Below are 57,671 nucleotides of genomic sequence, written 5' to 3'. Positions count from 1 at the left end.
CCAGAAGACTTAATAAATAAATTCGTAGCTGCCGCAATAAATAGACATAAACAACACGTTGATAAATTTCATGGTGTTTGGGGGAAAGAGATCGGACTTTCTTCTAGAAGAGGGTCCCGGAGACTTAGATACGCTCCACAAGATATGTTATTAAAATCCTTAGTATTATGTGTAGTACCAAAAAGAATGGAGTATCATGATTTTTTGGATAAGTTATATGAGAAATATGGATTCATCATTGGTGATAAACAGGCTCTCGAACTGACGGAAACTGGAAGGGCTGATTTAGAGGCCTTTTCAGAGAATGCGCGAAGGTTAGAGCAGCGATTAGCTAGTATGGGATTATTACGTAGACTATCAGATGCTTGTGCTTACGTTGAAAATCCCTTCGGAACGCAGGAGGAAATAAATTCATGAACCAACTAGAATTAATCGGGAAAGTTGCAACGGAGTACTTACGTCGACAGTTACAGAATACTCACTCTGAGGAAGGAATTGCACGTTTTTTATTAGATAGACTCACTGGCGACCAAGTATCCAATATATGCAAAACGATTAGCCAAGACGTTTTACTATCGTCAATAATTGCTATAAAAGTCCCTAGAAAATTAGTTGAGGGATCGGGATTATCAGATGTTATGGTTACGGATGAGAAGACCACATATTGGAGAAATGCTTCTTGTGATAAACCTGCTATATTGTTAGCTAATACCAATGATGATCAAGGACAATCATTAAGAGATATAGCTAGAGTTGGTGCGGGTGATTTGAAAAGTCATCCTGATCTTTGGGTTCAAGTGGCTGGAAAAGACTTACCTTTAAGTGAAGATCAGCAAAAACATTGGGCTCAAGCATTAAAAGGTCTTCAAGAAGCGAATGAATGTAGTCTTGAAGAGTTCAGCGAATATGTTGTAAAAGTACGTGGAGTCATTGCTGAAGAAAGTATCCCTGTCGTAAGAGCTCTAGGATGGGGATTGCCTGCTCTTCGAATTCCACGTGACTCTTTTTATTTTGATACTATCCCGGAGAATGCTTTGGGTCATGCAAGTCGTTGGAAAAAGATGTTTGTGGATGCCTACACTAAAAGAGCATGTTATTTATACAAGCAACATCCAAATCGGCAAATTATTGAGAATAGTGATATTAGTGCATCTTATGATAAAGTAAAAAGCCAAATTGATCCATCCGTTCAACCTATTATGGAGTTGTTTATTGAATCGGATATTAATTGGTCAAATGCGGCTGAGAGTCTTTCAGAATTAGAGTGGGAGTCAGATAAAGTTAATCTATTATTCATTGAGTTAAAGCCAATGAAAATAAATTTAGCTGAAAAAACTCGCCAACTTTATGAAGACGAGTTTCCGGATACTCTCACTGTTGAAGAAGTCACTTATTTAGACAATCTTAATGAACTGTTTAAAAAACGGAAAGCTAAAGAAGCCACTGAGGAAGACAAAGAGTTTTACGATAAACACAGACAAAATTTAGAGACTGATAAGGCTCTAAAAGCTGAATGGGATCGATTTGTATATGGTAAAGCAATTGAATGTACTGATTTCTTGGTCGGACTGTTAGAGGCAACAGAGAGATTATTTGCTCAATGTGATAGTTATCATGGGGAAAAAACACTGAAAATACGTACTCAAAAAACGAATAGTAAAAAGTCCTGGTTGGATTTAAATGAAGATATTGCTTTGCACTTCTGCAACGCATATAGAGGTCTTGAAAAATTGACGAATTGGCAAGTGAGTTGGGACACGTATCATTTGTTTAAATATGATCAATTAGTGCTAGAAGCAAAGCAGAAGAATAGTTACAAAAAGAATACTTCAACAGCTAAAGCAGCTGTTCAAATTGCATTTTATATTGAGTTAACCTACCAAGATTTGCAAGGGGCAAAGCAAAAAAATGAAGTAAAACTTATTTGGCAAGGTAATCCTCTAGAGATTGGTTTGGAACTCTATGATGATCTGAGAAGATTAGCGGAGCATCCTTTTTCCTATTCAACCGTTTCACAGAATCCTGTTAGTAAAAAGGGGAAACTTCAAGGATTATCTCTGAGCGATGTGGGAACAATACAAGCTGTTTTTGGTCAGGATAGGGGCTCCCTAGTAGGAGTTTATGCTAAAACAACTGATTTAGAGAAGCTGATCCTGAAAAGCTTAAAGAAATCATTTGAGGAGGATAGGCTCTCACAGAGAGATTACGATGCTTTAAAAGAAGTCTGGTCAGAATTTGCTAATAAATATAGACAATCAATTAATGATTGGTTGATTGATGGTATTAGTTCTGATTCCATGATTGAACAAAGTGAGTTTTATGATAAATTCTTGCGCACCCTACAAGAGCATGCTTTAGGGGACATGAACAGGATTAATATCATGCAGCCTGTTATGAGTATTGGTAACGTAAGGGTTGATGGTGATAAGAAAAAACCTATGACCATTATTGCGCCGTGGCATCCAATGCGTATGGCAGCAAAGTCTGTGAAAGCTAGACAAGTCATGGGATTAATTAATTATATATTGTCTACTAATCAAATAGACTTTGGTGATCAAAGATTATTCTTTACTGACCTTAAAGAGGAAATTATCAGTCCTTATTATCCAGAAGTATCGGTCGGTTATAAGGGCCAAGAACCAGTTCTTCTTTCAGTAACAGATGCAAGAAACGATTACACTTTAATGGAATACCCAATTCGTGAGGATGAAGATACACAGACGAATGAAGATCCAAAAGAAGCAAGCAGTAAGCTGCTGAGTCTTGTCGAGCGTTATTTAGATCTTCAGCCCCATGAGAAGACCAATTTAAGTTTAGTGTTGTACAACTGTGACTCCACTAGACTGCCTGAGACAATTGTTGGATCATTAGCTACAATGCATGAGGCAGAGGATGAGGTTCGCTGTCAAGTAATCTTAAGACATCGTGACACGAATAAGTTAAACGAATTGTATATGAAAATGATAGAAAATGCAGATAGTGATGCAGATTCGTTTGTAGCTAGTGAGGTAACTCGTGATTTCATGGCTCGTTTGCGTGTTGGTGTTATGGCGCATGAAGCTACCTCCTTAGATCCAAAAGAGGGTAAGCTAGCTGATATCGTATTCCTTCAAGATGTGATTTCTAGACAAGCAAATCTTGAATGGGATGAGGTACAAGTGAGACGTATTCCTGAGATACTTAGTCATTACCCTCCTCGGTGGGCGAAAAGACGTTCTACTGCTAAGGATGAGCTCAAATCGACCGTATACCTAACTTGTCCAAGCCAACCTTCAGTTGGATGGTCATATCTTTCGACCGTTTACTCTGTAGTGAAAGGTAAGGATGTTGCTCCAGGATCATTCTACTTACCTGCTAGACAAATCTCATTCCAGAATGAGAAAGTTAAAGCTATTTTTGATGAAGCACACAAACTTGGTGAATGGGTCGTCAATTACGATGAACTATTAGAACGCCGACAATTGAAAAATCTGGGAGTACAAGTTATAAAATATCAACATAATAAGTCCCATGGTTCTAACGTTGTTGTCTCTTCCAAATCACAATTGAACCTACTTAAGGTACTTGTCAAAAAACGATTAGATGCTTTGAACCTAGGATTAACAGATGTTGAGCTTGTAAATCTTAGTGATCGTTTTATAGAAGACGCCAATGAAATCTCAGGGGATATTGTACTCCGTGCTGCAAAGCGTGGTGTATTTGCTGGAGAGTTAATTGGGGTTGTTTTAAGTAAAGCAATTCTTCAATATGAGATGGGAACAGACCAAAATGCAGGTTGGTTTTTCCTAGACGATTATGCAACATGGCTTGGACAAAAAGAAGAACAGATTGCGGATATATTAGCTATCGCACCAAGATTGGTTAATGATAAACCACAGTTACAAGTATTCGTGTCTGAGGCGAAATATGTCGATGCAAAAGGTGTATCTGAAGCGAAAAAGAATTCCTCAAAGCAGTTGCGTGATACTGTTTCAAGAATGGATAATGCACTCTTTGGCAATCCAGGAAGACTTGACCGAGATCTATGGTTGTCTAGGTTAAGCGATATGTTAAATGACGGTATTGAATTGACGCCGGGTTCTCCGCTCTCTGTAGATGAGTTAAGAGAGGCAATTCGAAATGGTGATATTCCTATTGATATTAAGGGATACTCCCATGTGTTCTTGTCTACGTTGCCTGATATTGGTCTGGATAGCGAAAGAAATCCTGTTACAAATGCGAAAAAATGTTATCAAGAGGTATTTACTAGGGATTTAGTACGAGAGTTAGTATTAGCCTATCACAAGGAAGAATCTATCATCTCAATTCGTGAGAAATTGGATATTAGTAAGCCGTGGGAAGTATCAGAGGCTCAGATACCTGCTCCGAGAATTAATTATGTTGCGGCAAGTAACAATGGAGATACTTCCAATCGAGGAATTGTCCCTGAAAACCTAGAAGATATCGATAAGGAAGATGGTTCTGATACAACGACATCCGATTCGGATGAAAGTAATAAGAAGAATGCTAATCCAGTAGAAAAAACAAACGAAGAACCAACAAACGAAGAACTAACAAACGAAGAACCAACAAACGAAGAACCAACAAACGAAGAACCAACAAACGAAGAACCAACAAACGAAGAACCAACAAACGAAGAACCAACAAATGCAGTTGAAGTATCAATTATTGAAAGTAATAATGTTATTTCATGGGCTAGTACTGGTTTAGCTAATTGGATTGAACAAAATGCTCAATCAGCCGATGAAAATACTGAGGATCAGACCTGGGTTAACGAAACTGTAAACAAATTAAGACTTGCCTTAATTGGTTATAATTTACAAGCAAAAGTGATTGATCATCGATTAACGCCAAACGCAGTAATTATCAAGTTAAAAGGTTCAGATCAATTGAAAATTGATGATATTGAAAAGAGAAGATCAACTCTTCTTACAACTCATGCTTTAGATGTAATAAACATCTTGGCGCAGCCTGGTGAGATCGTTGTTTCTTTAGCTCGTCCCAATAGACAAAGTATCTCTTTGGCTGATGTTTGGAAAGTAAGAAAAATTCAGGCTAATGCTTCTGGCCTTAATATGAGTTTCGTCATTGGCGTTAAGGAAATTGATGGAGAACTTCTTTATTTAAATCTTGGTGGAGAGTTTGAAGGCGGAGCTCAACATGCTCCACATACACTTATTGCTGGTGCAACGGGAAGTGGTAAGTCAGTGTTGCTGCAAAACCTGATTTTGGATATTTGTGTAACTAATAAAAAAGAACTTGCGCATATTTATTTAATTGACCCTAAGTATGGTGTAGATTATATGCATCTTGCTGATCTTCCTCATCTTGTTGAAGGTATTGTCGATGATCAGAATAAAGCTACACATATACTAGAAGATCTTGTCATAGAGATGAATGACAGGTATCAGAAGTTTAAAGAAATAAGAGTAAATAACTTGAAAGATTACAATGCGAAAGTATTGGATGACGAAAAGTTACCTCTTATTTTCCTAATTCACGATGAGTTTGCCGAATGGATGCTAATCGATGAATATAAAAGTGCTGTTTCTTCTATTGTTCAACGGTTAGGGGTAAAAGCACGTGCCGCGGGTATACATTTGATTTTTGCAGCTCAACGCCCTGATGCTAATGTATTACCGGTTCAATTAAGGGATAATTTAGGGAATCGGTTAATATTGAGAGTTGAGAGTATCGGGACTTCTGAGATTTCCCTAGGGGAAAAAGGAGCTGAAAAGCTGTTAGGAAAGGGACATCTTGCCGCGAGACTTCAAGGTGAGGCAGGGTTAATTTATGGTCAGGTGCCGTTTTTATCTGGCGATAGTTTGAATTTACTTACACAGTTAATTAACGGTGCTTAATCTAAAGTTAATAACGATAGAGGCTTGGTTGGTGACCAGGCCTTTATCGTTAATTATAGCTGGAGGAAAATAGACAATGAAACTGAGAGATTTATTCGAAAAAAATGATGATGGAAAGTTAGTGCTTCCTGATTTTCAACGTGATTTTGAATGGGCTCGAGAAAAGCAAAAAAGTCTTTTGTCTTCTTTTGTAACTCAGCTACCTATTGGGAGTCTCTTAATTTTAGAGGGTAAAAAAGAGGATTTTGCTGCAAAAAAGTTATGTTTTCCGACGGCACTTAACTATGAAGGAAGAAATAATGAATGTCTATATTTATTAGATGGTCAACAAAGAATTTCTAGCTTAAAAACTATTTTTTCAGATTATTATAAAGATAAAAAAACATGGTTAGATACTTGGGAAAAGATGTATTCCGATTTAAATAATAGATGGTTTATTAGAGTAGAACCTAAGAATAATGAAACAGATATTTTTGGTTGGAAAAAATTGAGGTTTAATGGTTTCAAGTTTGAACCTGTCGAGGTAATAGAGTTTTTAGAATGTAAAAGAATTTACAAAACAAAAACTAATGAATGGTTTAATCCTGGTTACTCCCCAAAAGACCATGATAATAATACGTTAAAAGGAAATAGATTAAAGGTTGATATTGCTAAGAGAGCAGCAGAGGCAAGTTTAATACCACTTTATTCGGTATTCAACAAAAATAATGATGAGGAAAAACCACTTCATGAATATGTTATCGAACAGATTAAAAATAAAAGAATAGAAGAACTAAAGGCAGCTGTTATAGATGGCGAGTTAGAAATTACTGATTTACTAGAATCAGTTGATCCCATGATTTCTGATTATTTATCTAACGAAGATAAAGTTAGGGATGCTTGGTCAACTTTAGGCGCAAAATGGACTGAAAAAGTTAGTAAATATTTAAATGAATTAATGGATCAAGAAATTCCAATCATTCAGCTTCCATCCGATGAAATCAGCCGCGCTATTTCTATATTCGAAAATATTAACGAGGGAGGTACTGATTTAAATACTTTTGATTTAATTGTGGCAAAGGCTGCTAGATCAGGATACAGTGAAGAAGGTTCATTGTCACAAAGGATTATAAAAATATTGGAAAATGAGATCAATCTTAATGAATCATTATGTAATGATATATTAGGAGATAAACCTTGCAAATTTAAAGCAATAAATATGAAAACGATTGTAGATAACAAAATTTCGAAAAGCTTCAAGGAAATGTATCTAAATCTTTTATCGATACTCTCTCATTTTGAATATGGGATGGTTGATGGATTAAAAGTAGATTATATTAAAAGAAATAAGATCTTAAGTTTACAATACGAACAAATCAACGAAAATACACCAACAGTATTAAAAGCATTGATTAGGGCGTTAGCTTTCCTTAATACTAGATTAGGTATAACAGAAATTAATAAATTATCATACGAACTAATGATTCTACCGATAGCATATTTATTAGTTGATGATGATATATGGCAATGTAAAAATAAGCTTAGTAGAATAGAATATTGGTATTGGGCCTCTTTATTTGGCGGAGCATATCGCGAAGCCCAAAATTCACAAAGTATAAAAGATATCAAGAACCTTTATTTGTGGGTTAAAAAGGATGGAGAGAATAATTTTAAATATTTGTATAATAAAGTACTAAATGAAGAGGGTTATTCCAATAAAGATATTCTATTACATAAAGATGAAAATAATGAAGTGCGTGCAAGCGTGAGTTTAGGCATGCTTCAATACATTCTTAGTAATCAGCCTAAAGATTTTCTACCAGTAATTGAAGAAGAATTAAGACTCAATGCATGGGACATATCTACTGGTAAATTAGTTAGAAGAAATGATGAATCTATTCAGTTAGAACTACATGATCATCACATTATACCTCTTGGAGATGCTTCTAATATCGAAGAATCAACAAAAAAGATTAGGTCTGATAGAAGACATTTATTAAATAGTCCTTTAAACAGAACATTTATAAGCTCAGTATCTAATTTAAAGATACGAGATAAATCTCCTGATAGATATTTGCAATATATAAAAGAATCTTCGAGGTGGGGACACTGTTTGCCGGAGGACCAAACTTTTAACATATCTAATAATTATGAAGAGTTTTTAGAACATCGATATTCTGAATTAAAAAAACAAATTAAAATGGAATTAGAAAAGTTAGAAGGATAAATTTAAAGAATGCGGCGTGGGAGAATGAAATCCTATGTCGCATTTTATTGTTATTGTTTTAAATGTATTAGGAAGGTAAGAGTGCATGATCAGGGAAACGAAAATACTTACATACTAGTTAAATCCAAGGGGGATAACCCTTTAATTTGATCCTTATTATGAAAGCGTTTTCCTTCTATAATCTTGTTCAGAAGGAGGTGGCTGCCGAGCTTAGCAGAGAGGGTCAGACACAATAACAATCTACTTCATAGAGAATCAGCGCGCAGAGATGATTCAAGTTAAGTCGTAGGTAAATGTTGTGACAAGCCATAACAAAATCCCAGGAGGTAGATTATGTTTAAGTTGAAAAAGAAGGTTATGACAGCAGACTGGCAGCATCCATGAGTATCGGTTTATTCGCGGCAACGGCAAATGCGGCAACAGACTACTGGCAGAACTGGACGGATGGCGGCGGAACGGTGAACGCGGTTAACGGTTCCGGCGGCAACTATAGCGTGAATTGGTCGAATTCCGGCAACTTCGTAGTAGGTAAAGGCTGGAATACCGGCTCTGCTTCCCGTGTTATTAACTACAACGCAGGCGTATGGGCGCCAAGTGGCAACGGTTATCTGTCTCTCTACGGTTGGACTAGAAATTCCCTGATCGAATACTACGTGGTAGACAGCTGGGGAACATATAGACCTACGGGTACGTACAAAGGTACGGTAAATAGCGACGGCGGCACTTACGACATCTACACCACACAGCGCGTCAACGCGCCTTCCATTGATGGAACAGCAACTTTCACGCAGTACTGGAGCGTCCGCCAATCGAAGAGAGCGACCGGCAGCAACGTCGCCATCACCTTCAGCAACCATGTTAACGCCTGGGCAAGCAAAGGCATGAACCTGGGCAGCAGCTGGTCCTATCAGATCCTCGCGACGGAAGGCTATCAAAGCAGCGGCAGCTCGAACGTAACGGTGTGGTAATCTGATAAGTTACTAAGAGGGCCTGCTTGCTTTTTACCATATGAAAAACAGAGCAAAGGCCGGCCGGTCTCCCTGACGGCGGCCTTCTCTATTTCGAATGCTCAAAGGAGAATAACCGATGAGAAAGCTTTTAACCTGCTCTCTATTAGCAGCATTAGTCTTGGTTAGTGCTTGCTCGGAAGAGTCGCAGCCGGACAAGAATGCGCAGAAAAAGTCTGCTCAAGACGCAGCCGTAGTTCAGCCTGTCAAGTCGGAGGATAATAAGGATGATAGCTTCGTGCTGGTGAAAGGTGGAGCTTTTGCCAATACGAAATCCAGCTACCATGGGAAAGACATGAAGCTTCCGGACTTCTATATCGGCAAATACGAGGTCACGCAGGAAGAGTGGGTTAACGTGATGGGAAGCAATCCCTCCCAGTTCAGCGGCGCCAAGCTGCCGGTCGAGATGGTCAGCTGGTACGACGTGATTGAATACTGCAATGCGAGAAGTGCAAAGGAAGGCCTTAATCCTTATTACAGCGTAGATAAGAGCACGAAGGATCCGAATAACAAGAGCGAGCATGATCAGCTCAAATGGACGGTTACGATCAACGAGGGAGCCAACGGTTACCGGCTGCCGACGGAGGCGGAATGGGAATATGCCGCAAGCGGTGGACAGATGAGCAAGAGCTACACCTATAGCGGAAGCGACGATGTGAACGAAGTCGCCTGGTATTGGAGAAACGCCGGGGACAAGTATTTAATGGGAGACTGGACCTGGCCCGCGATAGAGAACAACCACGATACGACCAAAACGATCGGCCTCAAGAAGCCTAATGAATTAGGCTTATACGATATGACGGGAAATGTACGGGAATGGTGCTGGGACTGGTACGTGGGGCAGGATGTACCGCAGGGCGCGATGCGGGTCGTCAAAGGCGGCGGTTGGATTGGCGATATCGGCAGCGCCGAATCGGCCTTCCGGGGCAAGTTCGAGCCTAACGGCTTTGGGCCGGATCAAGGCTTCCGATTGGTGCGCGGGGAGTAGCCTGAATAAATTCATAATTAATCATCAACCCCTTCAGTCATGTAGGGGTTTTATTTGTTATAGCAGTATTTCCTATTTATAAGCTGTACCTCTCCTATGCTAAAATAATGGTATTAACGCTCATAAACCGGAGGGTATATGAAGGATCTGCAAAGAGAACTTGAGCTTGCTCTGAGCGAAATTAGCCGTTTGAAGCAAGAAAATATACTACTGAAGCAAAAGATCGAGGAGATGACAGAAGATACCTTCTCGATCTTTAGATTAAGCCCGCCACCTACTAAAAATGCCGAGGATTCTGTCAATCTTCCGAAGATAGAGTCTCTGAAGGGAAAAGTTCATAATTTCTCTTCGCCAGATGAGAAGATTTCCTTATTCCGCAGTTTATTTAGAGGACGAGAAGATGTATACCCGGTTAGATGGGAAAGCAAAGCAGGAAAATCAGGTTACTCACCTACTTGCAAGAACGAGTGGTCATTTGTATGCAAAAAACCTCAAATTAAATGTTCAGATTGTTCGCACAAAGAATATCTTGCGATAACAGATGAAACGATATCTCAACATCTCGATGCAAAATATAATCGTACGATCGGCATATATCCGATGCTTCAAGATGAAACGTGTTACTTTCTAGCCATAGATTTTGATAAAAACGATTGGATGAAGGATGCCTCTGCAGTAATGTCGACTTGTATGATTTATCAAGTGCCGGCAGCTTTGGAACGATCACGTTCAGGGAACGGTGGTCATATATGGATTTTCTTTAATGAGGCAATTGAGGCTAGTTTAGCCCGGAAGTTCGGCAGTGCTCTACTTACCAAAACAATGGAAAGCAGGTATGAACTGAGTCTGAACTCCTATGACCGATTGTTTCCTAACCAAGATACGATGCCAAAAGGGGGATTTGGCAACTTAATAGCTTTACCTATGCAAGGCGGCCCCCGAAAAGAAGGAAACAGCGTTTTTGTAGATGCGGATTTTATGCCTTATGAGGATCAATGGAGTTTCTTGTCTTCATTGAAGAAATTATCCCAATCTGAGATTGATCAAAAAGTACATGAACTAATTGGGTATTCGAATCTGATAAACGCTGGGAATTGGAATGCTGAAATGGACGAGGATAGGCCGTGGGAAAAAAAGCTTCTCGAAGAGGAATTACTAGAAGATTGTGTCTTGCCGTCAAAGGTTGAAATCACATTATCCAATATGATCTATATTGCGAAGGATGGCCTGCCTGCATTTGTTCTCAATCAGCTTCGCCGTCTAGCTTCTTTCCAAAATCCTGATTTCTATAAGACACAAGCTATGCGTCTATCAACCTTCGGCAAACCGAGAGTAATTAGCTGTGCGGAAGATTTTCCTAAGCATATTGCTTTGCCCAGAGGTTGTTTTCACTTGGTAAAGCATTTATTACAGAAATATAATGCTGATCTGAACATTACTGATGAAAGAAACGGTGGTATAGAGGTAGAAGTGAGTTTTACAGGAAAACTGACTATGCTTCAGGACACAGCAGCCAGATCGATCCTTGCTCATGATAACGGGATATTGTCGGCAACAACTGCTTTTGGGAAAACGGTGGTTGCAGCCTCCATTATCGCTTCCAGGAAAGTAAACACGTTAGTGCTGGTTCATAGACGTGAACTGATGGACCAGTGGAAGGAAAGATTATGTACATTTTTAAATTTGACTTCGAAAGATATTGGGGCCATTGGAGGCGGCAAGGAAAATAGAACCGGCAAGATTGATATTGCCGTTGTTCAAAGCCTGAACAATAAAGGTCAAATCAAAGATTACTTGACGGAGTATGGACAAATTATTGTTGATGAATGCCATCATGTGTCTGCATTTAGTTTCGAACAAGTATTAAAGAAAGCGAATGCCAAATATGTAGTTGGATTGACCGCTACCCCAACCCGGCAAGATGGCCAACAACCAATCGTACTTATGCAATGTGGCCCTATACGTACTAAGATTGATGCAAAATCACAGGCGTTCGCAAGAGGGTTTGAGCATAAAGTCATTCCTAGATATACGCTGTTCAAATTACCAACCACTATTGCAAATCCGCCGATACAGAGCATTTATGAGTGGTTGGTGGAAGACGAAAAGAGAAATGAAATGATTTTTGACGATCTTCTAAAATGTCTGGATCAGGGGAGATCACCAATATTGCTTGCTGAGCGAACGGCTCATGTTGAATATTTTGAAAAGAGATTGAAAAACTTTGCGAAAAATGTAATTGTCCTGCGCGGCGGTATGGGAAAAAGGCAACGTGAAGCATTACGGCAACAAATTGCAAGCATACCCGCAACAGAAGAGAGAGTATTTATAGCCACAGGCAAATTAATTGGCGAAGGTTTTGATGATGCCAGACTAGATACTTTATTTCTAGTCCACCCCATTTCCTGGAAAGGAAGCTTGCAGCAATATGCTGGGAGATTGCATCGGTCGTACGATAATAAGCATGAAGTACAGATTTATGATTATGTCGATTTACAGGTTCCCCTTCTTATGGGAATGTACAAGAAGAGGATAAAAGGATACCGTGCAATGGGATATAAAGGAAGGAGTTATAAAATCATGAAAGGTTGTCTACATTCAGCATGAATAAGATCACACTCCCCCAACTCAAAAAACAATTAAAGTCCTACAAGCAGGAAGAATTAATCTCCATCATCTTAGACTGCTACAAATCTAGTGCGGATGTTAAAAACTATATTCATATGCTGCTGGAGCCTGAAGGCACGGAAGAGCAGCTGTATGAAGAGACGAAGAAAAAGATTCGCAACCAGTTTTATCCTGATCGCGGTCAACCTAAGCTGAAGCTGGCAGAAGCAAAAAAAGCCATTACGGAGTTTGGCAAACTAAGCAGCAATGAAGCAAGGCTCCTTGATCTGATGATTTACTATGTAGAACTAGGCGTAGAGTTCACTAACGATTACGGTGATATGTACGATTCCTATTATTCGAGCATGGTGTCGATGTTTCGGAATGTAATGGATCGAATAAACACGATGAGTACCTACACATTATTCCAAGACAGGCTGAAATTGATCTTACACAATACGCAACATATTGGTTGGGGATTCGGTGATGCTTTGGCGGACATTTTTTATACTGTTGCGTTGGACTTCGAGGATGAACTGAAAGACGAAGAGGAAGAGGATTAATCTAGTCTCTCTCGTGCTATACTAGAAATAAAACGGTAAGGAGGGGTACTTTGAATTTTTCTAAAATAGATGCGTTAAAGCAAGAACTGGATAATTTGAGACCCTTGCCATCCGCTGCGGTTCGCAACCTGGAAGAGGTTTTCCGTGTTGAATGGACTTATAACTCTAATGCCATTGAAGGCAACACGCTTTCTCTATTAGAAACGAAATTGGTACTTGAAGAAGGCTTGACGATTGGCGGTAAAAAGCTTCGCGAGCATTTTGAAGTTGTAAACCATTCAGAAGCAATTGATTTCGTAAAAGATATCGTAGATAGAAAGTTGGAATTAACGGAATACGTGATTAAATCCATTCATCAGCTCGTACTTAAGAATATTGACGATGACAATGCCGGTAGGTATCGGATGATTAACGTAATGATATCCGGTTCTCAGCATAAGCCTCCGCATTTTTCAGTGGTAGCAGAACAGATGGAAGGACTAGTGAAATGGTATGAAGCCAACAAAGATTTGTTACACCCCGTTCAACTAGCTGCTGAATTTCATTTCAGGTTTGTCTATATCCACCCCTTCTCGGATGGCAATGGGCGTACAGCAAGGCTGTTAATGAACCTAATACTAATGAAATATGGTTTTCCGACCGCCATTGTAAAAGCAGCAAATGATGCCCGCATCAAATACTATGAGACTTTAGAGCTAGCGAGTATGGAAAATAATCTAGAGCCATTCGTTAAACTCATAGCTGAGTGCGTGGAAGAGAGCTTGAATAAGTATATTGGAGCAGTGAAGTAGGACGATGAAAGTTCTGATAGACAATCACACAGTAGACGTGAACGTCCTCTATGGCGTGAGGAAGAAGCTGTATCTCCAGATGGATTCGATGGGGCATATTACGGTAAAGGCCCCTAACGATACAAGCGATGAAGTGATCCGGCAAGCCGTGAAGCAGCATGAAAAAGAAATCCTGAACAGGCTTCAGGTCATTGCGAAAGCGCAAGCTGCAGCGCCTAAGACAAGGGAGTACGAGGACGAAGGAAGATTCCTTCACCTCGGTAAATATTATAATCTCCATGAATTAATCGAGACAGAAGGCTTAACGGAAGAGGAGCTGAGGCTGAATCTCCGCAAGTTTTATTTTGCCAGCTGCAAGAAGGTTGTAGCAGAGCGGATTAAGCCTTACCAGGAAAGGCTGAAAGTAAAGCCTAAGTCGATTGACATTGTCGAATCGGCGACCAAGTGGGGAAGCTGCAGCTCCAGCAAAAAGCTGACTTTCAACTACCGCCTCGCGATGGCGCCGGTTGAAGTGATCGATTATGTCATTGTCCATGAGCTCTGCCATCTTACGCATATGAACCATGACCGTTCCTTCTGGCGTCTGGTCGGAAGCATCATGCCCGATTACAAGGACAAGGAAGCGTATTTGGCCCGTTACGGGCAGGCGATGACGCTGTAGTTGCCAGTTTTTATCTATAGACATGATTGTCGAGATGTAACAGTATAATAGTGGAGCGATCTGTTTAAAAAAGAGAGAGGAACAAAACGGTTCCCACAGCCTAAAAGCTGCAGGATCTCGTTTGTATCTCTCTCTTTTTTTATGTCGAATTTAGCATTTAGTGCTATTAAAATCTATTGACATCATTTGGGATAACCCTGAAACGGCATTCAAAAAGCCATTGAGCTGGATTACGTGCAGTCCGATGAGCAGGAACGGATTGTTTTGAAATAAGGGAAAAGGAAATGACCGCTTATCTTGCGTATGGCATAACCGGAACCACGCTATGAACAGCCGAACGGCGTCGCCTCTGCCTCTCCGCCGGAGCGTGCTTTGTTGTTCACGCGATTGAAGGGGGTTGTCCATCATCTGCTTGCGACAGAGAGCTTTGGGGATGTGGTGCTGCGTGCCGCCAACAAAGGCAGCGATTTAGATATCTGGGGAAGCGACTGGATTTCAATACGGAGAACGGTTTTGAGGCAGGAACCCATTAAACTGGGAGATGCACTTCTAGCCTTGCGAGAAAGCGAGAGGCTGTAGGCGATAGATAGTGACATGGTAAAGGGGCTGCTCATAGATCATCTTGGATGATTATTGGGGGGCTTCTTTTCATTTGAAAAGGTCAGCTGCTTGCAGCAGGTAGTTGGGGGAACTTTCAGCAGAATGGATTTCCTCCAGTAAAATTTGCTCTATTTTGTTGCTGCGTCTCTCTACGTTGGATTCGGTCCACTAAATTTATGATTTTTGAGGTTATTTAGGCGGATGTCAGCCCATTTTGCTGTACGCAATCCAACGTACGTATGAGAACCCCGGTAGAACGGACCTTTATACTGTAGTGAATCCAACGTGTGCCGCGTTGTTTCGCCGTAAACAGTGAAGGTGGAGGGTTTGTCGATGTGCGACATCGTCAAGCTGCCGGCAGCAGCCCGATTCTAGCAGCTTAACGATACGCCATATCGTTAGGGAGTCACACCAGGCGGGAAAAAGGGCGAAAACGGCCATTTCCGACGGCCTTAACGATGTGCGACATCGTCAAGCAGCCGGCAGCAGCCCGATTGTAGCAGCTTAACGATACGCCATATCGTTAGGGAGTCACACCAGGAGGGAAAAAGGGCGAAACCGGCCATTTTCGCCGAGCTTAACGATGTGTGACATCGTCAAGCTACCGACAACACCCCGATTCTAGCAGCTTAACGATACGCCATATCGTTAGGGAGTCACACCAGGCGGGAAAAAGGGCGAAACCGGCCATTTTCACTGGCCTTAACGATATGCGACATCGTCAAGCTGCCGGCAGCAGCTCGACTCCAGCCGCTTAACGATACGCCGTATCGTTAAGCGGCCACGCTAAGCGGGACAGTGAGGAGCCAGAGACTGGCCCCAACTAAAAAGGAGCAACCGCCGGTTGCTCCTTTTAACTCTTCAAGCTTACTTCGACTTTTTCCAATACACGCCTGTAATATCGATTGTCACGAGCGGGTCCGTGATGTTATGGGCAGCGCGGAAATCATGTACGGCAGCGGCGCAATAGCCGATGGAATAGTCGTCGATGATGACGTAGCCGCCGACGGATACTTTCGGATAGAGGTTGTTCAGCGCATCCATGGTGGAGGAATACATGTCGCCATCGAGGCGGGCAATGGCAATCTTCTCCGTTGGCGCCGTAGGCAGCGTGTCCTTGAACCAGCCCTTTAGGAAGACAACGCTGTCGTCCAGCAAGTCGTATTTCTTAAAATTCCCCTGCACTTCCGGCAAGGAAACACGCAAAAAGTCCTGCTCGTGGAATTTGGAGGTTGCATCGATCGGATACTGCGGGTCCGGCTTTGGCAATCCTTCGAAGGAATCGGCCACAAGTACCTTGCGGTTCCGTACACCATGCGCCTTCAGGAAGCCCGCCATAAAGATACATGCACCGCCGCGCCATACGCCCGTTTCAATAAAGTCTCCCTGAACGTTGTTGGCGATGACGTCGTTCATCAGCATATGAAGATTGTTCATCCGGATCCGGCCGATCATGCTATGTGCAATAAGGGGCCAATCGAGGCCTTGAAGACGGTTCTCCTTCGTGGCACCTGGCTCATGCTCAAGCCAGATTTCGAATAGAATCGTTTTCTTCAATAATTCCAAATACATCTCTACTGCTAGATTGCGCATAATCACAGTCCTTTTCATTCTAAGTGTTAAGGTATGAATATGAACCAAGCCGGCAAATGGCTTGTGTGTACGACCACCGGAGCGAAAAACCTGTACATCGCCCGTTTTGCTCATTGACATAAAATTTAATATAGCATTATAATATATCCATTATAACAAATGCATATATGATAAAGGAGTTGTTCTCATGAGCGCAAGCGCAATTCGTCCTCCTGCAGTCCCTCTCGTAACGGTAGATCCTTATTTCAGTGTATGGTCCCAAGCGGACCGCCTTACGGATGACTTTACCCGCCATTGGACGGGACAACGGCATGCCATGACCGGCCTGATCCGAATTGACGGAATGGTTCAACGATTTGCCGGGCTGGTAGAGCCTAATGCCGAGCGGTATTACACGGAACCGCAGGCGATGGAGCAGAAGAGCGTAGCCGTATCTCCGCTCAGCACGGTCTATGCGTTCCAATCGGCAGGAATCGAATTGACGGTCCGCTTTACGTCTCCGCTGCTTCTGAATGATCTGGACGTGCTGTCGAGACCGGCTTCCTACGTGGCCTTCGAAGTACGCTCGACAGACGGCGGGGAGCATGACGTACAGATCTACTTCGACGTTACCGGCGAATGGTGCGTGGATCAATCGAAGCAAGCCGTGATCAGCAAGAAGCAGGAAACGGACAGCCTGATCTCGCTGCAGATCGCTCATGAGACCCAGGAGCCCGTGAACCGTTCCGGCGACGATCACCGCATAGACTGGGGTTACTTCTACCTGAACGCGGAGAAATCCGATCAAGTGAGCGGCTACATAGCGCCTGCGCATATCCGCAAAAACTTTGTTCGCAACGAGAAATTGGCCGAATCTCCGGCACAGACGGAAGCACAGGTTGTTGCGGACGTACAGCCGGTGATGGCGCTTGTCTACAACATCGGCAGCGTAGGCGCCGTAACGGAAAAACGCTTGGCCGTGCTCGCTTACGACGACGTCATTGCGATTGAATATTTCGGCGAGAAGCTGCAGGCTTATTGGAAACGAAACGGACAAAGCACGCAGGAAATGATCGAGGCCGCATTCTCGGAATACGAGAGCCTGCTCGAACGATGCGCTGCATTCGATAAACAAATCATTGCCGAAGGCGAACAATCCGGCGGAAGCCGTTATGCGGATCTTCTGGCGTTATCCTATCGCCAGGCTATAGCCGCGCATAAGCTTGTCCTTGATACGGAAGGCGAAATTCTGTTCCTGTCAAAGGAATGCTACAGCAACGGCTGTATGGCTACCGTTGACGTCAGCTACCCGTCAGTACCCATGTTCCTCCTATATGCTCCTGAGCTCGTTGAAGGAATGATCCGTCCGATTCTGAAATATGCGGAGAGCGAGGCTTGGACCTTCGAATTCGCGCCGCATGATATCGGCCAATACCCGATCGGCAACGGCCAGGTATATAGCGAGAACCAGCGCGAAGGACAAATGCCGGTTGAGGAATGCGGCAACATGCTTTGCATGGCGGCATCCGTCGCTCTCGCCGGCGGCAACCGCGATTACCTGTTCAGCCATATCGATATTCTTGGCGAGTGGGCGGAATACTTGACCGAATTCGGCCTCGATCCGGAGAATCAGCTGTGCACGGATGACTTTGCCGGCCACCTTGCGCGCAACGCGAACCTGTCCGTGAAGGCGGTTATGGGCGTAGCAAGCTATTCGATCCTGAAGAAGCTGCAGGGCGACCAAGAAACGGCAGACCGTTACATGGCTAAAGCCAAGGAAATGGCCGTGCAATGGGAGCAGCTTGCGGCGGATGGCGACCATACGAAGCTGGCTTTTGGCTCGGAAGGCACGTGGAGCCTCAAGTACAATCTGATCTGGGATGTGCTGTTCGGCACGGAGCTGTTCTCCAAAGAGATGATCAACAATGAAATCAGCTGGTATAAGAAAATGAAAAACGATTACGGCACGCCGCTCGACAACCGTGCCAACTATACGAAGAACGACTGGCTCGTCTGGTCGGCCACGCTGTCGGATAACCAAAGCGATTTCGAAGAGCTGGTAAGCCCGATCTGGGATATGCTGAACGAGACGGAAGACCGCGTACAGTTCTCCGACTGGACGGATACGGTTACCGCCCGCCAAATCGGCTTCCAGCACCGGACGGTCGTCGGCGGCATCTTCATGAAGGTGCTGAAGGACAAAGGCATTATGAAGGCCTTCCAAGCGGTTTCTTCCGTCAACGGAGGAAAGTGAATTTAAGATCCTGTGACGGGCAGGGGCGCATGCGATGTGCGCCCTTGTTTTTGCTCTAATAAAGAAAATAGACATTTGTTTAAATAACTGCTTTGTTAACAAACCCCGATCATGGTATATTTGTTATAACCAATGAATTGCGGTCCGGATAGGAGGAATAGCGTGAGTCAAGATAGAGAGCCTCTGTATATCAAAATACAGAATCATTTCAAAGATCTGATCATCTCCAGGGAGCTCGTAGAGGACGATAAAATCCCGACGGAAAAAGATCTGATGGACGAATTCGACGTCAGTCGGATTACCGTTGTCAATGCACTTGCGGAACTAGCGAAAGACGGATGGATCTACCGGATTCCGGGAAGAGGCAGCTTCGTCAAAGGCATTCCGGAGAAGCAGATGGCGGTCAGCCCTGTAACCGAGGTGCGCGGAGAGCAGGCGGGACCCAAGGTGAAGATTGGTCTGGTGTTTCCCGTGCTTGGCGACTATTTCGCCATTCGTTTAATAGCGGGGATAACGGACGGCCTTAAGGCCAAAGGTTATTCGCTTGTTATCATGCTGACCAACAACTCCAAGGAGAAAGAGAAGGAAGTTATCCGGGAGATGAAGAACACCGTTGACGGGCTTATTATTTTCCCGGTCGACGCCGAGGTCTATAACGAAGAGATTATCGCGCTCAAAATGCAGAACTACCCGTTTGTCCTGATTGACCGGTACCTGCCGGGCGTGGAGACAAACGTTGTTGCTTCGGACAGCGCGCTTGCCACGATGCTTGCGGTTGATCATCTGTGGGAGCTGGGACACCGCAATATCGCGATCTGCTCCGACTCGCCGCTTATGACGGTATCGGTAGACGAACGGATTCAAGGCTACCAGGAAGCGATGAAACAGAAGGAAGCGTTGATTAATCCGTCGCTCATTCTGAATGATATTCATATTAACGGCGGCGGCATGAGTCCCGAGCATCCGTTCTACCGCTTCGTGAAAAATCAGATGGCGACCGCCTATATCGCGCTCAACTGCTCGCTTGGCGTTCAGATCTTATCGATTGCCAAGGAGGTTGGCCTTCGCGTTCCGGAGGATATCTCCATCGTGACGTTTGATAACCCGACGCCGCTGCTCGAGGAGTTTAGCCTGCTGACCCATATCGACCAGTCGGAATATCAAATGGGAGCTGAAGCCGTTCAGCTGCTGCTTCAAGTCATCGAGAATAAAGGCAAGCAGCCGATCAAGTTCGAGAAGAAAATCCTGAAGCCTACCTTAATTGAACGCAAAACAACGGCAAAAGCGAAAGCATAAGCGCCATACAGGCAAAATATACGAGAAAACCCGATTCCCTTGCACTTCGAGGGCGTCGGGTTTTCTTTTTTTATTTGACTAATTTAATATAACAAATATAATTAATTGTATAGGGATTTTATAGCATTTGAGGTTGTCTATAACAAGCAAGGAGGAAGATGATTATGAACGATAGGAAAGTTGCGGAAACCGCATCTTTGCATCTGCCGGTCCAAAGCGTATCAACAAAGTCCTCTCTCAAAAAGTTTGCGGTCAGACACAAAGATGCATTAATCGCGACGGCCATCTTGAGTCCAATGATTCTTTGGTGGCTTGTCTTGTCGGGGTTCCCGACGCTATTTGGTTTTTTCCTTGGATTTTTTGATTGGATCGGCATTGCGGCCCATCCGAAGTTTGTCTGGTTTGACAACTACGTTCGATTTTTCCACGATCCGCTATACTACGAAGCCTTATGGAGATCGATCTGGCTTGGGGGACTTGTTACCGCAATTACCCTGATTGCCGGCTTTGGAGCAGCTCTGCTCATGAATATGCCGCTGTTTGGCAAAGGGATCTACCGGTCCATCTGGTACATTCCGGCGGTTACGTCAACGGTTGCGACAACGCAAATTTTTAATCTCCTCCTCGATACCAACAACGGCGTTATTAATAACTTTCTGAAATCGATCGGCAAGGAACCCATCGTGTGGCAATATTCCGTCTTCTGGGGCGTGTTCTGGATCGTGGTCTACTCCGTATGGAAGGGCGTGGGGGGCGCGGCGCTGATCTGGCTGGCTGGTCTGCAGTCCGTTGACGTCTCCTTGTACGAAGCGGCGGAGATTGACGGAGCGGGACGCTGGGGCAAGCTTTGGAACGTGACGCTGCCGGGTTTGAAGCCGATTGCAACCTACATTGTCATTACAAGCTTGATTGGCGCCATTCAAATCTATGAGCAGGTACTGTTCATGACGGGCGGCGGTCCTTACGGGAAAACGGAAGTGCTTGTATTCCGCATCTACCGCGACGCGTTCTGGGACTTCAACCTTGGCATGGCGGGAGCCTCCTCGCTTATTATGGCGGTTATCGTCTTTGCGGTCACCATCGCTTATTACCGCTGGTCGACGAATTCGGACAGAAGCACAACGATCAAGATCAAAGGGGTTAAAGGAGGTCCTAAAGCATGAAAGATTCCTTATCCAAAAAGCTGGCGTTTCAACTAAAGCCGGGCAATCTGCTTGCCCATCTTGTTCTGCTTGGCATCGGACTTGTCCTGTTATATCCATTGGTCTTTATGATCCTGGCCGGCTTCTTCACCAAAGATGAGTTTACAAGCTCCATTATCGGGTTGTTACCGATTGCCAAAGCGCCAACCCTTCAGAACTTTTTAGTTCTGTTCTACGGCTCTGCCGATGCGGGCATACAGAAATATTTCATTAATTCCGGTTACCGCACGATTTACAACACCTTCTGGGCGCTTCTGACTTCTTTGCTGGCCGGGTACGTGTTCGCAAGGCTCCGTTTCAAAGGGAAAGACCAGCTTTTTCTTGTCCTGCTGGGTACGCAAATGATTCCGGGAACCATTGCCCTCATTCCGACTTATCTGGAATTTGCGCGGTTTCCGTTTGCGGGAGGCAACCATATTTTTACGGGAGGCTCCGGCATTCTCGACACGTGGTGGGTATACTTCATCGGCGGACCAAGCTTGAATATTATGGGGGCATTCCTCGTTAAGCAGTCCATTGAGAAAATTCCGTTCGAGCTCGATGAAGCGGCTAAGGTGGACGGTGCGGGGACTATGCGCATAATCTTTCAAATCATGCTGCCGCTGCAGCTGCCGATTATGGCGTTTATTGCGATCACAACGGCGCTTGGGACATGGAATGACTTTGCGACGCCGTTCTTCTATACCTCTTCGGATAAGCTGCAGACGCTGCCGGCCGCGATAACAAGGCTGTCCTCGGCCGCCGTAAGTCCGGGGGCGATTCCGAACTGGCCGCTTATTATTACGCTTGGTCTAGGCATGACGGTTCCCGCGCTTCTTATTTTCTTCTTCTTCCAGAAGTACATTGTGCAGGGTCTCGCCAATACCGGTATTAAAGGATAAAAATATTTGTTATAACATATTGAATATAACAAATAGTCATGATATATTAATCCCAAGAAGTCAGTTATCCTAATTTTGGAGGGGTTCAATGTGAAAAGGACAAAGATCACATCCTTGCTTGTAACTGCACTATTAACGGTCTCATTATCAGCTTGCGGCGGCAACAATAACGGCAATAATTCGGCAGCTACCAACTCGCCGCAAAATTCGGCAACGCCGGCGGAATCCGCATCTGCTTCACCGTCTCCATCGGAAAGCACGGACACATCTGCGGGCAATCCAGTAACGATTACGGTTCTGAATGAAGGGGCCGTAGGGATCGGGGTTGGCAAGCTGGACGATCTGTTCGCGCCGAAAGAGAAGGAATTGAAAGGCAAAGGCATTGATGTTACTTATACGCCGGGCAATCCGGTAGCGGCATTCCCGCTTCATTACCAGAAAATTATCGCAGGCAAATTGCACGAGAAGAACATCAGCGTGAAAACCGAAGACTGGGGCTGGGGCGAGCCGCTGATCCAGAAAGAGACGGCAGGCTTCCTCGCTAAAAACGTTCCAGACATTATCGTAGGCGAAACGCAAATGCCTGGCTTCGCGCAGCAAGGGCTTCTTGAACCGTTCCCGGACGATATGGCTGCGGATATCCGCGCTAACGTATCGCCTGCGGCATGGAAGCCAATGGAATACGACGGCAAAATCTATGGTCTTGCTTCCCAGCCTGGCGTAAGCAGCCTGTATTGGAATAAGAAGCTGGTGAAAGAAGCCGGCATCGACCCGGAGAAGCCGGTTACTTCCTGGCAAGAGCTGGCTGACAATGCGAAGAAAGTAACGGAAGCGGGCAAAGGCAAATTTTATGGCGGCGGCGTTTACGCTGGTCCTAACTTCGGGGGATACCTGCGCTACGGTGCTCTGATCGGAATTAACGGCGGTTCTTATGCCGATGCGAACGGTCAACCGACCTTCAACTCCGATGCAAACGTAGAGACGATAAATTTCCTCCGCGAGCTGAATGCGGCTCATCCGGCGGGACTGATGGTCAACAATACGGAAGGCACGTATTTCGATGCATGGAACAAAGGCCAGATTGCTTATTTAATCGATGGACCTTGGCAAGTACAGCAATGCAAAGACAACAAGCTGGAATGCGGCATGTCGCCTATTCCTCTGTCGCCTAACGGCAGCGCGGCAAACGTAACGATTGGCGCGGCTTTCCACTCGGTACCGAAAGACGCGAAGAACAAAGACGCGGCATTCGAATATATCAAAGCCATGTACAGCAAGGAAATCCAGCAGCTGATTGCGGACTCCAACGTTCGTTCTCCGATTCTGAAGGAAGTTGCGGAGTCTCCTGATTATCAACAAAAGCATCCGGAAATGTACCTGCATTACCAAGCGATGAACGGTAACGTCCAAGGTCTTCCTACCTTTGCGAAAGACAACTCCAAGGTATGGCAAGTATGGGGCGACGCAGTGGTGAAATCGCTTATGACCAAAGGCGACGTAAAAGCCATCCTGGATGACGCCCAAAAGAAAGCAGAACAAATTACCAAATAAAAATCAAAAAAGAGGACTTTCTTAACACGTCCTGTACGATCGGAAGTATTGATAACGTGGCTGAGCTCTAGGAGGAGAAGGAGTATGCTCTGGAGGAGCGTAAGCGTTCGCCTTTGCCTGAGGGAATAAATCCTATTGACATTGTTCAGAATTCACTCAGGCAACAGCGGCCGGAAGAGGATACCCTTTTCCCCTAGTGCTCATAGCCAGTTAATCCACTCCTTCCGGCCACAGGACTGTTAATCAGTCCTCTTTTTTTCACAGGAGTGACTTTATGCCATACGAAACGAAACGAATCAAGCTGCAGAAAGCGAAGGACCTCCTTCCTCGCATACGCGAAGCGATCTACCAACCTGTCTCCGCGCTGAAAGTAACCGCCTGGGTAACCAAGGAGCCGGTACCTTACGCGGAGCGGATCTCCGGCGAGCTTGTTGAGCTTACGCCTGGCACGAAATGGGGCAACCTGTGGGACTGCGCCTGGTTCCGGTTTGAAGGAATTGTGCCTGAGGCTCTTGGCGGGAAAAAGGCCGTATTGTTAATCGACGTCAACGGTGAGTTGTGCCTCGTCGATAAGGAAGGCTCGCCGATCCAGGGGTTGACCAACATCAATTCCGAATTCGATTTCAGCCTTGGCCTGCCGGGCAAGCGCGTTGTTGATCTTGGTTATGAAGCCGCAGGCCAGCAGATTGATCTGTGGGCGGATGCCGGCTGTAATGACCTGTTTGGCAGATATCGCAGCGGCACCTTGAAGGAAGCCGATATCGCAATCTGTTACGAGGAAATCCGGCAGCTGTATTACGATTACGAGGTGCTTCTCGAGCTCGCCGAGCATACGCCGGAGAACGGTGCCAGAAGAGAACGCCTGATTCAAAGCCTCTATGACGCGGCGCATAAGCTGCAAGTGATTAATGAAGAGACGGCTCAGCAGGCGAGAGAAATTTTGGCCAAGGAGCTTGCCAAAAAAGGCGGCGATCCCGTTCTGACGGTCAGCGCGATCGGCCATGCGCATATCGACCTTGCATGGTTATGGCCCATCCGTGAGACGATCCGGAAGGGGGCGCGCACTTTCTCTACCGTCCTTACGAACATGGAGAAATACCCGGATTACGTATTTGGCGCAAGCCAGCCGCAGCTCTATCAATGGATGAAAGAGTATTATCCGAAGCTGTATGACCGGATCAAGCAGCGTATTGAAGAAGGACGCTGGGAAGTACAAGGCGCGATGTGGGTAGAGCCGGACACGAATATTTCCGGAGGCGAAGCATTGGTTCGTCAGATCCTGTACGGCAAACGGTTCTTCCAGCAGGAATTCGGCCAGGAGATGAAGGTGCTGTGGCTGCCGGACGTATTTGGCTATGCGGCTAGCTTGCCTCAGCTGCTCAGAAAGTCGGGCGTCGATTATATGATGACCCAGAAACTGTCGTGGAACGTGTACAACACGCATCCGCATCACAGCTTTGAATGGGAGGGTATTGACGGAAGCAAGGTACTGGCGCATCTTCCGCCGGAGGATACGTACAACAGCCCGGGCGCGCCTAGATCGCTCGCCAAGATTGAGAACAGCTATCTCGACCGTAACGTATCCGAGCATGCCTTGATGCTGTTCGGGATCGGTGACGGCGGCGGGGGACCGGGCGAGGAGCATCTGGAACGGCTGTCGCGCGAACATAATCTTCTTGGACTGCCGCCGGTTGTTCAAGAGTCTTCCTTGTCTTTCTTCCATAGGCTTGAGGAAGAGAGAGCGCGCTTCCAGACGTACCGCGGAGAGCTGTACCTGGAGAAGCATCAAGGTACGCTGACCTCGCAGGCCAGGAACAAATGGTATAACCGCAAAATGGAGAAATCGCTCCGCGAGCTTGAATTTGCGGCTTCCCTATTGCTCGCAATGGGAGAGAAGGCGTACCCGTCCGAGGAGCTTGAAGCGATCTGGAAGGAAACGCTGCTCTATCAGTTCCATGATATTTTGCCAGGCTCTTCGATCACTCGCGTCTTTGAAGAATCGCTCGAGCGATATGCCGCAATGCACAGCCGTACGCAGGAGCTTATTGAGCAAACCTATTCAAAAGTTGCGGAGCTCGCGGGAGCCCATGAAGGCCAGGCCGTTGTCTTTAACTCTTTGCCATGGGAACGCGAGGAAGTTGTAGAGCATAAGGGCAGCCGTTATGCCGTGAAAGTGCCGGCAATGGGCTTTGCGTCTCTTGCGGAGGCAGAGCTTCGCCAGGAGCAGACGGAACAATCCGGGCTTCTCGCAGGCGAGCAGCTTCTCGAGAACAAGAATCTGCGAATTAGCTTCGGACAGGACGGAAGTATCGAGTCGATGTACGACAAAGCAGCAGGCCGGGAAGCGATTATGCCGGGCCAGAAGGCCAACGTGCTGACCGTGTATCACGACAGAGGCGATGCCTGGGATTTCCCTCGGGATTACCGGGAGACGGTGGCAGGCTGCATGAAGCTTGAAGAAAGCTCCTTCTCGGTTGAGCAAGGCCAAGCGATGCTGGTGCAGCATTACCGGTTCGGCGAATCCACGCTGGTACAGCGGATTGTGCTGGATGAAGAAGCAACAACCGTAAGATTTGAATCCAAGGCGGATTGGAAGGAATCGGAGAAGATGCTTCGCGTCTCCTTCCCGGTTCAGGTCATGTCCGACCATGTGAATTGCGAGATTCAATTTGGCTATTTGAAGCGTCCGACAACAAGGAACTCGATGATCGAATTTGTCCGCGATGAAATATGCGCGCATCAATATATCGACCTGTCGCAGCCGGACTACGGCGTAGCTCTGCTCAGCGACAGCAAATACGGCTACAGCGCGGAACGGAACGTGCTCGACATCAATCTGCTTCGCAGCCCAAGCTATCCGGATCCGGTTGCAGACCGCGCGGAACATCAATTCGTCTATGCGGTTTATCCGCACCGCGGAGATTTTATCCAGGCGGAGGTATACCGCAAAGGGTATGAACTGAATACGCAGCTGACGGTTGCCGAGCCTTCTCGGGCTTCCTCGGCCGCAGGACGTACGGCTTCCTTTGCCTCTCTGGTTCAGGTGAATCATCCGCATGTCATGATCGAAGCGGTGAAGAAAGCCGAGGACTCGGATGATCTCATTATCCGTCTGTACGAAGCATCCGGAACGTTTGCCGAAACTTCAATTGGTTTCGGAATTCCGGTCTCGCTCGTGGAGGAAGTGGATCTAATGGAAAACATTATCGGAGAGGCTGGAGCGAAGCTGTCGTTCCAACCATTCGAGATCAAGTCGCTTCGCGTGAAGCTCTAGCAACGGTTAGGCAATCAGGGGGGAAGGCGTAACAGCTCCCTCCTGTTTTATTTTCGGCCAATAAGCGAATGGATAGAGGAGGATGTTGCAGTCATGATCAGAAAGAAACGGCAGGAAGAGTTAACGGGCTTTCAGGAAGGTGGACCCTACCATCCGTCCTATGATTTGCAGACAGACTTCGTTATGGTCTATGGCATCCACGGGGATGTTCAGGAACGGATCCGGACATGGAAGGAAAAAGGCTATGTGGTTCATCTCATGACGGGCGTATCCTGGGGCGGTTATCAGGACTATCTGAACGGCAATGTCGACGGCCGGCCGCATTGGGACGAGGCGCAGAAAAACCGAAAATACGAAAATATCATTCACGGCACCTCCGTGGATATCCCTTATATGGTTCCTACCGTCGCCTACGCCGATTTTCTGACCGAACGGATCCGGATCGCCGTAGACGCCGGCGTAGAGGCGATTCACCTGGAGGAGCCGGAGTTCTGGGTGGAGGGCGGTTATTCGGATGCGTTCAAGCGCGAATGGGAGATCTATTACCGCGAGCCTTGGCAGGCTCCGCATGCTTCGGTAGATGCGCAGTACCGCGCTTCGAAGCTGAAGGCTTATCTGTATACCCGCACGCTTGACCGGATTTGCAGTACCCTCAAGGAATATGCGATGCAGAAGTACGGTCGCCGGATTCGCTTTTATGTGCCGACGCATAGCCTTATCAACTATACGCAGTGGCGCATCGTCAGCCCGGAATCGAAGCTGCTTGAGCTGCCGGGAGTAGACGGTTATATCGCGCAGGTATGGACGGGTACAGCGCAAACGCCAAATGTGTACAACGGCGTCCGCAAGGAGCGTACGTTTGAGACGGCTTATCTGGAATACGGCATCATGCAGGAGCTTGTCCGCGGCACCGACCGAAGAATGTGGTTCCTGCATGATCCGATTGCCGACGATCCGAAGCATACGTGGAAGGACTACCGAAGCAATTATATCCGCACGCTGGTCGCGTCCCTGCTGCATCCGCATGTGAGCCGTTACGAGGTATGCCCATGGCCGAGAAGGATCTATCAGGGGCAATACCCAAGAGAAGGCGGGAACGGCAAGGAGAGGATTCCGGCTGCTTACGCAACGGAGCTGCAGACGGTGTTAAACGTGCTTGGCACTATGGATGGGCTCGATGTGGAATGGCTGACGGACAGCCTGCAGGTGGGTCTGCTGCTCGCCGATTCGGCGATGTATCAGCGTAATCATCCGGATTGGAGCGAAGAAGCTACGTCCTTCAAATACGACGGCACGGAGGTTGCGTCGGCGCTGGGCAGCGAGTTTATGGAGCTGCTGGACTGGTCGCCGTTTTATGGCCTTGCTCTGCCGCTCCTCAAGCATGGCGCAGCCGTCCGTCCGGTTCAGCTCGACAATGCGGGAAGATTCCCGGGGTATCTGGACGATTACCGCGTCCTGGTGCTCAGCTATGAATATATGAAGCCGGAATCGTCCGGTCTGCATAATGCTCTGGCGGAATGGGTGAAGGAAGGCGGCACGCTGATCTATGTCGGAGACGGCAGCGACGACTTCCACGCCGTCCGCGAATGGTGGAATCAAGGCAGCAAGAAATTCAATTCGCCAATGGAGCATTTATTCGCAAGCCTTGGCCTGGAGGCTTTGCTGGCACCGGGCGAATATACCGTGGGCAAGGGCTGCTTGGCTTACCTGCCTCTGCATCCGTCGCAATGCGCTACCCTGCCGGAAGCGGGCGAGCAGCTGAGACAGACGGTGGCTTCCGCCATCACAAAAGCAGAGAACTCTCTTCGCTGGGAGAAAAAGAACGGCATGGCGCTGCGCAGAGGCCCTTACCTTATTGCAGCCGTGCTGGATGAGTCCATTAGCGACGAGCCATATAAAATCTACGGCAAGCTGGTCGATCTGCTGGATGCCAACCTTCCCGTTGTGGATGAGGTTACGGTTAACGCAGGCGAGCAAGCGCTGCTCTATGACCTGAGCAAAGCGGGGGGCGGCGTACAGCTGATCGCGGCTGCATCCCGTATCGACCGTATAGATGAGAACGTCGACGGCTTTGGCTTTACAGCGTATGGACCGGAGGGAATTCAGGCAGCCGCCAGATTCCAATGCCCGCGCAAGCCAAAAACCGTGGCATTTAGCTCAGCAGGAACATCGATTCGGATGCCGCTGGAGTTCATGTGGGACGAAGGCAGCTCGACGGTGCTTTTCCGCTACGAGAATGATCCGGCCGGCGTGTCGGTAAAGGCTTTATGGTAAGCGGCTATTTTTAGACAAGGGGGAGGAAGACCAAGTGAAGGGCAAAGGTAAAATCATTAGCATTTCTCTGGCCGTTATCCTCGTTGCAGCCGTATCCTCGTATCTGGCATGGCCGGAGAAGAAGGAAGGGGTCAGCTGGCCGAGCAAGCAGGCTTTGCCGACGTTTCAGGCCCCAGCCGAAACACTTGATCTCATCTATACGACGGACAGTTATTACTATCAGGCCGAGAACGAAGCGTTTGGGCATGACACGGGCAAAGCGGAAGGAGACGGTTGGGTCGCGGAAGCGGGAAACGATGCTGCGGACAAGGCGATGTTGGACGTAACGGGACGCAAGGAAATACCGGCGGGAGAAATAAAGGCCGCGTTTAATATGCAGATCGACAATTTTGCCGATGAGGACGGCGTTGTCGCTACGCTTGAGATTCGGGACCAGACGGCGAATGCCGTACTTGCCTCGATGGAAGTCCGCAACTGGGATTTCCGGCTGCCGAATGCGTCGCAAAGCTTTGAGCTTTCGTTTAACGCGCCGGGAGAAGGGCATGAGCTGGAGTTCAAAGTGCTTTGGACCGGTAAATCTACGCTGAAGCTGTTTGATGTTGGCGTGTTCTGGCCGCTCCGCAAAGACGAGAACCTATTGTTCACCTCTTTGAAAGGCGTCGTGAATCAGACGAAGCCTCGCATTTATTCGTATACGGACAATGTCCGGGGCTCTACCGGTACCGCCCTGCTGGATGACTTGGGGCTGAAATATGCCGAGGTGAAGGATAACTGGGAGCTGCTGAACAAATACCGGTCCGAGCTGAAGGGGCTCATCGTCTACGATGATCAGCAGCCGGATACGATTAATCTGGCAACTACGATTGCAGGATTGAAAAACGCGATTATTGCGCCGCCATCCCTCGTGGATAAGCTGACAGGCGCGCCGTATAATCTGCCAATCATTGAGGACCTGCGCGGCAAATTTAGCTCCAAGCTGGAGGTCTACGGTTATTTGTATGACCACTATTGGAAGCAGACGACGCATAAAGCGATTGTTGGCCTGGACCCGGGCATCCAATCCTATCTTCGCGACTATGCAATGGGAATGGACGCCGCGGTGGTCTGGCTGAATCCGGCGGATGAGAGCGAGTCGGCGCTGCTGGATAAGTTCCTGCAGGATATGCCTTACGGCACGGGGCTCTATCTCGGCTGGTGGCCGGATGAAGGGATGGGCGTCAAGAAGACGTCGGATTACGGACTGGCGACGGTGGCCAGCGACTTCTCCTCGAACCTTAGCGTGCTCAGCGGTACTTCGCGGTCGATAACGATGCCGAAGGCGCCGGAGAAGCCGAAGCTCGAGAATAAAGTGTATGTCTCGTTTATTTTGAGTGACGGCGACAACCTGCAGTATATGGAGCATGCCTTCTGGAACGTGTGGAATACACCGAACCGGGGAGAGGTGCCGCTTGGCTGGACCATATCGCCGCTGATGGTCGATACGATGCCGGGACTGCTAAATTACTTGTACAAGAATGCTACGCCTAATGATGCATTTGTTTCCGGTCCGTCCGGCGTGGGTTACACGTACCCGAACTTCTGGGAGAAGGAAGACGGTCTCGACCGTTTTATCGAGCGTACGAACGATTACATGAAGCAGGCGGGACTAAACGTTCTGACGGTATGGAACTACGTAAAGGGCGAGATTAAGCCGGAGGTAGCTGAGAAGCTCGCCAAGCATGCCCCTTCGCTGCTTGGATTTACCTCGCAGTTCGGTACCGGCGCGATCGGAGTCTACGGCAACTCGATGCCAGGGCAGGAATTAAACGTTGCCTACGGCAGCGCGGAGAGCGACCTGACGAACGGGATAGCCGACGGTATCAAGAAATGGGACGGCAAGTCGCCTGCCTTTGTCTCTATACAGGCCAACCCTTGGCAAGTCAGCTATCAGAACTTCGTCAACGCGGTGAATCTATACAAGGATAATGCGGACGTTGTCTTCGTCCGTCCCGATGTCTACTTCGAGCTAATGAGGGAGAGCAAGGGTCTGCCGGTGACGCCTTAAATAGAGCGGGAAAGACAGTCAAGCATCTGCAGGGTTAGATGCTTGACTGTTTTTTTCATAAGCAGATTAGGAAGGAAGCTTGATGAATTAGTGGAATATATAGGTAGATTAATTGGCAAGGAGGCTAGTAGTTTGAAGTTAATCATGGTGGAAGGGATTCCGGGCTCAGGCAAATCGTCAACAGCCCGATTTATAGCCCTGCAATTGGAGAGGAATGGGTATCCTGTTGAGCTGTACCACGAATCCACCGTTCCGCATCCGATCTTGCTGGATGAAGATCTTTACGATTTAGACCGATGGTTGGCCGCTTACCGTTCGAAGTGGAACAGCTTTCTGGCTGCCAACGCTGCCAAGGAATCCGTAATTGTTATGGAATCCGTATTGTTCCAAGCCCCGATCATTCAAATGCTTCATATGGATATAGATTCCACTGTCATTATTCGTTTTATCGAGGAACTAATGGTAACACTCTCTCGTTTCGATTGCGGTTTTGTTTATTTATATCAAAAGGATCCAAGCGTTGGAATAAATAGAATGCTGACGGATAGAGGCGGTGAATCGTGGCTTCGAAATACGTACGATAAATTTAAACACTTGCCATACTATAAGAATCGAAACCATACAGGAAAAGAATTACATTTGCAGTTTTTGCATGAATATTCGCAGATCGCACAACAAATTTTTAATAAGATGAAGTTGAAATCTATGGGAGTCGACAACACGAATTGGGACTGGGATCAAGATTATCGTACCATTATGGATTTCCTGGGCTGTACGATTTATCCCGATCCTGAGCTCAGTAAAGAGGAATTAGAGAAATTCTCGGGTTCATACCAAAATGATGAATTAGGAATAACCTTCCACATTCAATTAAGAGGCGAGGACTTATACATTTTCGACCATTACAAGCTTAAGCCGAGAGGGGAAAATACTTTTTATCTAAGTAATATCAGCATGTCCCTAGCGTTTATCGGTCTAGATGAAGTAATGGTTTACGAAAAGGACATCGTTGGTAACCGTAATGACTTGGGGACCGTGTTTGTCCGGATAACGTAGAATGGGGGAGAGTAAAATGGAATTGTTCGATACCAATAAAATCGTCGGCCAAACGGCCTCGGCCGGTTTTCAGATTGGGGTCCGCAGGACGCTGCCAATTTCCCCTGAAAAAGCTTGGGCCTTTCTCACTTCAGCCGAGGGCTTGAAGTTATGGATCGGCAACGTTAAGGGTATATCGATTGAAGCGGGAGAGGCGTTTCAAAGTGCGGAAGGGATATCCGGGGAACTGAGAATTGTGAAGCCTCAGCAGCAGCTGCGCCTGAAGTGGTCCAAACCCGGCTGGGAGAAGCCTTCGACCTTGCAAATCCGGTTAATCTCCAGCCATCCGGAGAAAACAACGGTCAGCTTCCATCAGGAAAACCTGGATCATGCGGCTACTCGCGAGCAGATGAAGCTGCATTGGGAAGCTGTGCTGAACGAGATGCTGCGGAAAACAAAAGTGAACTAAATGCTATTATCCCCAAAAATAACAGGGCCATGACGATCGTTCGTCATGGCCCTGTTATGGCTGACGCGCGTTGCTCCTGTATATCCAGCATCGGCGGCCGTCCATACATCCGGGCATATTCGCGGCTGAACTGGGACGGGCTTTCGTAACCAACGCGGAAAGCGGCTTCCGAAGCATGCACCGTTTCGGTCAGCATTAAGCGTCTCGCTTCCTGCAGGCGCAGCGTTTTCTGGTATTGCAGCGGGCTCATCGAGGTTACGCGCTTGAAATGTTTGTGAAAGGCGGAAGTGCTGAGGCTTGCTTCCTTAGCCAGCTGTTCGATGACAAGCGGCTCGGCATATTGCCGGTTAATCATCCGAATCGCTTGCGCAATGTTATGCGAATGGCTGCCAATCATGGCAAAGGAGCGGATAAGCGCGCCATGCTCGCTTTGAAGCACGCGGTACAGGATCTCGCGGACAATAAGCGGAGCGAGAACCGGAATGTCCTCCGGCGTATCCAGCAGCTGAACGAGCCTGACGGCGGCTTCGAGCAAGCCCGGAGACGTGCGGTTCATCGTTATGCCGGGAGAAGCTTCCGCGGGAACGGCAGAGGCAATGCTGCTTTCTTTTACAATATCGAGAATGACATCGGGATCGAAGCTTAACTTCAAGCTTAAATACGGAACCTCGGGCGAAGCCTCTACGATTTTGCTTATAATCGGCAGTTCCGCAGCAATGACAACAAAAGTCATCGGGTCGTACCGGTAAGTCGCGTCGGCTAAAGCAGCCGTCTTCGCGCCTTGCGCAACAAGGCAAAGGGATGGCTTATATACGGAATCAAGCGGCTCCGACAAATGCGTGGCATGCATCAAGGATAGATTGGGAACAGGTGTAGGAAACGTTCCGCTAGATGGAGCATGGCGCAGAATCAAGTCCGTTAATTGCCGTAAAGCCTGCTCCAATCGCAAAGTATCGTCCATAGCTTGTGAATTCCTTTCCGAGAAGGTGGGTTATTTTTATTTTAAAATAGAAGTGTATAAGTTTCACTATACTATGCTTATATTTCTTTCGCGAAACGAATGCTGCCCCTCCATAGGACGGCGCAGCCGTTCACGCTTGACGGGACAAAAGAGAAATAGGCAAGGAATGAACGGTTCTGTTCTAACGGCTTTCCCCTCGTATTCCCTATAATCAATGTTGTAGCCACTCCATTAAAATATCAGAAACATAAAGGAGAGAATGAATCATGAGTTTACAAGGAAAAGTCGCAATCGTCACCGGTGCTTCGAGAGGAATCGGACGTCAAATCGCCATTCAGCTGGGCGAGGCGGGCGCGAAAGTCGTTGTCAATTATTCCTCCAACCAGGAGAAAGCGAATGAGGTTGTTCAATTAATCAAGCAAGCGGGCGGCGAAGCTGCTGCCATCCGCGGTGACATCGGCAAGGTCAGCGAAGTGGAAGGGCTGTTCACGGAGACGCTTGAGCGGTTCGGACGCGTAGATATTCTCGCGAACAATGCAGGGATTATGGAGACGGCGCCAATCGGCCATGTAACGGAGGAAATGTTCGACCGGCATTTCATGATTAATGTAAAAGGGACGTATTTCGCCTGCCAGCAAGCGATGAGGCATATGGCTAGCGGCGGTACGATTATTAATTTCTCGACCTCCGTATCCGGCGCGATGCTTCCGGCTTACAGCGTTTACGCCGCAACCAAAGGGGCCGTCGAACAGTTAACCCGTCAGCTCGCCAAGGAGTTTGGTCCAAAGGATATTATCATCAACTGTATCGCACCAGGGCAGGTGTCAACCGAGCTGTTCCTGAACGGGAAATCCGAGGAGCTTGTGGATTCTTTCCGCCGGATGAACGCGTTTGGACGCCTTGGGGAGCCGGATGATATCGCCAATGCCGTCGAGCTGCTCGTCAGCGATAAAGCCCGCTGGATTACCGGACAGACGCTTCGCGTGAACGGCGGATTCAACTAATAAAAAAATCGCCAGCACCTGCATGAATCGGGAGGCTGGCGATTTTTTATTTGCGGTTATGGCACAGGAGAAGAGCTCAGGGCTACGTTGGATCCTGACGCTCTCAAATCTCCACCCGTACTCCCGCCGCCCGGAATGCGGCAGCCGTATCTTCCGGGAGGCCTTTATCGGTTAGGAGAGCCGTCAATTCGGATAACCTCGCAAACGTACGGAGCGCGCTATGGCCAAACTTATGATGATCGGCAACGCCGTAGCATTCGCGGGCGGTCGTCATCAGCGCCTGCTTGAAATCGATCAAATCGCCGGTATAGACGGACAAGCCGTGCTCGAGATGAACGCCGGTAGCGGAAATAAATGCTTTATTAATGTTCAGGTTGCGGACATAAGCGACCGCTTCCGGACCCGCAAGAACATTGCGGACGCGGTACCCGCCGGGGACGACGAGACGGACGTTTTCTTTTCCCGCCAGCTCGCTGATGATATACACATCGTTTGTGATTACGGTTACCGGAAAATCGTTCAGCCGCCTTGCGATCTCAAGGGTCGTGCTGCCGCCGTCCAGCGCAATGATGTCATTGCCGGAGATGAACCGCATCGCCGTGTCTGCAATGTCGGTTTTCTCATCGGCATGCTTCGCGATCGGCTCCTTCACCGGCAGAATGCCGAATTGGTCGCTGTTTGCCAGCACGGCGCCGCCATGAACCCGTTTTACCAGGCCTTGCTCCTCCAGCTTCGTCAGATCCTCCCGGATCGTCTTGCCCGTTACGCTCAGCCGCTCGCTAAGCTCTGCAACCGTTACTTCCTTCTGCGTCAGCAGAACCTCCATAATACTCTCGTATCGGCGTAAATGGTTCATTTCATGTTCATCCGTTCTTATAGGTATTGTTATTATTGTACGCTTGCCCTCTCGTCTCGTCCATAGTCATGGGAAGTTTGAAAGGGTTCATATGTAATTTTATTAATGATTATTTCTATTAAATGAACTAAAATAAACGTAAATGAACTTTTTGCAGAGATTGAGAGGAGTAAACCGATGAACGGACAACAGCAGCGCCAAATAGAGATTATCCGGGCCGTAGCTTTATCAGCACAAAGCTTGCCTATGCTTGCCAGCGGATTATGGTTCCATCACGATATTCGGGATAACTTCTATTATGCTTCTTATTTATTTGCGGCAGCGGTGGATGAAGAGATTCAATCCTTATTGGACAATCCCGCCGATTCGAAAAAGAAAGCGGAAGGCGTGCTTGCACGGGTGCTTCAGCTCCAGCAGCAGGATCCGGCTGAGCCGCTTTATGGCCATTTTCCGCTGAATTTGAATCCTTCGCCCGAGGCGGCGAAAGCCCATGAGCTCCCGGTTGAGCTGATGGGCAGCTTGATGGTTTATTTCAATACCCGGTATAAACAAAATATGAGTGCGGAGTTGAAGAAGAGCTTCGAGCATGCGCTCCATCATATTTATGCAGGAGGCTTCTACAGAAAGCCGCTGCAGCTATTTAACCATCATGAGGCCAAATATACCGCGGCCAAGCTCATATTCGGACAGCGCTATGGGGACCATGAGCTGCTTGAAGACGGTATCGCTTCCCTGAAGCGTACAATGGAGCGGGTAACGGTCCAAGGGATGCCGGAGTATGGGGCTTTGCCGTGGTTCTGGCATTGGGTTCAGGCGTTTACTTGCGCGTGGGAGCTGACGGATGAGCCGACGTTAAAGCAGCAGCTTTCCGATCTGCTGGATTACCTGTGGCGGGAGAGAGCGTTGTTTTACATGAAGGGTGCCTGGGTTGGTGCCCATTCCCGGGGCTGGCCGCATGATGCGCCGGCTGATCGCAACGTCTTGCATGATTATGTGCAATTTGGGGATTTTCCTCGGGGGGATCTTATACCTCGTACAGAGTATGCGGGCTTTCTCTGCTATCCAGCGCCGGAGGATGCTCTACAGAGAGCTCTGAAGCGGGACCGGCCCGAGGTGGTCACCAAACAAATCATCAAGATTGATACCGGGGAAGAGATTCCGCTTCATTCCTATGCGTATGTGACGAAGGACTATTCGACCGGCGGCATTTGGGAGCGGGTAAAAGAGTTTGATAACGAGCAGATCCGGTGGATGGTGTCGTTCCCGGTTACGGGAGAGACTGGCGTAAATCAGCTTTACTTCTTCCATCCGGGGGATGGCTGGAGGGAAGGGGATCCAAGGCATCAGAGCGAGTATGCGGAGGTGTTGTATGACAGGAACCGGATTCTAACGTTGTTCCCTGTCCCGGAGGATGCCGAGCAGCAAGAGATTATCGGCGTTCTTCCGAAAGGTAGCTGGATAGCGCAAGAAGCCGGCTTGTTTGGCCTGGTGCAAAATTGCTTTGTATCCATTCTGCTCCATGGGCAATATACCTTCGAGGAGCTTGAGGAATACAATTTGGTTCGTCTGCAAGGAGAGCCTGCTGCGGTAGCCGTAGAAGTACTGGGGAGAGAAGAAGCGGAAAAGCTTGCAATCGACAGCTTGCCTTCGTTCGCAGAGCGGATGAGCGGGGTGGACTTCGCTTTGCAGCAAGCCTCCCGGCTTGGCGGCAAGCTAATTTACACAGGCATCAGCCATCAGGATCTGCTTGAGCTGATTGTCGCTAGCCCGGGTCAATCGGTCGCGAGAGTGAACAGGGAAGAGATTCCTCGCCTAGGCCATCAAGGTTAGCTTAAGGTCCCTGAGGGGCCTTAACGGCAATTAGAGGGGCGCGAAATAGCAACTTAAGGCCCTTCAGGGACCTTAAGAAGCGCCGAGACACCCCGAATAGGCATGAATGAGTTGAAGCGAGTCAGGTTAAGGTCCCTGAGGGACTTTAACCTCAATTGAAGGTGCGCGAAACAGCCCCTTAAGGTCCTTCAGGGACCTTAAGACTCCCCGTAAAGCTGCAAGGCGCTAGTAGCTGGCCTACCCAGCGGTAGCACTCCTCGAGCTGTTCATCAGATACTTTTTCCGAGCGGTGCTCAAACATGATTTTGACATCCGCATTCTCGCCGGAGATAATCCGTAAATATCGTTCAATGGGAGCCCAGCCATCGCTTGGCTGCTGACCGGGAAGGACGGGAACCCGGCTTTGCGTTAGTTGTCCTTCAACAATCTGCACATTGGACAAATGAACGGTTGCGGCAAATCTGGCGTATCGGCGGAGAATGGATTCGGCATCGAAATACGGATCGATCCGATCCTGGATGTACAATCTTGCGGTATCGAGACACAGCTTAATGCTGCTATATTCCTCCAGCTTGCGCTGCAAATAATCGTCGTCATAGACGTAGCGGTTCAGGGCATCAAATTCCAAGACAGGCGTAAATCCATGCTTAGTGCCCATAAGAGACAACCATTCGAACAAAACATTGCTGTACTTCTGAAATTCGTCAACGGCATATGCGCTTTCGAATTCGTATTCCATCCGGTTGTCGAACCTCCAGCTGCTCCAATCCGCGCGGTCATCAAGAATAACGGGCTTAGGATAATGGAAAAGCACATAGTCCGGCTGCATGCTTGAATGGATGTAAGCAAGCTCTTGCTCCGCTATGGAGTAAGCGTCCAATCTAACGGTATCATCCTTGGCGATAAACAGCGCGTCCCTAAGCGGAGAAATCCCCGCCCGCAGCGGAAAATGAATCCCGATCCGAAAGCCTGCAGCATGAGATTCCCGAATCAGACTCTCCATATCTTGCTCGCTCTGAAATAGACAAGCTTCAATGCCGTAAAAATCTTTTTTATAATCACGGCTATATTTGTTGTAGTCGAATTGTCCATACTGTCCGATAAGAAAACGCTGATTCATGAGTGTGACGGCTCCTTATCTGCCGAAACCCAATATAAGAAGGAGAAGCGACAAAAGCATTTCCAGAAACGAAGGTTTGTATGACATTTTGGAACATCCTTTCGTTTGTTTCTGGAATTATTCTCCACACGACAGTCCGAATCCTTTTGTAAAGTTAAAATGGCCGACCTGAAGGTCAGCCATATAACGATTATTTATGTGCCGCGAGTTCGGCAAGTCGCTCCATAACCCGCTGGTTGTATAATCCGCCATGGTAACAGACGATGGCCTGAATATCGAAATCCAGCAGTCTGGCGACGGAAGCTTGGGCGGTCTGCGGATCTAATGTGGTAGCGGGATCGGCTCCATATAATTCGCCATCTCTCACCGTAAGGGCATCCCCGGCAATTAGAGTACGGGAGGGCTCGTGATAAAGACTGATATGTCCCGGCGTGTGGCCTGGGGTATCGATTACGGTAATTCCTCCCCCTAGCGGAAGAAGCTTGCCGCCAATGACTTCCCGGTCAACGTTTGCCTTAGGAGGATTCAGCATCATCCGTTTTAAACCGTTGCGGAACGATTCGGGTACGGAATCCGGCATCCTGTCGATGCTGGCAATAGCCTCGTCCGTGAAACGGATAAGCCTTTTATCGCCTTGGATGTACGGTTTCTCGAGCGGATGTGCAGACACTTCGATTCCGCCTCGGGAGGTTAATTCCGGCAAATTCCCGATATGATCGATATCCTGATGGGTAAGAATAATATGAGTAAGCTTGTCTGGGCTGCCTCCCGCAGCTTCAATCGCAGCTTGGAGCTGCGGAAGCTGGACGGGATAACCGGTATCCAGCAAAATTTGATGCTGATCGTCCCGGATAAGAACCGGATAAACGGTATCTATTGTGCCCATCACGGGGGCGCTTATGGGAAGTATAGAAAGTTGGGCTTGCATAAAGGTCACACTCCTCGTAAAAAATGAAGGGGACCCGGCCGAGGTCATGTGACTATATTACAGATTCCTGGGAATAGTGTAAATAGGAAAATTTATTATTATACCACATAAAAATATTTTTGTCAATACTCTTATTCTGGTTTAGGCAGATGGATTTGGTGACGTTATACGGTTGGAGAGATACATTGGAGTGGATACAGTAAAACTAACCTTTTTGGAGCAGCAGCATGCGCTACATTGGGTGTCATACAGTATAATTTTTTAAATTAGCGATTTGAAAGCCAAACCGGTGATTTTTACTGGATAGAGTCCAGTGTAGCAACGGTTTTGATCCAAATCTTCTGATTTCGTTGGAGTGGATCCAACGTAGGCAATTTGCAGACGCTCGCTCTGAGAGGCTACTTGACTTTTCTTTTTGTTGTAACTATAATCGTTACAACGACCAGCGATTCTGAGGCGGCCAGCGAAGGCTGTTTCGAGTCGAGCCCTCTATTCGTGTCGAGGGCGAACTTCTATCCTAGTTGTAACTACGATTGTCACAACAGTATGGCTTTGTGTTTTCGGTCTTGTTCTCGGTCTTGTTCTCGGTCTTGTTCTCGGTCTTGTACTCGTCTTGTGCACTGTCTTGTGTTCTGTCTTGTACTCGTCTTGTGCACTTAAACGGCGGGCGGAGTGTTGTTTCGAGTTGAGTGCGACTTTGTACGTTTGTTCCAACCATTGAAAATTTAATTCGAGGAACAGACTACATGGAGCAATCAACCGAAACAACCGGAGCCTCAACCGTAGCGTCCTTGACTTCTCTCCTAGTTGTAACTACAATTGTTACAACAATAGTGGCTTTGTGTTTTCGGTCTTGTGCCGGGTCTTGTGTTCTGTCTTGTGCACTTGTGCTCTTAAACCGGCCAGCGGAGTGTTGTTTCGAGTTGAGTGCGACTTTGTACGTTTGTTCCAACCTTTGAAAATTTAATTCGAGGAACAAACTACATGGAGCAATCAACCGAAACAACCGTAGCGTCCTTGACTTCTACCCCAGTTGTAACTACAATTGTCACAACAATAATGGCTTAGTGCTTGGTTTTGTCTCTGCTTTGTGCTTGGTTTTGTCTCGGCTTTATGCTTGGTTTAGTGCTCGGTCTTGTGCTCTTAAACCAGCCAGCGGAGTGTTGTTTCGAGTTGAGTGCGACTTTGTACGTTTGTTCCAACCTTTGAAAATTTAATCCGAGGAACAAACTACATGGAGCAATCAACCGAAACAACCGTAGCCCAATCAACCGAAACAACACGTAGCCTCAACCGACACTATCGCAGCATTAGGGGGAATAAACATGAAAATCAGCAGCCGCTTCTCCATAGCGGTCCATATTTTATCGCTGCTGGAGATTTCCAAGGACGCTCACAACACTTCCGAATGGATTGCCGGCAGCGTGAACACAAACCCGGTTATTATCCGCCGGCTGCTAGGACAACTGAAGAAGGCGGGTCTCGTTCAGGTCCGGGCCGGCACGGGCGGTGCATATCTGACCAAGGAAATGAGCGAAATAACCTTGCTGGATATTTTCCGGGCGGTAGACGTCGTCGAGGAGGGACAGCTTTTCCATATCCATGAAGGGCCTAATCCCGACTGTCCGGTTGGAGCAAGCATACAGGTCGTGCTGGAGCTAGTGCTGAAGAAGTCGCAGGATGCCATGGAGAGCGTACTCGCGCAGATTACCCTGGAGGAACTGGTCGCAGATCTGATAAGAACGAATCAAAACAAATAAGTGCATTCTATTTAGGAGGTTATTCATATGAAAATTGCAGTTGTAGGCGCTACAGGCAAAGCAGGTCAATTTATAGTAAAAGAGGCGTTAAGCCGCGGACATGAAGTAACGGCGGTTGTACGGAACCGTGCCAAGGTAACGGAGGAAGGCGTTCAAGTGATCGAGAAGGAAGTTTTCGATCTGACAACAGCCGACCTGCAAGGCTTTGACGTCGTCGTGAACGCTTTTGGCGCACCGCTTGGCCAAGAGCATCTTCACGTAACAGCCGGCAAAGCTCTAATCGATGCCTTGTCCGGAACGGATACTCGCCTGATCGTAATTGGCGGGGCAGGCAGCTTGTACGTGGACGAAGCCAAAACCGTTCAACTCTTTAACACGCCTGATTTCCCTGAGATGTTCCTTGCTACGGCGAAGAACCAAGGGCAAAACCTCGAGGATCTGAAGCAATCGACAGGTCTGAAATGGACCTTTGTCAGCCCGTCCGCTTTCTTTGATCCGGAAGGCAAGCGTACCGGCTCCTATATACAAGGCAAAGACCATCTGCTTGTGAATTCGAAAGGCCATAGCTATGTCAGCTACGCGGACTTTGCGATCGCCATTGTGGATGAAGCCGAGAATGCCGCTCACGTCAACGAACGTTTTACCGTGGCTTCCGAAAAGTAAGCAAAAAGAAGAGGCTGCACCCGTGAGGGTGCAGCCTCTTTTGTTCACCACAAAAGAAAATATAAGATTCATACTTTGAATCACATTTTCTGATTGGCGACTATAAACGCGGTCGCTCATCGTCGAGAGGCCTCGATAGAGTTTTTCTCACAGCAGGGCACCGCGTTTTTTTAGATGACGGTATAACGCGATGGACATGACCGAGCACAACAGGGCGCATGCCCCGATGAACACATAGCCCGCTTGCAGGCCGGCAATGAGACCCGCCTTCGGATGAGCCTCTTCCGCAAAGCCGTCCTTGAACAGCTCGATAATAAGCCCGATCAAATAGTTCCCCGCAACCGTCGCAATCCCCATTAATGTCACCGTAAACGTAATGGCCGTATCGCTTTCCTTCGAATAACGCTTGGCAATCAGGGCCATCACCGTCGGATAGATCGGCGCAATGCCGATGCCGGCTGCCGCAAACAGGAAGGCTCCGGGCTCGCCAAGAATAACAGCCGCAATCGAGCAAAGACCCGAGAAGGCCGACAGCACGATGAGCGACATCGTATAGCCGATTTTATCGGTGACCGGACCTAGAACAAGTCTCGCAAAGGTAAAACAGAGGAAGAAGGCGGACAGCATCGCCGCGGCCGTATCGCTGCTCCAGTCGTAAGCTTTCTCCAGAAAGTTGACGAGCCAGCTTCCGATCGACATTTCGGAGACAACGCCGAGGGAGAGGACGCCCACCAGCAGCCATGCCGTTTTATCCCGTACGTATTCCCGCAGCGACAGACGCTCGCCATGCTTCTCTTCCTGCTTGGGCGCTTTGGCGAAGATGGTAGGAATCATCGGCAGCAAAGTCAGAGACAGCATCAGGCAGTACATTCCCCTCCAGCCAAGCTCGGAGCTTGCTCCAAACAGGTGAATCCCCATTAGATTAGCGGCCAGGAGCGGGGCGACAATCGAGCTGAGCCCGTAGAAGAAATGGGCCAGATTCATCATCGTGCCGGTATTCCGGGTGAAGATCTGCGCGGCCAGAATCGCAAGGGCGATCTCTAGCAGTCCGTTCCCGATATACATAAAGAAGTAGGACAATACCATCGTTGAATAGCTCACGGAGAAATACAGGCAGAAGCCGGATACGACCATCGAGCCAAAGGCGATAAGGGTCGTCAGCTTGATGCCGATTTTTTTCACCAGCCAGCCCGTAAAGCTGCAAGCGATCAGATAGCCGAGGGAATTAAGGGCGAGCAGCATGCCGATCTGCGCTTCGTTCAGCGAGAAGTCGGCCTGCATGCGCGGAATCGCGGGACCTTTAATATTTTCCGAGAAGCCAAATATGAGAAAGCCGCCAAATACAACGGCCAAGAGCAGCGTATAGTTGCTGAACAAGGACCGTTTTGACCGTGCTTCTAGTTCGGTTTGCATGTTATCCTCCAGTTTTTCGTTTATTTGAATCTATGAAGTCCGTCTACTAATGTACCATTGATAGGGCCTTGGGGAAATATTTTCAGGAAGGAAATCGGGAGAAAAAAGCGAATATATGTACGGTTACGGGTATCGAATATGAAAAGATACATAAGTAGCGGAAGGGAATGTTCATAGAGTGAAATTTTTTCATACTGCAGACTGGCATTTAGGCAAGCTTGTGCAGGGTGTATATATGACGGAGGACCAGCGGTATGTGCTGGAGCAATTTGTAAGCGCAGTGGAACTGGAACGGCCGGATGCCGTTATTATCGCAGGCGATTTGTATGACAGGGCTATCCCGCCGACGGAAGCGGTGGATCTGCTGGACGAGCTGCTGGAGAGGATCGTTGTTGGGCTGGATACGCCGGTGCTTGCGATCTCGGGCAACCATGACAGTCCGGACCGGATTGACTTCGGAACGGCAATGATGGAAAGCCGCGGGCTTCATATCGCCGGAAGACTAAGAACGGAACATAAGCCGGTTGTGCTGAAGGACGCGTTTGGCGAGGTGCATGTGCATCTGGTGCCTTATGCCGACCCTGCCCAAGTACGGATTACTTTTGAAGACGAGAGTATCCGAACCCATGATGAGGCTATGCGCGCGATTACGGGACGGATTGCTTCGCAAATGGACCCGGCTGCGAGGCATATCGTTGTTGGACATGCTTTCGTCACGGCAACGGGTGCGGCGGAGCCTAATACAAGCGACTCGGAACGCCCGCTTTCGATTGGCGGAGCCGAGCATGTGCGGGCGGATTATTTTGCTCCGTTCCATTATACCGCTCTGGGGCATCTGCATCAGGCGCATTTTGTCGGAAGCGAAAAAATCCGTTACGCGGGTTCCCCGCTCAAATATTCGATTTCCGAGGAGCATCACAATAAAGGCTACCTTGTTGTGGAGATGGACGCGGACGGTAACGTTGCGATTGAGAAAAGAGAGCTGAAGCCGCTCCGCGATATGCGTCGGATTGCCGGTCCGATCGAAGAGATCGAGACCCATCCGGTGAACGAGGATTATGTCTTCGTTACGCTGCTGAACGACAACCCCGTTCTGTTCCCGATGGAGAAGGTCCGGACGGTTTACCCTAATGCCCTCCATGTAGAACGCAGGGTTACGACCGTTCGCGGCAATGGCGAGAACGGCGATGTCCCGGAGATGGCGGTGCGGAGAAGCGAAGCCGATCCGGTAAGCTTATTCGAATCCTTTTATCTCGAAGTGAAGGGTGTAGCGCTGGATGAGCCGAAAAAACGGCTGTTCGCCGATACGTATGGCGGATTACTGCGAGAGGAGGGCGAAGTACGATGAGACCTCTCAAAATTACGATGACGGCCTTTGGTCCGTACCGCGATGCGGAGACCGTGGATTTCAGCGAGCTTGGGGAGCATCGCCTGTTTGTTATTTCGGGCAGTACCGGTGCCGGCAAAACAACGATTTTTGACGCGATCTGCTTTGCATTATACGGAACCGCAAGCGGCGAGGACCGTTCGGAGCCCCGCATGCTGCGGAGCCATTTCGCCGATGACGAGAAGCATACGGCCGTTGAGCTGGATTTTGCCGTGGGGCGCCGGATGTACCGGGTATTCCGTCAGCTTCCTCACCGGAAGGGCACGAACAAAAGCGAGACGGGCGGCAAAGCGGAGCTGTACGAGCTGACGGGCGGCGAAGCCGTTCCGGCGGTGGACCGGTTTATGGTCGGCGACGTCAACGCCAAGCTGGAGACGATTATTGGCCTGACGAAAGAGCAGTTCAACCAGATCGTGATGCTGCCGCAGGGCGAATTCCGCAAGCTGCTCACTTCGGACACGGACAATAAAGAAGAGATTTTGCGCCGGATTTTCCGGACGGAGCTGTACCAGCGGCTCGAGACGCGCTTTCAGCAGCAGAACCGGGAGCTTGGCGACCAGCTGAAGGAAGCGAAGATCCGCGTGGAGCATTTCATGAAGCAGGCGGCGGATAACTTGCCGCGCAGGGAAGACAGCCAGCTTGCGAAGACGCTGGAACAGGAGCTGTACAATGCGGCGCAGCTGTCGGAAGCGCTGGAGCAGGAGATCGGCTACTACCGCCAGCTGATGGCGGAAGGCGAATCGGGCAAGCGCGAGCTGCAGCGGCAGCTCGGCGAGCAGGAAGAGGCGCTGCAGGGCGAGCTGGCGCTGCACGCGCGGTTCGCGGAGCTGGCAAGCGAGCGGGCGAAGCTGGAGCGGCTCGCTGCGCAAAGCGGCGAGCATGCGGAGCGGGAGCGCCGGCTGCTGCTTGCGGAGCGCGCGGCGCAGCTGGCGCCGTACGCGGAGCAGGCGGTCCGCGCGGAGCGGGATGCCGCGGCGAAGCAGCAGGCCCGCGATATGCGGCGCCAGGCGGCGGAGGCCGCGAAGGAGGCGCTCGCGGCAGCCGAGGAGCGGCATCGCCGCGAGGAGGAGCGCGGCGCGGAGCGGCAGGCGGCGGAGCACGAGCTGCACCGCCTTGCGGAGCTGGCGCCGGCGGTGCAGACGCTGGAGGCGCAGCGCGTAGCGGTCGGGCAGCTTGCGGCCGCGGAGAAAAGCGGCGCGGAGAAGCTGGCGTCGGCGGAGGCGCTGATCGCCGAAGCGAGGGAAGCCAAGCTGACGCTGGCCGCGCAGCTTAAACAGATTGAAGGCGCGGTCGAGGCGCTCCCGGGCGTCGTTGAGCAAAGAAATCAGGTCCTTCAGACTGGCAAATATATTTCCAAGTTAATTGAACTGGAGAAAGAACTGGCCTCCCATGCATCCATGATTGAGGAGCGGGCTTTATTGCTTGCTCAAATCCGCGAGGAGCATGACCGGCTGGAGCGCAATTGGATTGAAGGGCAAGCGAGCCTCTTGGCCGCCCATCTTCATGACGGTCAGCCTTGTCCGGTCTGCGGCAGTCGGGAGCATCCGGGCAAAGCGGATGCGGCGGAAGCCGTGCCGTCCAGGGAGCAGCTCCAGCAGGCGAAGGAGCAGCTGTCCCGTTACGAACGCGAGCTGAACGAAGCGAAGCTCCAGGCCGCGGCGACGCGTTCGAGCTGGGAAGGAAGCGCGGCGGAGCTTGCGGAATACGGGGCGGAAGCTTCCGGGCTTGCCGAGCAGCAAGCCGAGCTTCGGAAACGCTGGAAGCAGCTGAATGAAGAAGCGGAACGGCTTGGCGCGCAGGTCGAGCAAAGCAAGCAGCTGAAGCAGCGGGCAGAAGAGATCGAGCAGAAGCTGGAGCAGCTTCTCGGGGCGAAGGACAAGCTGCAGGCGGAGCAGCAGCGGATTGCGGTCGAGCGCGGTGCCAAGCAGTCGGCGCTCGAGAAGGAGCTTGAGCGTATTCCGGAGGAGCTCCGCTCTCCGAAAGAGATGGAGCTGAGGCTGAGACAGCAGCGCAGCTTAGCGGAGTCTCTTGCCGCAGCTTGGAAGGAAGCGCAGGATGGATTGCTGCGGATGCGCGCGAAGTTTGCCGAGGAGCAGGCTCATGCGGAGCAGACCGAGCAGCAGCTTGTTGAAGCCCGGGACAATGCGGCGCTCGCTGCCGCACGGTTTGAGGAAGAGCTTGCGAAGGCGGAGTTTAGCTCCGCGGAAGTTTTCCGCGAGGCACATCTGCCGGATCAAGAGAGACGAGCGCTGAAGGAGCGGCTCGAGGCGTACAAGACGGCCCTTGCAGCCGCTGGGAAGCGAATTGAAGAGCTGGAGCAGGAGTTAGCTGGCAAGGAGCAGGCAGACATTGAAGCGCTGAAGTCCGCTATTGCCGAGCTGAAAGAGCGGATTGAGGCAGCAGCGAACGCGCTGCAGATTGCTTCCCGGTTCGCAGAGGATGCCAACAAGCTAAGGACGGCTATTGATCAGGCTTCGGCCAAAGTGAAGGAGCTGGAAGCGAAGCTTGAGCAGGTGCTGGATCTGTACCAGATGCTTAAAGGCGACAACGCACTCAAAATTTCATTCGAACGTTATATTCTTATTGAATACCTGGAACAGATTCTGCATGCCGCAAACGTCCGGCTTCGCCATTTATCCGGCGGCCAGTTCGTTCTGCAGCGCAGCGACCGGCTTGAGACGCGGGGCAAGCAAAGCGGACTTGGCCTTGATGTCTACGATGCCTATACCGGCCAGAACCGGGATGTGAAGACGATGTCGGGCGGCGAGAAGTTTAATGCTTCGCTTTGCCTGGCGCTTGGCATGACCGATGTCATCCAATCGTACCAAGGCGGCGTCTCCATCGAGATGATGTTTATCGATGAAGGCTTTGGCTCGCTGGATGAGGATTCGCTTAACAAAGCGATCGAGGCGCTGGTGGATCTGCAGCGTTCAGGCCGGATGATTGGCGTCATCTCCCACGTGCAGGAGCTTAAAGCAGCCTTTCCGGCTACGCTCGAAGTATATAAGACGAAGGAAGGCTACAGCCGAACTTCCATTTCCGTAAGGTGAGAAGGCTCTTGCAAGCCGATGTAAAATAATGGGTTGACACAATTATTGATCAAGCCGTATAGTGGAAGAACATATGCGGCAACGCGATTACTATTCGAACGGGAAGCACCCTTCGAACCAGCCTTAGGGCATGGTTTGAAGGGTGCTTTTTGCGTTTCCGGCTGCCGCTATGAATATTCCACAAGGAGGAGTTACACGCATGACATTTCGAATGCCGGCCGCGGCCTTGCTGTTAGCGCTGCTGCTGTCAGCCGTCCTTCCGGCGGCCGTAGCGGAGGCGGCGGTTCATTCCTTGTCCGCAACGGCGCAGAAGCAGTTCGACAAGACCAAAGCAGGCCTGCCTTCAGCAGATTCGGCGAAGCTCCAGTCGCTGTATCAAAGCTTTGTCCAGCAGCAGACGATGATTGGAGACAAGGATACGCGGATCAAGACCGCTGCCAAAACAAACGATGACAAGGAGTCGGAGCTACGGCAGAAAATCCGGCTTATCGACAAGGCAAAGCTGGATACGCTGGACAAGAAGGTTGCGCAATTAAAGAATTATTATCAGCCTTTGTTTAATCAATACGAGGCTGCCCAAGCGGAGCTGAAAGCGGCGCGGAAGTTCGGCATCAAGGAGCTGACTGCGGCGGTTCAGTTGAAGGTAGACCTGCTGGAGATTTCGGTGAAAAGCGCCAAAGAGGAGATTCGCGCCGCGCAAAACGCGTTAAGCTCGGCCAAAACATCGGCAAGCGACAAGATGAAGCGCCTGCGCTCCCAGCTTGATGCCATAACCGAGGAGGAGAAGAAAATCTCTGTAGCGAAGTCCGCGATCAGCCAGCTGAACAAGCAAAAATCGGCGGAATGGAGCGACTTGTTGTATGCGCTTCGAAGCTATGACGGCAAAACCGCAATTCGTTCTCTTACGACGCTGACCACCGTCGTGAAGCAAATTTCGGATCAACAGGCGAAGATAGAAGGCTATGAGAAGAAGATTGCCGATATTAACAAGACAGTAGCCGCCCAGTTGAGCTAAGGCGAATACAAGAAGAGGCTGTTCCCCGGGGAACAGCCTCTTGTTCATTTGTTGCTAAATTGTCGATTGCGCGGCAGCGGAGACAAGGCCTATAATGACAAGGCCGGCTGTTCCAAGCACGATCAGGCCGTTCAGCACGATGCCGATAACGGCAAATACTTTGCGGCGGTTTTTCTGCACGGCGCCGACAATGCCGAGAATCAGGCCAATAATAGCAATGCCGATCGATGCGATTATACATAGTCCGGCGATCATAATCGGTACCAAGTCGGACGGAAGCGTGCCCTCGTTCTCCATATTTTCGACTTCGTTGAGAAACCCCTGAGCATCGCCTGTTACATTGCTGACAAACACGGTAGCGCTGATCACGCATCCAACGACAAGTAATAACGTAACGAGTGCCAATATGAAAGAAGCGATTCCAAGCCCCGATTGCTTCATCGGTCCGTTCTCTCTATCCGGAGAAAAAGGATAAGAGGGCCTAGATGCGTATGGATTATCATAAGGCTGCTCGGGATTTACGGATGAGCCGGTTTGCGGATCTGGCTGCGAAGGATTGCGCGGTTCTTCCAAGAATAATCGACTCCTTTGTAATAAGTGGATTTACTTGTAAGATTATACACAAACGAGAAAGGGATGAAAACAAGATGTTTAATAAATATTTCGCTTATGGCGCGATTGGCGCCGCATTAGCCGTAGCTTTGGGGGCCTTTGGCGCGCATGGCCTCAAGGATACTTTGTCCGACGATATGCTGGAGGTTTATGAAACCGGCGTCCGCTATCATATGTATCACGCCCTCGGCTTAATGCTGGTGGCTTTGCTGGCTGACCGGATTGGCGACGTCAAGCTTGTGAGAGTCGGAGCGCGCCTATTAATTGCCGGAATCATTCTGTTCAGCGGCAGCCTGTATGTCCTTGCATTAAGCGATGTTAAAATATTGGGCGCCATCACCCCTCTAGGCGGCGTTGCCTTCCTCGCCGGCTGGGGCTGCGTAGCGGCCGCGGCGCTGCGCGCCGGAAAAAAAGGATAGTTCTATGCATTGAAAAAGACCGTTTCTATTATAGGAACGGTCTTTTTTATTGATGCCGAAGTTTGGATGAATGAAATGGATTATAGGACTATAATGCTACAATATGTATATCGTAAATGGCGAAATACCTTGTAATTCGACATAAAACGCCTTATTTCTACAAGAATTATTTATTGTTTTAGTAAATATTTCTATACCGCAAAGACCATTTCGTTTATAATGAAGCTAACCTTGCTTGACCCTGACAAGAGGAAGGAAGTTGGTGCGTGACGAAACGGATGGACGGTTCGCCTAATAGACGGTATCGGGCTTCGCAGCCCCAAGTCATGCTGCGGACAGCCGCTCTTACGATAGCCATTGTCGCTGCGCTATTCTGCGCAGCAGCCTTGTATAGGAATGCCGGCCCCGTGTTGGAATGGACTTCGTCAATGATTGCCGTATTGGCGACCGCAATAGCGGCAATCTTGTTTGCCAGGAACGGGCAAATGATCGGATTCCGGAATTTCCATACGCCGATCGTAGAGACACTGCTTCAGTCGGAAGCGGTTCCCTTGGCGATTTTGGACCGGGATGGCGTCATCATGGAGATGAACGTGGCTTCCAGCAATACGCTGGGCTACACACGCCAGGACCTGCTTGGCAAGCCGCTTGCTCCGCTGCTGGAGCCGGGCAGCCGGAACAGCCTGCAGGAGATGCTGGATCATGCGCTGCAAGGAAAATCGGAGCAGCGCAATATTAATATTACGCATCGTTCGGGCTTTCCGCTTGAGCTTCAGATCATCAGTTCTCCAATGCTGAAGGAGGATGAGGTAATCGGAACCGTCATCGTCAGCCAGGATTTGAGCGACCGGAAGCGGAATATCGAGCGGATCCGTTACATGGCTTATTACGACGATATGACGGGTCTTCCGAACCGTACCTTGTTTCATATCCGGATGAACGAAAGCCTTGCATTTGCCAGAGAGCATGACGGGATGATTGGTCTCTGCTATTTGGATCTGGACCGATTTAAGCTGGTTAACGCCTCGTTTGGCCGCGAGTTTGGCGATATGCTGCTCCTGCAGGTTGCGGAACGTCTGACTAGAGCGGTCGGAGACCGGGGAATCGTAGCCCGGATGGAAGGCGATGAGTTCGCTTTGCTGTTCCACGATATCGAATCGGAAGGTCAGCTGATCGAATTTGCCCGCGGCTTGCTGCACGCCATTGATGAGCCGTTTGAGCTGAAGGGTTTCCCGCTGCATATTACCTCCAGTCTTGGAGCGGTGACCAGCCTGGTTAAAGAGGATGACGGCTACTCACTTCTGAAGAAAGCCGATATTGCCCTGGTCAAGGTGAAGGAGAGCGGAAAGAACGACTGCATGCTCTATTCAGAGAGCTGGAGTAACTCTTCCTTCGAGCGGCTGACGCTTCAGCACGAGATGTACCGCGCCATACAGCGCAAAGAATTTATTCTGCTCTACCAGCCGCAATACGATCTGGTGTCGGGCATGATGGTAGGCGTCGAAGCGCTGGTCCGCTGGAGACATCCGGTGAAAGGAATGATAACGCCGGGTGAATTTATTCCGATCGCGGAAGAGAGCGGAATGATCGTCCAGATTGGCGACTGGGTGCTAGAGGAAGCCTGCCGTCAGAACAAAGCGTGGCAGGATGCCGGCCTTCCGCCGATGCCCGTATCGGTGAATCTCTCGATTAGGCAATTCGTGCAGCAGGATCTGGCAAGCAAAGTCGCTTCGGTACTGGAGAAGACCGGGCTGAAGCCGGAATATCTCGATCTGGAAATTACCGAATCGATGACGATGGATACCGGCCACGTATCCCGTTGCCTGCTCGAGCTTACGGATATGGGAGTTGGCATTAGCGTAGACGATTTCGGAACGGGCTACAGCTCCTTCCATTACCTAAAGAACTTCCCGATAGACCGTCTGAAGATCGACCGTTCCTTCGTAAGGGATATTCAACAGGACCCTAGCGATGCGGAAATTGTCGCGGCCATTATCGCAATGGCGCATAATCTGAACATTCAGGTGATTGCCGAAGGCGTCGAGAACGAAGAGCAGATGGAGTTCTTGAGGAAACATAACTGCGATGAAATGCAGGGCTATTTCTGGAGTCCCCCGGTGTCAAGCACCGACATCGAGCAAATGCTTGGAGCGGCCTATATTCAATAATTCTTGCAAAGAACAAAGAAGCTGTCCTTTCGTCAAATACGAGAGGGCAGCTTCTTTTCTTTAATCTTGGAAATCCTCGATCTCATTAAGCCTGAACGTATAGACCTGCTTCTCGTCCACGTGATAGACCGTAATCAGGTTACCGTCTTCGTCTATATTCAGAATGCGGCAAGGAATGCTCAGCTTGATTCCAAGTCCTTTGTTAACAATGAGGCGGATCAATTTATTGCTCTTCATAAAAGCCCGGACGGAATCGAGTCCATTACTGGCTGCTGGTGAAGGAGCGGCGGAAGCAGCAGGAGGTACAGGCGTCGAAGCAGCGTGAGCAGTTGACTTCACAGCCTTTGGTACAGGAATCGGCTGTCTGTCGGGCAATTCCGTCTTTCGCTGATCGATAAGCTGTCCGAGCTGAATTCCGTTAAGTATGCGATAGTCCGCATAAGCGCCTTGGTTAAGCGATTTCAAAAGCTTCTCCAAAGCTTCGGCGTTGCTGTCCCCTTCAACGAGCAATTCAACCTGGAATACGTATGAGTTTGTGCGGGCCGATTGTGTTGGTTTCATAGTTCCTCCGGACTAAGAATTAATCATTTCTTTATAAATATATCATCAAAAAGGTTGGACACATAGTCCTAAAAATGAGCAAGTACACTAACACTGCTTTGCGGCAGCTGCATATAATGTTGTTGCGGTTCGAACTGACCTGTCATGGCCTGTAGTAAAGGAGGTGTCCAAAATGATGAGAATGGTTCCAATACCGCTTGGGGACGGTATTACCGCGCTTGGCGTTGAGGTGAAGCTGCCGAAGACAACTCTGCTCTCCATCTCCACGGATAGAGGATATATCATGTGCGGAGCGCTTGATGTGGGGCTGCTTAACGATCGGCTGAAAGATAGAGAAATCATCGCGGGTAGAGCAGTTGGCGTAAGAACATTGGAGGAACTGCTTGCGGCGCCTCTTGAATCCGTTACAACTACTGCGGAATCGCTTGGCATCACTGTCGGGATGAATGGCGCAGATGCGCTCCGCTTAATGATATAGCACTCGAGTGCCAAACGAAGAGGCAGCCTCCGCCCAAGGGAGACTGCCTCTAATTGCGTTATTGCTCGAACAGCTTTTTAAGATTGACGTCAAATGGCGCTTCGATAATGCCCTTTTCCGTAATAATGGCCGTTACGTATTCGTTAGGCGTAATATCGAAAGCCGGGTTGTAGACCTTCACGCCTTGCGGAGCGGTACGTTTCCCGAAGCCTTCCGTAATCTCTTCCGCATTGCGTTCTTCGATCGGAATTTCCGCCCCGGTAGGGGTATTTAGATCGATGGTCGAAAGCGGGCAGGCTACATAGAACGGAATGCCATGAGCTTTCGCCAGTACCGCAACGCTGTACGTGCCGATCTTGTTCGCCACGTCGCCGTTCGCCGCAACGCGGTCCGTACCTACGATGACGGCGTTTACCCAGCCCTTGGACATGACATGACCGGCCATGTTGTCGCAAATGAGAGTGACGTCAACGCCTGCTTGCTGCAGCTCGAAAGCCGTGAGGCGCGCGCCTTGCAGAACCGGACGGGTCTCGTCGGCAAATACGCGGATGTTCATGCCGCGTTCCTTGGCCAGATAGAAAGGCGCAAGCGCGGTACCGTATTTCGCCGTGGCAAGTCCGCCTGCGTTGCAATGCGTGAGCACGCCGATATCGTCCTGGAACAGGGACAATGCATGCTCGCCGATCAAGCGGTTTGTTTCTTCGTCTTCGCTTTGAATGGCAATGGCTTCATCCAGCAGCGCCCGCTTCAAAGCTTCAAGCGAGTGGCCTTCGGAAGCAAGAGCTTCAGCGCGGGCTTTCATCCGGTCCAGCGCCCAGAACAGATTGACGGCGGTAGGGCGGGAAGTAGCCAGATACTCCGCCGCTTTGCGTACGTCAGCGAGCCATTGCTCCGCGGAACCCGCATCGCGGCTTCCGAGCACCACGCCATAAGCGGCGGAAATCCCGATAGCCGGCGCTCCTCTAACCTTCAGATGGCGAATGGCTTCCCATACGTCTTCCTGCGTGACAAGCGGCAAATAAACGATTTCTTCCGGCAGCAGCCGTTGGTCAAGCAGATCCAGCTTATCGTCATGCCAGATGACGGATTGCAGGCCCGCGTAGTTTTCTGTAGTCATCTTGTAAATCCTCTCTTGATTCAGTATGGCTGTTACTGCTTGGCTTCGGCAGTCAGAACAACATCAATGGCTTGTTCAATGGATACCGCACGGCGGTTCAGATGAATGAGGGAAGTACCGATTTCCAGGGCAAGACGCTGCGCGCGCTCGCGTGCTGCCGCATCCGGAATGGTATCGATATCGGCAACATGAGCCAGGCCAACGATGCGGCGCACAACCTTGCAGCCGGCATAACCGATCGCATCCTGAAGCAGACGGCTCATGTACAGATCCTGATAGCCCGGCGTTTCGTTAGCTATACGGTCCACGCCATGCTCGTTCCACAAAGCGCGGAACTTCCGGTCGAACTTCGTCCACGTATCGCGGATCGTCTCGAGCAGATAGCCACGGAAATCGGCAAGCTCTTTCTCATCGGCAATCCAGTGGCCTTGTCCCGCATAGTTCAGCAGGAGGTTAGCGATGACAGCGCCGATATCGAAGCCGATAGGGCCGTAATAAGCAAATTCCGGGTCAATTACTTTGGTTGATTCCGGCGTAGCGAAGACGCTTCCGGTATGCAGATCGCCGTGCAGCAAGGCTTGCGCGCTTGTCAGGAACTTCTCGCGAAGCAGGGCAACTTCAAGATGAAGAGCTTTATCCTCGCGGAGCGCTGCCGCGGCATCCTCAATGGCTGGTTCAATATTATTGTTGGAAGATACCGTATACGGATCGTCGAAAATAAGGTCTTCCGTTATTTTGCACAAATCCGGATTGATGAACTCTTTGACGCGCTGCTTTTTGTCCTGCTGGTTCATGCCGAGATCCGAAGTAAAGAACAGCGTATTCGCCATGAAGGTCGAAATATCTTCCGCGAATTTCGGATAACGGATGCCTTTGATAAGACCTTGGCGCATAATCAAATGGTCGCTAAGATCCTCCATGACCGTAAGCGCCAGCTCGGCGTCATACCGGTAAACAACGGGGACAAGGCCGGGAGCAAGCTTGTTCTGCAGAATCAGGGATTCGCTTTCGATGCGGGCGCGGTCAAGGGACAGCGGCCAGGATTCGCCGACTACCTTCGCATAAGGGAGCGCCTGCTTCATAATAAGACTTTTGCCGCTTGCAGGATCGGTAATATGGAAGACGAGGTTCAAGTTTCCGTCGCCGATTTCACGGCAGTTCAGCTTAGCACCTGCAGGGAAAAAGCCTTCGATGCCACCTGCGATTTCAATCGCTTCTTGTTCGGTTAATGCATGATAAGCAGACATGGTTCGTCCACCTCCGGTTTCGTATTTGAAAAGGCGTCTTAATGCCTAGTAAACTCCTCAACATAGTATAGCGGATATTATTTCGCCTTGGAATACCTCCAAATGATATAATGTTACATGATTAAGGACAAGCGGGCAATGCGTGGAAGCTCTATAAAGCAAGTATCATTACATTTTATCGAAGGGGGTCCGTTAATGTCGAACAACAAGCGGGAGACGGTCGCGCTCAAGGAATGGGCCGTGACGGTAAAAGCGCTGCAAGAAGGGCATCTTATCCTTGTTATGCGAAAAGGCGGGATTGTCGAGGAGACGCGGGATTTTCAGCTGGTAAGCAAAGGCTTCTATTTAATGCCGGCATACGAGCACCAGAAGGAGCATTTGCTGAAGGAGGCTTATCAAGGGCAGATCCAAGGTACGATGCAGGGCTGGTCGCCTGACATGCCGTCAATGAAATTGAACGCCTACGCGGAAGCGGTGGAGGATATCGAGATTACGGACCAGGAGACCTTGGACCGGATCCGGGATTTCCACATTTGGACGGATACGTTCGCCGAGGAGCGGCTCAAATGGAAGCGTACGAAGCCGCTGCATTTGTTGTTGCTGAGAGTGTACCGCCTGGAGGAACCGGTAGAGCTGCCGATGCAGCCTGCTTATAACGGATGCAAATCTTGGGTACAACTGGATGAGGGGATGCCGCAGCCGGCTATGACCCCGGTAATGCCGGATGAACAATTCAGTGAGCAGGTTAAATTAATCAAACAAGCATTAATAGGAAGAGATATATCAGAGAGCTTCTAAATCCAGCCATTGGACGTTCCTGCATTGATTAATAACAAAACTTATAATAAAATAATTATTGAGAATCAATGAGAATCACTCTATAATATTCCCATTTGGAAAGCTTTTATAGGGATGAGCCTAAAAACCGATTACCAACCTTGGAGGGATAAGTATATTATGGCAACGCATTTTGTCATCGATGGCCTGAAAGCAGAGATCGAAGGAAAAGAGATTTTGAAAGGCATTAACCTTGAAATCAAGGGCGGGGAAATCCATGCGATCATGGGTCCTAACGGTACGGGTAAAAGTACTCTTGCATCCGCGCTGATGGGTCACCCGAAATACGAAGTAACGGAAGGTTCCGCTACGATTGACGGCGAAGACCTGCTCGAGATGAGCGTTGACGAGAGAGCACGCGCAGGCCTGTTCCTCGCTATGCAATATCCTAGCGAGATTCCCGGCGTAACCAACTCCGACTTCCTGCGCAGCGCAATCAACGCGCGCCGTGAAGAAGGCAGCGAAATTTCGCTTATTAAATTCATCCGCCAAATGGAAAAGAAAATGAAGGAGCTTGAGATGAACCCCGAGTTCGCTCACCGTTACCTGAACGAAGGCTTCTCCGGCGGCGAGAAAAAACGGAACGAAATTCTTCAAATGGCGATGCTTGAGCCGAAAATCGTTGTTCTTGACGAAATCGACTCCGGCCTTGACATTGACGCTCTGAAAATCGTATCCAACGGCGTGAACGCAATGCGTTCCGAAGACCGCGGATTCCTTATCATTACTCACTACCAACGTTTGCTGAACTACATCACGCCTGACTTCGTACACGTTATGATGCAAGGACGCATCGTGAAATCCGGTGGCCCGGAACTTGCTGAGCGTCTTGAAAACGAAGGCTATGATTGGGTTAAAGAAGAGCTCGGCATTGTTGACGAAACAGTAGGCCAAGCTTAATCGGCGGAGAAGGGAGCATAACGGGATGAGTACACAATTAACGACTCCGACGGACCGTCAATCGGCCGAAGCGCTTGCACGCAGCAAAGGCGAACCGCAATGGCTCGTCGATCTTCGCGGTGAAGCGGCTGAGCTGGCTGGCACATTGGAATGGCCGAAGCCGGAGAAAATGCGCATCGACCGCTGGAATCTGACAGCTGTCGGCGCTT

At 49.0% G+C, this 57,671-nt stretch carries 42 protein-coding genes and 1 pseudogene (2 of these 43 cut by a window edge); 33 read left to right on the top strand and 10 right to left on the bottom strand.

What is annotated here, in order from left to right; all coding sequences use genetic code 11:
• From WFK81_RS01520 to WFK81_RS01475, 10 genes and pseudogenes are all read left to right on the top strand, one after another.
• A protein-coding gene (locus WFK81_RS01520) for a hypothetical protein (protein ID WP_336784696.1) crosses the window boundary here: on the top strand, nucleotides 1–417 show its final stretch. It extends 1,119 nt beyond the left edge of the window; the window shows 417 of its 1,536 coding nt (coding positions 1,120–1,536); its start codon lies beyond the left edge, outside the window; its stop codon occupies nucleotides 415–417.
• Entirely contained in the window at nucleotides 414–5,861 is a 5,448-nt protein-coding gene (locus tag WFK81_RS01515) for an FtsK/SpoIIIE domain-containing protein (protein ID WP_336784695.1), read from the top strand. The genes WFK81_RS01520 and WFK81_RS01515 overlap by 4 nt, the downstream gene beginning before the upstream one ends.
• Nucleotides 5,862–5,937: 76 nt before the next feature.
• On the top strand, nucleotides 5,938–8,067 hold the full coding sequence (locus WFK81_RS01510; RefSeq protein WP_336784694.1) for a DUF262 domain-containing protein: 2,130 nt from the start codon (nucleotides 5,938–5,940) through the stop codon (nucleotides 8,065–8,067).
• Nucleotides 8,068–8,400: 333 nt separating this feature from the next.
• A pseudogene (locus WFK81_RS01505) lies at nucleotides 8,401–9,035 on the top strand (glycoside hydrolase family 11 protein).
• A gap of 118 nt (nucleotides 9,036–9,153) precedes the next feature.
• Nucleotides 9,154–10,062: a formylglycine-generating enzyme family protein gene (locus WFK81_RS01500; protein WP_336784692.1), complete on the top strand. Its 909-nt coding sequence runs from the start codon at nucleotides 9,154–9,156 to the stop codon at nucleotides 10,060–10,062.
• A 138-nt stretch (nucleotides 10,063–10,200) separates the two neighbouring features.
• Nucleotides 10,201–12,669 carry a TOTE conflict system archaeo-eukaryotic primase domain-containing protein gene (locus WFK81_RS01495; RefSeq protein WP_336784691.1) on the top strand — a complete coding sequence of 823 codons (2,469 nt, stop codon included), beginning with the start codon at nucleotides 10,201–10,203 and terminating at the stop codon, nucleotides 12,667–12,669.
• A complete protein-coding gene (locus tag WFK81_RS01490; RefSeq protein WP_336784690.1) occupies nucleotides 12,666–13,232 on the top strand; it encodes a DUF6155 family protein in 567 nt (188 codons plus the stop codon). Before WFK81_RS01495 ends, WFK81_RS01490 begins: the two co-directional genes overlap by 4 nt.
• A 50-nt stretch (nucleotides 13,233–13,282) precedes the next feature.
• A complete protein-coding gene (locus WFK81_RS01485; RefSeq protein ID WP_336784689.1) occupies nucleotides 13,283–14,023 on the top strand; it encodes a Fic family protein in 741 nt (246 codons plus the stop codon).
• Between the two features lie 4 nt (nucleotides 14,024–14,027).
• Nucleotides 14,028–14,684, top strand: coding sequence for a M48 family metallopeptidase (locus WFK81_RS01480; RefSeq protein WP_336784688.1), 657 nt, complete (start codon nucleotides 14,028–14,030; stop codon nucleotides 14,682–14,684).
• 375 nt (nucleotides 14,685–15,059) lie between these two features.
• Nucleotides 15,060–15,263 carry a hypothetical protein gene (locus tag WFK81_RS01475; protein ID WP_336784687.1) on the top strand — a complete coding sequence of 68 codons (204 nt, stop codon included), beginning with the start codon at nucleotides 15,060–15,062 and terminating at the stop codon, nucleotides 15,261–15,263.
• An 888-nt stretch (nucleotides 15,264–16,151) separates the two neighbouring features.
• On the opposite strand, the gene WFK81_RS01470 is transcribed toward WFK81_RS01475, so the two are convergent.
• Nucleotides 16,152–16,877 carry a TylF/MycF family methyltransferase gene (locus WFK81_RS01470; protein WP_336784686.1) on the bottom strand — a complete coding sequence of 242 codons (726 nt, stop codon included), beginning with the start codon at nucleotides 16,875–16,877 and terminating at the stop codon, nucleotides 16,152–16,154.
• Between the two features lie 187 nt (nucleotides 16,878–17,064).
• On the opposite strand from WFK81_RS01470, the gene WFK81_RS01465 reads away from it, so the two are divergent.
• The 10 genes from WFK81_RS01465 (at nucleotide 17,065) to WFK81_RS01420 (ending at nucleotide 33,136) form a co-directional block, all read left to right on the top strand.
• Complete coding sequence (locus tag WFK81_RS01465) at nucleotides 17,065–19,110, top strand: glutaminase family protein (protein WP_336784685.1); 2,046 nt, start codon at nucleotides 17,065–17,067, stop codon at nucleotides 19,108–19,110.
• Between the two features lie 162 nt (nucleotides 19,111–19,272).
• The gene (locus tag WFK81_RS01460) at nucleotides 19,273–20,406 is read left to right on the top strand and encodes a GntR family transcriptional regulator (protein WP_336784684.1); all 1,134 of its coding nucleotides are present in this window, start codon (nucleotides 19,273–19,275) and stop codon (nucleotides 20,404–20,406) included.
• 164 nt (nucleotides 20,407–20,570) lie between these two features.
• Nucleotides 20,571–21,569 carry a carbohydrate ABC transporter permease gene (locus WFK81_RS01455; protein WP_336784683.1) on the top strand — a complete coding sequence of 333 codons (999 nt, stop codon included), beginning with the start codon at nucleotides 20,571–20,573 and terminating at the stop codon, nucleotides 21,567–21,569.
• Nucleotides 21,566–22,489, top strand: a complete 924-nt coding sequence (locus WFK81_RS01450) for a carbohydrate ABC transporter permease (protein ID WP_336784682.1) — start codon at nucleotides 21,566–21,568, stop codon at nucleotides 22,487–22,489. Before WFK81_RS01455 ends, WFK81_RS01450 begins: the two co-directional genes overlap by 4 nt.
• Before the next feature lie 90 nt (nucleotides 22,490–22,579).
• Entirely contained in the window at nucleotides 22,580–24,040 is a 1,461-nt protein-coding gene (locus WFK81_RS01445) for an extracellular solute-binding protein (protein ID WP_336784681.1), read from the top strand.
• 274 nt (nucleotides 24,041–24,314) lie between these two features.
• On the top strand, nucleotides 24,315–27,314 hold the full coding sequence (locus WFK81_RS01440) for an alpha-mannosidase (protein WP_336784680.1): 3,000 nt from the start codon (nucleotides 24,315–24,317) through the stop codon (nucleotides 27,312–27,314).
• A gap of 93 nt (nucleotides 27,315–27,407) precedes the next feature.
• The gene (locus tag WFK81_RS01435; RefSeq protein ID WP_336784679.1) at nucleotides 27,408–29,588 is read left to right on the top strand and encodes a DUF4350 domain-containing protein; all 2,181 of its coding nucleotides are present in this window, start codon (nucleotides 27,408–27,410) and stop codon (nucleotides 29,586–29,588) included.
• A 34-nt stretch (nucleotides 29,589–29,622) separates the two neighbouring features.
• Nucleotides 29,623–31,632 carry a GxGYxYP domain-containing protein gene (locus WFK81_RS01430; protein WP_336784678.1) on the top strand — a complete coding sequence of 670 codons (2,010 nt, stop codon included), beginning with the start codon at nucleotides 29,623–29,625 and terminating at the stop codon, nucleotides 31,630–31,632.
• Nucleotides 31,633–31,764: 132 nt separating this feature from the next.
• Complete coding sequence (locus tag WFK81_RS01425) at nucleotides 31,765–32,688, top strand: hypothetical protein (RefSeq protein WP_336784677.1); 924 nt, start codon at nucleotides 31,765–31,767, stop codon at nucleotides 32,686–32,688.
• A 16-nt stretch (nucleotides 32,689–32,704) separates the two neighbouring features.
• The gene (locus WFK81_RS01420; RefSeq protein ID WP_336784676.1) at nucleotides 32,705–33,136 is read left to right on the top strand and encodes an SRPBCC family protein; all 432 of its coding nucleotides are present in this window, start codon (nucleotides 32,705–32,707) and stop codon (nucleotides 33,134–33,136) included.
• Nucleotides 33,137–33,179: 43 nt separating this feature from the next.
• On the opposite strand, the gene WFK81_RS01415 is transcribed toward WFK81_RS01420, so the two are convergent.
• A complete protein-coding gene (locus WFK81_RS01415) occupies nucleotides 33,180–34,097 on the bottom strand; it encodes an AraC family transcriptional regulator (protein ID WP_336784675.1) in 918 nt (305 codons plus the stop codon).
• Nucleotides 34,098–34,363: 266 nt separating this feature from the next.
• Between WFK81_RS01415 and WFK81_RS01410 the strand changes: the two genes are divergently transcribed.
• Complete coding sequence (locus WFK81_RS01410; RefSeq protein ID WP_336784674.1) at nucleotides 34,364–35,101, top strand: SDR family oxidoreductase; 738 nt, start codon at nucleotides 34,364–34,366, stop codon at nucleotides 35,099–35,101.
• Nucleotides 35,102–35,204: 103 nt separating this feature from the next.
• Here the strand turns inward: WFK81_RS01410 and WFK81_RS01405 are convergent, their stop codons facing one another.
• Complete coding sequence (locus tag WFK81_RS01405; protein ID WP_336784673.1) at nucleotides 35,205–35,957, bottom strand: DeoR/GlpR family DNA-binding transcription regulator; 753 nt, start codon at nucleotides 35,955–35,957, stop codon at nucleotides 35,205–35,207.
• A gap of 177 nt (nucleotides 35,958–36,134) precedes the next feature.
• On the opposite strand from WFK81_RS01405, the gene WFK81_RS01400 reads away from it, so the two are divergent.
• Nucleotides 36,135–37,787: a hypothetical protein gene (locus WFK81_RS01400; protein ID WP_336784672.1), complete on the top strand. Its 1,653-nt coding sequence runs from the start codon at nucleotides 36,135–36,137 to the stop codon at nucleotides 37,785–37,787.
• A 178-nt stretch (nucleotides 37,788–37,965) separates the two neighbouring features.
• Here WFK81_RS01400 and WFK81_RS01395 read toward each other — a convergent pair whose 3' ends face one another.
• Entirely contained in the window at nucleotides 37,966–38,907 is a 942-nt protein-coding gene (locus WFK81_RS01395; RefSeq protein ID WP_336784671.1) for a sugar phosphate isomerase/epimerase, read from the bottom strand.
• Nucleotides 38,908–39,097: 190 nt separating this feature from the next.
• On the bottom strand, nucleotides 39,098–39,835 hold the full coding sequence (locus WFK81_RS01390) for an MBL fold metallo-hydrolase (RefSeq protein WP_336784670.1): 738 nt from the start codon (nucleotides 39,833–39,835) through the stop codon (nucleotides 39,098–39,100).
• 1,325 nt (nucleotides 39,836–41,160) lie between these two features.
• On the opposite strand from WFK81_RS01390, the gene WFK81_RS01385 reads away from it, so the two are divergent.
• Together WFK81_RS01385 and WFK81_RS01380 are read left to right on the top strand one after the other, a co-directional pair.
• Nucleotides 41,161–41,595, top strand: coding sequence for an Rrf2 family transcriptional regulator (locus tag WFK81_RS01385; protein ID WP_116394308.1), 435 nt, complete (start codon nucleotides 41,161–41,163; stop codon nucleotides 41,593–41,595).
• A gap of 27 nt (nucleotides 41,596–41,622) precedes the next feature.
• Nucleotides 41,623–42,258, top strand: a complete 636-nt coding sequence (locus WFK81_RS01380) for an NAD(P)-dependent oxidoreductase (RefSeq protein WP_336784669.1) — start codon at nucleotides 41,623–41,625, stop codon at nucleotides 42,256–42,258.
• A 147-nt stretch (nucleotides 42,259–42,405) separates the two neighbouring features.
• Here the strand turns inward: WFK81_RS01380 and WFK81_RS01375 are convergent, their stop codons facing one another.
• Entirely contained in the window at nucleotides 42,406–43,671 is a 1,266-nt protein-coding gene (locus WFK81_RS01375) for an MFS transporter (protein WP_336784668.1), read from the bottom strand.
• A gap of 178 nt (nucleotides 43,672–43,849) precedes the next feature.
• Between WFK81_RS01375 and WFK81_RS01370 the strand changes: the two genes are divergently transcribed.
• The 3 genes from WFK81_RS01370 to WFK81_RS01360 all read left to right on the top strand — a co-directional run bounded on the left by WFK81_RS01370 (nucleotide 43,850) and on the right by WFK81_RS01360 (nucleotide 49,123).
• Entirely contained in the window at nucleotides 43,850–45,019 is a 1,170-nt protein-coding gene (locus WFK81_RS01370) for an exonuclease SbcCD subunit D (RefSeq protein WP_336784667.1), read from the top strand.
• The gene (locus WFK81_RS01365; RefSeq protein WP_336784666.1) at nucleotides 45,016–48,108 is read left to right on the top strand and encodes an SMC family ATPase; all 3,093 of its coding nucleotides are present in this window, start codon (nucleotides 45,016–45,018) and stop codon (nucleotides 48,106–48,108) included. The genes WFK81_RS01370 and WFK81_RS01365 overlap by 4 nt, the downstream gene beginning before the upstream one ends.
• A 199-nt stretch (nucleotides 48,109–48,307) precedes the next feature.
• A complete protein-coding gene (locus WFK81_RS01360; protein ID WP_336784665.1) occupies nucleotides 48,308–49,123 on the top strand; it encodes a hypothetical protein in 816 nt (271 codons plus the stop codon).
• A 54-nt stretch (nucleotides 49,124–49,177) separates the two neighbouring features.
• On the opposite strand, the gene WFK81_RS01355 is transcribed toward WFK81_RS01360, so the two are convergent.
• Nucleotides 49,178–49,696, bottom strand: coding sequence for a hypothetical protein (locus WFK81_RS01355; RefSeq protein WP_336784664.1), 519 nt, complete (start codon nucleotides 49,694–49,696; stop codon nucleotides 49,178–49,180).
• Between the two features lie 74 nt (nucleotides 49,697–49,770).
• Between WFK81_RS01355 and WFK81_RS01350 the strand changes: the two genes are divergently transcribed.
• Nucleotides 49,771–50,154, top strand: coding sequence for a DUF423 domain-containing protein (locus WFK81_RS01350; protein WP_336784663.1), 384 nt, complete (start codon nucleotides 49,771–49,773; stop codon nucleotides 50,152–50,154).
• 266 nt (nucleotides 50,155–50,420) lie between these two features.
• The gene (locus tag WFK81_RS01345; protein WP_336784662.1) at nucleotides 50,421–52,322 is read left to right on the top strand and encodes a putative bifunctional diguanylate cyclase/phosphodiesterase; all 1,902 of its coding nucleotides are present in this window, start codon (nucleotides 50,421–50,423) and stop codon (nucleotides 52,320–52,322) included.
• 60 nt (nucleotides 52,323–52,382) lie between these two features.
• Here the strand turns inward: WFK81_RS01345 and WFK81_RS01340 are convergent, their stop codons facing one another.
• A complete protein-coding gene (locus WFK81_RS01340; protein ID WP_336784661.1) occupies nucleotides 52,383–52,883 on the bottom strand; it encodes a hypothetical protein in 501 nt (166 codons plus the stop codon).
• A gap of 172 nt (nucleotides 52,884–53,055) precedes the next feature.
• Here WFK81_RS01340 and WFK81_RS01335 point away from each other — a divergent pair, with 172 nt between their 5' ends.
• The gene (locus WFK81_RS01335) at nucleotides 53,056–53,361 is read left to right on the top strand and encodes a YunC family protein (RefSeq protein ID WP_336784660.1); all 306 of its coding nucleotides are present in this window, start codon (nucleotides 53,056–53,058) and stop codon (nucleotides 53,359–53,361) included.
• Nucleotides 53,362–53,419: 58 nt separating this feature from the next.
• Here WFK81_RS01335 and mtnA read toward each other — a convergent pair whose 3' ends face one another.
• Together mtnA and mtnK are read right to left on the bottom strand one after the other, a co-directional pair.
• On the bottom strand, nucleotides 53,420–54,478 hold the full coding sequence (gene mtnA, locus WFK81_RS01330; RefSeq protein WP_336784659.1) for an S-methyl-5-thioribose-1-phosphate isomerase: 1,059 nt from the start codon (nucleotides 54,476–54,478) through the stop codon (nucleotides 53,420–53,422).
• 32 nt (nucleotides 54,479–54,510) lie between these two features.
• Nucleotides 54,511–55,725, bottom strand: a complete 1,215-nt coding sequence (gene mtnK / locus WFK81_RS01325) for an S-methyl-5-thioribose kinase (RefSeq protein ID WP_336784658.1) — start codon at nucleotides 55,723–55,725, stop codon at nucleotides 54,511–54,513.
• A gap of 195 nt (nucleotides 55,726–55,920) precedes the next feature.
• On the opposite strand from mtnK, the gene WFK81_RS01320 reads away from it, so the two are divergent.
• From WFK81_RS01320 to sufD, 3 genes are all read left to right on the top strand, one after another.
• A complete protein-coding gene (locus WFK81_RS01320) occupies nucleotides 55,921–56,523 on the top strand; it encodes a DUF1802 family protein (protein ID WP_336784657.1) in 603 nt (200 codons plus the stop codon).
• A gap of 159 nt (nucleotides 56,524–56,682) precedes the next feature.
• Nucleotides 56,683–57,462, top strand: a complete 780-nt coding sequence (sufC, locus tag WFK81_RS01315; protein ID WP_015846171.1) for a Fe-S cluster assembly ATPase SufC — start codon at nucleotides 56,683–56,685, stop codon at nucleotides 57,460–57,462.
• 25 nt (nucleotides 57,463–57,487) lie between these two features.
• A protein-coding gene (sufD, locus tag WFK81_RS01310; RefSeq protein WP_336784656.1) for a Fe-S cluster assembly protein SufD crosses the window boundary here: on the top strand, nucleotides 57,488–57,671 show its start. The gene runs 1,124 nt beyond the window's last position; only the first 184 of its 1,308 coding nucleotides appear in the window; the start codon lies at nucleotides 57,488–57,490; its stop codon lies off the right edge, out of view.

Origin of the sequence: Paenibacillus sp. MMO-177, assembly GCF_037147795.1 — a bacterium.
Lineage (GTDB): Bacteria > Bacillota > Bacilli > Paenibacillales > Paenibacillaceae > Pristimantibacillus.
The sequence above is the reverse complement of the archived record's forward strand: the minus strand, read 5'-3'. Positions and strand labels throughout refer to the sequence as shown.

What these genes read in the sequence shown, in the direction of transcription:
- WFK81_RS01410 (WP_336784674.1), top strand. Translation starts at nt 34,364, where the DNA reads ATGAGTTTACAAGGAAAAGTCGCAATCGTCACCGGTGCTTCGAGAGGA.
- WFK81_RS01495 (WP_336784691.1), top strand. Translation starts at nt 10,201, where the DNA reads ATGAAGGATCTGCAAAGAGAACTTGAGCTTGCTCTGAGCGAAATTAGC.
- WFK81_RS01395 (WP_336784671.1), bottom strand. Translation starts at nt 38,907, where the DNA reads ATGAATCAGCGTTTTCTTATCGGACAGTATGGACAATTCGACTACAAC.
- WFK81_RS01435 (WP_336784679.1), top strand. Translation starts at nt 27,408, where the DNA reads ATGATCAGAAAGAAACGGCAGGAAGAGTTAACGGGCTTTCAGGAAGGT.
- WFK81_RS01380 (WP_336784669.1), top strand. Translation starts at nt 41,623, where the DNA reads ATGAAAATTGCAGTTGTAGGCGCTACAGGCAAAGCAGGTCAATTTATA.
- WFK81_RS01515 (WP_336784695.1), top strand. Translation starts at nt 414, where the DNA reads ATGAACCAACTAGAATTAATCGGGAAAGTTGCAACGGAGTACTTACGT.
- WFK81_RS01490 (WP_336784690.1), top strand. Translation starts at nt 12,666, where the DNA reads ATGAATAAGATCACACTCCCCCAACTCAAAAAACAATTAAAGTCCTAC.
- WFK81_RS01500 (WP_336784692.1), top strand. Translation starts at nt 9,154, where the DNA reads ATGAGAAAGCTTTTAACCTGCTCTCTATTAGCAGCATTAGTCTTGGTT.
- WFK81_RS01440 (WP_336784680.1), top strand. Translation starts at nt 24,315, where the DNA reads ATGCCATACGAAACGAAACGAATCAAGCTGCAGAAAGCGAAGGACCTC.
- WFK81_RS01335 (WP_336784660.1), top strand. Translation starts at nt 53,056, where the DNA reads ATGATGAGAATGGTTCCAATACCGCTTGGGGACGGTATTACCGCGCTT.
- mtnA (WP_336784659.1), bottom strand. Translation starts at nt 54,478, where the DNA reads ATGACTACAGAAAACTACGCGGGCCTGCAATCCGTCATCTGGCATGAC.
- WFK81_RS01320 (WP_336784657.1), top strand. Translation starts at nt 55,921, where the DNA reads ATGTCGAACAACAAGCGGGAGACGGTCGCGCTCAAGGAATGGGCCGTG.
- WFK81_RS01450 (WP_336784682.1), top strand. Translation starts at nt 21,566, where the DNA reads ATGAAAGATTCCTTATCCAAAAAGCTGGCGTTTCAACTAAAGCCGGGC.
- mtnK (WP_336784658.1), bottom strand. Translation starts at nt 55,725, where the DNA reads ATGTCTGCTTATCATGCATTAACCGAACAAGAAGCGATTGAAATCGCA.
- WFK81_RS01340 (WP_336784661.1), bottom strand. Translation starts at nt 52,883, where the DNA reads ATGAAACCAACACAATCGGCCCGCACAAACTCATACGTATTCCAGGTT.
- WFK81_RS01405 (WP_336784673.1), bottom strand. Translation starts at nt 35,957, where the DNA reads ATGAACCATTTACGCCGATACGAGAGTATTATGGAGGTTCTGCTGACG.
- WFK81_RS01375 (WP_336784668.1), bottom strand. Translation starts at nt 43,671, where the DNA reads ATGCAAACCGAACTAGAAGCACGGTCAAAACGGTCCTTGTTCAGCAAC.
- WFK81_RS01465 (WP_336784685.1), top strand. Translation starts at nt 17,065, where the DNA reads ATGAGCGCAAGCGCAATTCGTCCTCCTGCAGTCCCTCTCGTAACGGTA.
- WFK81_RS01360 (WP_336784665.1), top strand. Translation starts at nt 48,308, where the DNA reads ATGACATTTCGAATGCCGGCCGCGGCCTTGCTGTTAGCGCTGCTGCTG.
- WFK81_RS01415 (WP_336784675.1), bottom strand. Translation starts at nt 34,097, where the DNA reads ATGGACGATACTTTGCGATTGGAGCAGGCTTTACGGCAATTAACGGAC.
- WFK81_RS01420 (WP_336784676.1), top strand. Translation starts at nt 32,705, where the DNA reads ATGGAATTGTTCGATACCAATAAAATCGTCGGCCAAACGGCCTCGGCC.
- WFK81_RS01455 (WP_336784683.1), top strand. Translation starts at nt 20,571, where the DNA reads ATGAACGATAGGAAAGTTGCGGAAACCGCATCTTTGCATCTGCCGGTC.
- WFK81_RS01365 (WP_336784666.1), top strand. Translation starts at nt 45,016, where the DNA reads ATGAGACCTCTCAAAATTACGATGACGGCCTTTGGTCCGTACCGCGAT.
- WFK81_RS01385 (WP_116394308.1), top strand. Translation starts at nt 41,161, where the DNA reads ATGAAAATCAGCAGCCGCTTCTCCATAGCGGTCCATATTTTATCGCTG.
- WFK81_RS01470 (WP_336784686.1), bottom strand. Translation starts at nt 16,877, where the DNA reads ATGCGCAATCTAGCAGTAGAGATGTATTTGGAATTATTGAAGAAAACG.
- WFK81_RS01390 (WP_336784670.1), bottom strand. Translation starts at nt 39,835, where the DNA reads ATGCAAGCCCAACTTTCTATACTTCCCATAAGCGCCCCCGTGATGGGC.
- WFK81_RS01400 (WP_336784672.1), top strand. Translation starts at nt 36,135, where the DNA reads ATGAACGGACAACAGCAGCGCCAAATAGAGATTATCCGGGCCGTAGCT.
- WFK81_RS01480 (WP_336784688.1), top strand. Translation starts at nt 14,028, where the DNA reads ATGAAAGTTCTGATAGACAATCACACAGTAGACGTGAACGTCCTCTAT.
- WFK81_RS01510 (WP_336784694.1), top strand. Translation starts at nt 5,938, where the DNA reads ATGAAACTGAGAGATTTATTCGAAAAAAATGATGATGGAAAGTTAGTG.
- WFK81_RS01350 (WP_336784663.1), top strand. Translation starts at nt 49,771, where the DNA reads ATGTTTAATAAATATTTCGCTTATGGCGCGATTGGCGCCGCATTAGCC.
- sufC (WP_015846171.1), top strand. Translation starts at nt 56,683, where the DNA reads ATGGCAACGCATTTTGTCATCGATGGCCTGAAAGCAGAGATCGAAGGA.